Source organism: Citrobacter sp. CK185 (assembly GCF_030333565.1).
GTDB lineage: Bacteria > Pseudomonadota > Gammaproteobacteria > Enterobacterales > Enterobacteriaceae > Citrobacter_B > Citrobacter_B koseri.
Map to the genome: position 1 here is coordinate 115343 of NZ_JAOWFR010000023.1, position 57671 is coordinate 173013.

Sequence of the window (57671 nt, forward strand, 5' to 3'; positions counted from 1 at the left end):
CCCCGGCGCAGAGAGCGTTTCAACATGGCGCAGTACGCCCTGTAACACCGGTAGCTGTATCAATAAATGCACGTCGATAAACATCGCCATAAACACCAGCAGCAACGTCCAGTCGACGCTCAATACCACGCGGCGCGCCAGGACGATGAACCCTGCCGCCACAATCGCCAGCCCCCAGAGTTCCTGCTTCAGTTCAAGCGCGGTCAGAAACACGATATACAACCCAGAACAGCTCCACACCAGGCGCGGTTGCCACTCAGGGGCGCGCGTACCGGTATGGTATTGCAACGCCTTCCCCGGAAAACAAAGGCCACACAGCACCAACAGCGTCAGCATCATCACGGCGGCAAGCGGTGCCATCTGCCAGACAAAAGCCGCAAATGAAAGACCAGAACGCCCCCACAACAAAATATTTTGCGGATTGCCAATCGGCGTGAGCAGCGAACCGGCGTTGACCGCCAGCGCCTCAAAGATAATCAGCCGGTTTACCGGAATCGCACACAGTCTTTTCAGGGTGATGGTCAGCGGAACGACGATAAACAGCGCCACATCGTTGGTCAGGAACGTTGACAGCACCGCCGCCGCCAGCACCATAAACATTGCCAGACGGCGTTCCGTTTTAAAACGACGAACCATTCTGCGGCCCAGCACATCAAAATATCCGCTCAGCTCAACGCCTTTGGTCAGCAGCATCAAACCGCTCAGCGTAATAATGGTGTGCCAGTCAATTGCACCCGGCCAGGTGCGGGGAGTAAACGGGACGAACAGACTGAGTCCGGCCCCGACAAGGAGTAATAACAGCAGGAAACGATCGCATCTTAATGCCCGCAGAAAAGGAAAACTCATTCAGAAGGCGTTCCGTGCTTTTGCGTAAACAGGCGGAAAGCCTCAAGCGTTTCCTGGCTTACATGGTGCTCCATCCCTTCCGCATCGCGGCGTGCGATTTCCGGGCTGACGCCCAGCACCAGTAAAAAGTTTTCCACGATCTGGTGGCGTTCACGGCTTTCCTGCGCCAGCTTCTCGCCTTCTGCGGTCAGGAATACCCCGCGCCAGGGGATCATTTCGATAAGCCCTACCGACGCCAGACGCTTGAGCATCTTGGCGACCGTCGGCTGGGAAACGCCAAGTCGCGCCGCCATATCAACCTGACGCGCTTCACCGACCTCGATAATTAAATCGGAAATCAGCTCAACGTAGTCATCAATCAGTTCACGGCGATGCGCTTCCCTGACCTGGCGGAACCCTTCGACGTGTTCTTCGACATTCACTAATTGCGTCACTTTTTTTGTTGTTGGCGTACCTGCGCGACGACTCATTCTGCTTCCTCGTTACTGTGACGCGTTAATTGCATCTGGCTGGAGTGGGCCCATTGTAAACCAGAGTTGCACAGGCTCAAAAATTTAACGTTTTAGCAATAGCTATATAATATAGCCTGTGCTATATCTGTATGTAATGCAGGCATCCCTCACGGATCGATGGGATCGTAAAGTCAGGAGGTTTCTATGAACGAATTTAAGAGGTGTATGCGCGTGTTTAGCCACTCTCCCTTTAAAGTACGGTTAATGCTGCTGTCCATGCTGTGTGACATGATCAACGGCAAACCCGAGCAGGATCAGCCCTCGTCAAAATAACGCGGCGTCGCGGTACGCCGCTCCATTTTGACGCCATCTTCGCGGCCATCAAGGCGCGCTCGCGCTGTGTTTTATCTCAATACCCTTTCTTTTTGTCGGTTTTGCTGCCCCCTTCGCAAAACATTTTCCTTGTAGTAGTTGACCTTCTTATACACACGCTCTATCGTTGCGCAGCCCTGCATATATTGCGGCTCGCAGATGCGGACCCCATCCCCTCTTCACGCACTTTCCGGCAGGTATTGACCCTTAACGCCAGGGTGAGCACATGGCGTTTTTGCAATAGTGGCATATGAATTTAACCCTCAAAGACTCGCTTATTGCCCGCAGCAGGGCCATTAGCCCGTGGACTGGCTTCTACTTTTTACAGTCGCTGCTGATTAACCTCGCGTCGGGCTACCCGTTTAGCCTGTTCTATACAGCGGCCTTTACCTGCCTATTGTTGTTGCTCTGGCGCACCGCGCCGCGCGCGCAAAAGGTGTTGATCGGGCTATGCTCGCTGATCGCCGCCATGTATTTTCCGTTCGGCCAGGCCTACGGCTCGCCAAACTTTAATACGCTGCTGGCGCTGCATTCGACCAACGTGGAAGAGTCCACCGAAATCCTGACCATCTTCCCGTGGTACAACTATCTGGTAGGCCTCTTTATCTTTGCACTGGGCGTGATTGCCGTTCGCCGTAAGCAAGAGACGGAGAAAAAAGCCTGGCGCGTTGTGGACAGCGTGTGTCTGCTGTTCAGCATCATCGCCTTTTTTGTCGCGCCGGTGCAAAACCTGGCGTGGGGCGGCGTGTTTAAATTAAAAGACACCGGCTACCCGGTTTTTCGCTTCGTGAAGGATGTCATCGTCAACAACAATGAGGTGATTGAGGAGCAAGAGCGGATGGCGAAGCTGTCCGGGATGAAGGATACCTGGACGGTCACTGCGGTTAAGCCCCAATACCATACCTACGTGGTGGTGATCGGTGAAAGCGCGCGGCGTGACGCAATGGGCGCATTCGGCGGTCACTGGGATAACACCCCGTTCGCCAGTACCGCCAACGGTTATTTTTTCATGGATTACGTTGCCGCCAGCGGCTCAACGCAAAAATCGCTCGGTTTAACGCTCAATCGCGTGGTCGACAACAAGCCGCAATTCCAGGATAACTTCGTGACGCTGGCCAACCGTGCCGGTTTCCAGACCTGGTGGTTCTCGAATCAGGGGCAAATCGGCGAATACGATACGGCTATCGCCAGCATCGCGAAACGTGCCGATGAAGCGCACTTCCTGAAAAGCGGAGACTTCGAAGCCGACAAGAATACGCGTGACGATGCGCTGTTAAAAATGACCGCTCAGGTACTGGAGACAGAACGCACGCAGCCGCAGTTAATTGTGCTGCACCTGATGGGCTCGCACCCGCAGGCCTGCGATCGCACGCAGGGAAAATACGACGTTTTCGTGCAGTCGAAAGAGACCTCTTGCTACCTGTACACCATGACCCAAACGGACGCATTACTGGGAAAACTGTACGCGCAGTTGCGTAACAGCGGCGACAGCTTCTCTATGGTCTACTTCTCGGATCATGGCCTCGCATTTAAAGAGCGCGGGAAAGAGGTGCAGTATCTGGCGCATGACGACAGGTATCAGCAGAATTTTCAGGTGCCGTTTATGGTGCTTTCCAGCGATGACAAAGCGCATCACGTGATTAAAGCGCGCCGCTCGGCAAATGATTTCTTAGGCTTTTTCTCGCAATGGACGGGGATCAGCGCGAAAGAGATTAAAACCAAATACCGTTTTATCTCTGAGCAGAAAGCCGGACCGGTCTTCATCACCAACTTCAAGTTGCAGAAGGTGGATTACAACCATCTGGGTACGGATATTTTTAGTACCAAACAGCGCTAAACCTGTAGTCCTGATAATGTTGTAGACCTGATAAGACGCCTCAGCGTCGCCATCAGGCATTGCCGGATGGCGGCATAAATACCTTATCCGGCCTACACATCAGACAAAAAAAATCCGCCCCGAGGGGCGGATTTTTCATATCACCGAAGTGATTAGAAGCGGTAACCAACACCGGCGATCCAGGTGCCGACGTCCACGTTACGGATACGGCTCTGCTCATAAGAGAAGTCCAGCGCAACGTTTTCGATCGGGTTGAACTGCAAACCGGCACCGTAGGAGAAACCGTAGTCGCTGGTGTCGTGTTTGTCAGCCGGGGTGGCAGCAGTCTGGAATTTACCGTAACCCACACCAACAACACCGTAGATGCTTGCCCAGTCGTTCAGACGGTAAGCAGGACCGGCGGTGAGGCCGTAGTACTGAGTTTTGTTGTAATCGCCAGCACCGTTAGTACGATCTTTTTCTGTGTAGGTGAAGGAACCGATTACGCCCAGCGGGTTGTTGTCCTGCTCGTAGCGATACTTCAGGTTAAAACCGTTCATTTTGTTCGCTGCGCCCTGAGCATCGCTCTGAGCGTAACCACCCGTAACGGTAGAAGTAGCAGCTACAGCAGTACCTGCGGAAATAGCCAGAACAGCGGCCAGTGCTGAAAGACATGCAATTTTTTTCATAACCACCTCAAATGTGCTTCAAGTAAATCCTAAGTTATAAATATATCAAAAATTGATGAGAAACTCTTTGCGATTCGCGATGTCTAACGGGTCTTTTCGTGTAACAGAACATTTCCATAACCCGCTATCTCTTTCAAATAACATCACTTTTCCGGTGAAGCGCACCATTATTACGCGCACAATATGGTACATTCATCCAGATAATTCCTAATTACGCAGTTTATTAATCCATCAATTCATCGATATTTTACGGATTCTCCGGGATTTTTTTTCAACGAATACTCAACCGTCAGAGGTTATTTCTATTACACTGCCTTTTTTACTTCTATTGACATTAATTGACAGGAGAAAGGATGCCGGGGTCGTCACGTAAGCCAGTCTGGCTGCCTATTTTGGTTTTGCTCATTGCGATGTCCTCTATTCAGAGCGGAGCCTCGCTGGCGAAATCGCTGTTCCCTCTCGTCGGGGCGCCGGGCGTTACCGCACTGCGTCTGGCATTAGGCACGCTAATCCTGATTGCGTTCTTTAAGCCCTGGCGTCTGCGCTTTGCCAGAGAACAGCGGCTGCCGCTCCTGTTTTACGGTCTGTCGCTTGGCGGGATGAACTACCTGTTTTACCTGTCGATTCAGACGGTGCCGCTCGGCATCGCCGTTGCGCTGGAGTTCACCGGGCCGCTGGCGGTCGCGCTGTTCTCGTCCAGACGGCCTGTCGATTTCATCTGGGTTGTGCTGGCCGTGCTTGGACTCTGGTTCCTGTTACCGCTTGGTCAGGGCGTATCGCATGTTGATTTAACGGGTGCCGCGCTGGCGCTCGGCGCAGGCGCCTGCTGGGCTATCTATATTCTGACCGGGCAGCGGGCGGGTGAAGAACACGGCCCCGCGACCGTGGCGGTAGGCTCGCTCATTGCGGCGATCGTTTTCGTTCCGGTTGGCGCGCTACAGGCGGGAGAGGCATTATGGCACTGGTCGATTCTCCCGCTGGGTCTGGCTGTCGCCGTGCTGTCAACGGCGCTGCCCTACTCGCTGGAAATGATCGCGCTGACGCGACTGCCCACGCGAACGTTTGGGACGCTGATGAGCATGGAGCCCGCGCTGGCTGCCGTTTCGGGGATGATTTTCCTGGGAGAAACGCTGACGCTGGTGCAGCTTCTGGCATTAGCCGCCATCATTGCCGCCTCGATGGGGTCCACGCTCACCATCCGGCGGGAAACGAAAATTCAGCAAGTCGACATTAATTAACGTTACAATTCTGCATGATTTGCATAATCATGCAGAATATTGCTTTCATCCTTCTCATTATTATTATCTCCGCTATTTTTCTGCTGCCTGCAAACCTATTTATGTTTATCGCTCATAGTGAATGAGAATTATTAACATACTAACACTTAATTTCATAACATACTGATTTTTAATCATTTTCAATATTAAACACTTTCTGCGCTATTAAAGTGATAGGCACAGACAGAAAAGCAAAATGAAAAACCGGTGCTATACTTAGTTTCGTTAATTACCTGGGACACAAAACATCAAGAGGATATGAGATTATGAGTACCGCTAAACTGGTAAAAACGAAAGCGTCTAATCTGCTTTATACCCGCAACGATGTATCAGACAGCGATAAGAAAGCGACGGTTGAGTTGCTGAATCGTCAGGTGATCCAGTTCATTGACCTGTCACTGATCACTAAGCAAGCTCACTGGAATATGCGCGGTGCTAACTTTATTGCCGTACATGAGATGCTGGATGGCTTCCGTACAGCGCTGACCGACCACCTTGATACCATGGCAGAACGTGCCGTACAGCTGGGTGGCGTGGCATTAGGGACAACGCAAGTGATTAACAGCAAAACACCGCTGAAAAGCTACCCGCTGGATATCCATAGCGTTCAGGATCACCTGAAAGAGCTGGCGGATCGTTACTCTGTTGTCGCCAATGACGTCCGTAAAGCCATCAGCGAAGCCAAAGACGAAGACACTGCTGATATCTTTACTGCTGCTTCCCGCGACCTCGATAAATTCCTGTGGTTCATCGAAGCCAACATCGAATAAGCAGCATGATAAGTAAGACCTATGAACCCTCGCTTCGGCGGGGGTTTTGCACTTTTATAGTGCATCAAATTTCTTCCGCCCTGCCGTAAAGTAAAATATTTGTAATAATCACCTCACACAATCGTTAACGAGAGATTGTTTTAGCAACAATTTTTGCGCTAAATAGTCATACCGTTTGCACCCGATTCGGTCTGCACTAAATCAGCGCCCCAAAACGGTGCAATCCGTCAGTTTTGCCACGCTTATTGTGCATTAAAATGAAACGCCTTCTTTTTAAAACAATGAGTTGCATAATTGGCACGATTCTTTCATTACGCCATATGTTCTCGCAGGGGATCGCCCCGTGGATATAAAAGGAAATGCTATGAAGTCTGTATTAAAAGTTTCACTGGCTGCACTTACCCTGGCTTTTGCGGTGTCTTCTCACGCCGCGGATAAGAAACTCGTCGTGGCAACCGACACGGCGTTCGTTCCGTTTGAATTCAAACAGGGCGACAAATACGTTGGCTTTGATGTGGATCTGTGGGCCGCTGTCGCGAAAGAGCTGAATCTGGACTACACCCTGAAACCGATGGATTTCAGCGGCATCATCCCGGCGCTGCAAACCAAAAACGTCGACCTGGCTCTGGCAGGCATCACGATCACCGACGAGCGTAAAAAAGCGATCGACTTCTCTGACGGCTATTACAAAAGCGGTCTGTTGGTCATGGTGAAAGCCAATAACAACGATGTGAAAAGCGTGAAAGACCTCGACGGCAAAGTGGTTGCGGTGAAGAGCGGCACCGGTTCTGTCGATTACGCGAAAGCAAACATCAAAACCAAAGATCTGCGTCAGTTCCCGAACATCGATAACGCCTACATGGAACTGGGCACCAACCGCGCAGACGCCGTTCTGCACGATACGCCAAACATCCTCTATTTCATCAAAACCGCGGGCAATGGTCAGTTCAAAGCGGTAGGTGAGTCTCTGGAAGCGCAGCAATACGGCATCGCCTTCCCGAAAGGCAGCGACGAACTGCGTGAGAAAGTGAACGGCGCGCTGAAAACGCTGCGTGAAAACGGCACCTATAACGAAATCTACAAAAAATGGTTCGGTACTGAACCTAAATAATAACGCTGTATTTTAGCTCGTTACGCCCGGTGGCGCTTGCGCTTACCGGGCGTACAGGCCTTTGAGTATTTTCACCACGGTAACAGGAACAATTTATGGAGTTTGACTGGAGTGCCATCTGGCCCGCCATCCCGCTGTTGATTGAAGGCGCCAAAATGACCCTGTGGATTTCAATCCTTGGTCTGGCTGGCGGCCTGGTCATCGGGTTGCTTGCGGGTTTTGCGCGCACCTTTGGTGGTTGGATCGCCAACCACGTTGCGCTGGTCTTTATCGAAGTGATTCGCGGTACGCCTATCGTTGTGCAGGTGATGTTTATCTACTTCGCGCTGCCGATGGCGTTTAACGATCTGCGAATTGATCCCTTCAGCGCCGCCGTTGTCACCATCATGATTAACTCGGGCGCGTACATTGCAGAAATCACGCGCGGTGCGGTGCTGTCTATCCACAAAGGTTTTCGCGAAGCGGGCCTGGCATTAGGGCTGTCTCGCGGCGAAACCATTCGCCACGTTATTTTACCGCTCGCGCTGCGCCGTATGCTGCCGCCGCTCGGTAATCAGTGGATTATCAGCATCAAAGATACCTCGCTGTTTATTGTTATCGGCGTCGCTGAACTGACTCGTCAGGGGCAGGAAATCATCGCCGGTAACTTCCGCGCGCTGGAAATCTGGAGTGCCGTTGCGGTGTTCTATCTGATCATTACGCTGGTGCTGAGTTTCATTCTGCGTCGTCTGGAAAGAAGGATGAAAATCCTGTGATTGAATTTAAAAACGTCTCCAAGCATTTTGGGCCAACCCAGGTGCTGCACAATATTGATCTGAACATCAAACAGGGTGAAGTGGTGGTCATCATCGGGCCATCCGGCTCCGGGAAGTCCACTCTGCTGCGCTGCATCAACAAACTGGAAGAGATCACGTCCGGCGAGTTGATTGTTGATGGTCTGAAAGTGAACGATCCGAAGGTGGATGAGCGGTTAATCCGTCAGGAAGCCGGCATGGTGTTCCAGCAGTTCTATCTCTTCCCGCATCTGACGGCGCTGGAAAACGTCATGTTCGGGCCGCTGCGCGTGCGCGGCGCGAAGAAAGAAGATGCCGAAAAGCAGGCCAAAGAGTTATTAGCGAAAGTCGGGCTGGCAGAGCGTGCGCATCACTACCCTTCCGAACTTTCCGGCGGTCAGCAGCAGCGTGTGGCGATTGCCCGCGCGCTGGCGGTGAAGCCGAAAATGATGCTGTTTGATGAACCGACCTCCGCGCTGGACCCGGAACTGCGTCACGAAGTGCTGAAAGTCATGCAGGATCTGGCGGAAGAAGGGATGACAATGGTCATTGTGACCCACGAAATCGGCTTTGCCGAGAAAGTGGCCTCCCGTCTGATCTTCATCGACAAAGGGCGCATTGCGGAAGACGGTAATCCGCAAACCCTGATTGAAAATCCGCCCAGCCAGCGTTTGCAGGAGTTCTTGCAGCACGTTTCCTGAGGCACGCCCCTCCCTTCCGCCTGGAAGGGAGGGTTTCCCCGGAATCCTCCCATTTCAAATCCCTCCCCTTTAAGCATCTATACTTATCTTTTTGCTTATATTTCTCACAGGAGGAGTCATGCGGCGGATCCTGTTCATCCTCTTTTTACTGCTGGGCGCCCCCGCGCATGCGGTCGCGATCCCCGGCGTCACAACGGACGCCTCAGGCAGTCAGGAGGCCGCGCCTGCGGCTGAACCCGATGTCGAACAAAAGAAAGCCGCCTACGCAGCGCTGGCGGATGTGCTGGAAAACGAGACCTCTCGCAAGGAACTCATCGACCAGCTACGAAAAGTCGCCGCCACGCCGCCGCCAGAGCCTGTCCCCACGATAACGCCGCCCACGGTTACGGAAGAAAAAACGGTGCTGGAGAATGTAACCGACATCAGCCGGCGTTACGGAGAAGCCCTCTCCGGGCGCTTTGCCCAGCTTTATCGTAACATCACCGACTCGCCGCATAAGCCGTTTAACACGCAGGCATTTACCAATGCCCTAACCCACTTCCTGATGCTGGCGGCCTCGGTGTTTGTCTTTTACTGGCTGATACGGCTTTGCGCGCTGCCGCTGTATCGCAAAATGGGTCAGTGGGCGCGCAAAAAAAATCGCGACCGCAGCAACTGGCTACAGCTTCCCGCAATGATTATCGGCGCATTTATCATCGATCTGCTCCTGCTGGCGCTGACCCTGTTTGTCGGGCAGATACTGAGCGACAGAATGAACGCCGGCAGCCGAACCATCGCCTTTCAACAAAGTCTGTTCCTGAACGCGTTTGCCCTGATTGAGTTTTTCAAAGCCATTCTGCGCCTGATCTTTTGCCCTAACGTAGCGGAGTTGCGTCCGTTCACGATTCAGGACGCCAGCGCGCGCTACTGGAATCGCCGTCTGAGTTCGCTCAGTAGCCTGATCGGCTATGGTCTGATCGTCGCCGTGCCGATTATCTCCAACCAGGTCAACGTCCAGGTCGGCGCGATGGCGAACGTCATCATCATGCTGTGCATTACACTGTGGGCGCTGTATCTGATCTTCAAAAACAAAAAAGAGATCACCCAGCATCTGCTGAATCTCGCGGAACGGTCGCTGGCCTTTTTCAGTCTGTTTATTCGCGCCTTCGCGCTGGTGTGGCACTGGCTGGCCAGCGCCTATTTTATCGTGCTGTTTTTCTTCTCATTATTCGACCCGGGCAACAGCCTGAAGTTTATGATGGGCGCGACGGTACGCAGCCTGCTCATTATCGGTGTCGCCGCGTTTGTTTCCGGCATGTTCTCACGCTGGATAGCCAAAACCATTACGCTGTCGCCCCCTACGCAGCGCAACTACCCTGAGCTGCAAAAACGGCTGAACGGCTGGCTGTCAACCGCCCTGAAAGCCGCGCGAATCCTGACGGTTTGCGTGGCGATCATGCTGTTGCTCAACGCCTGGGGGTTATTCGACTTCTGGAACTGGCTGCACAACGGCGCGGGAGAGAAAACCGTCGATATTCTGATCCGCATTGCGCTGATCCTCTTTTTCTCTGCGGTCGGATGGACCATCCTCGCCAGCCTGATTGAGAACCGCCTGGCGTCAGATATTCACGGCCGCCCCTTGCCCAGCGCGCGTACCCGAACCCTGCTTACGCTGTTTCGTAACGCCCTGGCGGTGATCATCAGTACAATCACAATCATGATCGTGTTGTCGGAGATTGGCGTGAACATTGCCCCCTTACTGGCCGGCGCCGGGGCGCTGGGGCTGGCGATTTCGTTCGGTTCGCAAACGCTGGTGAAAGATATTATTACCGGCGTATTCATCCAGTTTGAAAACGGGATGAATACCGGCGATCTGGTGACTATCGGCCCGCTGACCGGTACGGTGGAGCGAATGTCGATTCGCTCGGTAGGCGTGCGTCAGGATACCGGGGCGTACCACATTATTCCGTGGTCTTCGATTACTACCTTCGCGAACTTTGTGCGCGGCATTGGTTCGGTCGTGGCTAACTATGACGTGGATCGCCATGAAGATGCGGATAAAGCCAATCAGGCATTGAAAGACGCGGTGGCTGCGGTGATGGAGAGGGAAGATATTCGCGGGTTGATTATCGGAGAACCGTCATTCTCCGGGATCGTCGGGCTGACCAATACCGCTTTTACGCTGCGGGTCTCCTTTACCACCTTGCCCTTAAAACAGTGGACGGTACGCTTCGCGCTCGACAGCCAGGTGAAAAAACACTTCGATCTGGCGGGCGTTCGCGCGCCGGTGCAAACGTATCAGGTACTGCCCGCACCGACGATCGGTCAGGCGCCAGCGACAGACCCCCTGCCGCCGAGCGAACCCACGCTTTAGCGCTTACGCGCCATAAAGCGGCGACGCTGATCGTCATCCATAAAAGTCCAGGCAATAAAGCGGCTCTGCTTTTGCCCCTGGGCCATCTCCTTTTTGACCACTTTTACCGCCCCGACGTCCGTCAGCGCGCGGTACAGCGGCGGCAAATTTTCGCCGCGCGACACCAACGTGGTGAACCACATCACCTGGCGGCCAAAGGCCTGGCTTTCCGCGATCATCGTTTTGATAAACGCCACTTCCCCGCCTTCGCACCAGAGTTCCTGCTGCTGGCCGCCAAAATTCAGGGCATCGTTTTTATCCTGCCCCAGATTGCGACGTTTGCGCTCACTTCCCGCACGGGCAGAAGCTGCCGAATCGTGGAACGGCGGATTGCACAGCGTGGCGTCATACTGTTCATTCTTATGAATGATGCCGTTAAAGATTGCCGCAGGATCTTTCTGCCGACGCAGACGAATCGATCGGGTTAATCCTGGGTTGCCGCTGATGATCGCCTGGGCGCTGGCCAGCGCCTGCGCATGGACTTCGCTGCCGGTAAAGCGCCAGCCGTATTCATGCACGCCGATAAGCGGGTAAATGCAGTTCGCTCCTGTCCCCACATCCAGCACGCTCGCATCCGCCGGAATCGCGCCTGTGGTTTCGCCCAGCAGATCCGCCAGATGGTGAATATAATCGGCGCGGCCTGGCACCGGCGGGCACAGAAAGCCTTCGGGAATATCCCAGTTTGCCACCTGATAGAAATACGCCAGCAGCGCTTTATTGAGCGCCTTGACTGCCAAAGGATTCGCGAAATCAACGCTTTGCTCACCCGCAGGCGTACGGGTAAGAAATTGCGCCAGTTCTGGCGTGACCTGGCATAACGTCGCGAGATCGTAACGATGATGATGGCGATTACGTGGGTGCAATCCCGGTTTCTGGGCAGACATGGCATTCTCCTTTTAGCAGCGGCGTAAGATACTCGCATAACGCAACGCGGTAAACAAACCTGACGGAGAAAGCCCGCTTATACCGCAGACGAACACGGGTCGCTCCGCAGCGCTTAGCGACAAACCCCTGGAAAATCAACAATCTGTATGTCATTGATTTGTCAATATTCGTCAAAAAATATCGTTCAAAAAACAAGCACATCATAATCAATTTTTTGCGTTAATTTTGCGTCATCAACGTCCTAAACTTATGAGGCACCACCTGTTGTTTCTAAGAGGATGCCGTTATGAAAAAATGCCTCACCGTACTGGCTGCTGCTCTGCTCACTGGCATGAGTTTTAGTGCATTCGCCGCGCAGCCGCTTAGCAGCTCAGAAGCAGGCCAGCTCAGACCCGCCGGGACCGTCTCAGCAACGGGCGCGACGACGCTGAGCGAACTTGAAAATAAACTGGCAGAAAAAGCGCGTGAACAAGGCGCCAAAGGTTTTGTCGTCAATTCTGCCGGTGGCGATAACCAAATGTATGGCACTGCCACCATCTACAAATAACCCCCTACCAGGTAACTGCATTCCCACCGAATGCAGTTTTCCTTAGCATAGAAAACTTCCCCCGTCTTTTTCATTCGCTGATGTTTTTCGCTGACTGATATACCGGCCTGCTTCTGCGCTATTGACTGTACGATTTTTGACCCCATATTCACTACACTTACCGTGTGGAATAAAGGGGGAGGAACCGGTATATGGCATCCGGGTGGGCGAACGACGACGCCGTTAATGAACAAATCAACAATACTATTGAAGATGCTGTCGCCCGCGCTCGCGGCGAAATTCCTCAAGGCGAAAGCCTGTATGAATGTGAAGAGTGCGGCGATCCTATCCCGGAAGCGCGGCGTAAAGCCGTTCCGGGAGTAAGGCTATGCATTGCCTGCCAGCAGGAGAAAGATTTACATAACGCAACATTCTCAGGATATAATCGCAGGGGATCGAAAGATAGCCAGTTACGCTAACTTTTCTTTACGTAAAACAACAGCGTAAGCATGTTCTTTTACTCTCATGCTTTTTCACCTTCTGCGTGGCAAAATGTGCCGTTACTCTCTCTTCTGTAAAGTGAAACGGCAAGAAGCGTAAATCCATGTTTTGAATTTATTAATAATCAATAAGTTATTTGTCATTCAAATTATTTGATGGATGACGTCAATTCTATTCGATTTTATCTCCCGCAAAAAACCGTGATACTTATCACATCGACGGAACAACGTCTTACTACACAAGAATAACCTGCGAGAGATTAATCATGAAAAATATCAAATATGCTGTTGCTGCTATCGCTCTGTCTACCCTGTCATTTGGCGTTTTCGCTGCCGAGCCGGTAACGGCTTCCCAGGCGCAAAGCATGAATAAAATCGGTGTTGTTTCTGCGGAAGGCGCCACCACTCTGGATGGACTGGAAGCGAAACTGGCTGAGAAAGCGGCAGCTGCCGGCGCAACCGGTTATAGCATCACTTCCGCAACCAACAACAACAAAATGAGCGGCACTGCTGTTATCTACAAATAATTTCACGCGTTTCTGTTATACCCGTCTGTTTGCCGACAGACACACTGCTCCAACCCTCATTGAACCTGTGTTACCCTTGTTCGCCCGTCCGCCACTGGACGGGCTTTTTTTTGCCTGACGCTTAAAAATGCTGCGCTACCCGCGCAAGCCCTTCCGTTAACGTCGCCGCTTCTCCCGTAGCCACCAGGCAGCACGCCATCTGAATTTTCAGGGAAGCCGGGATCGGCTCGCTTCCCGCCAGGCAGCGCTCAATCCAGCGGGCGGTGGTTTCCGGGTCTTTTGCCGCAGGCAGCGGCACCGGCTCGTCGGGCATCTCGCTCTGGCGATCCTGAAGCACCTGCACGCCGGAACGGTCGATCAGGCTGATTTGCGGGCAACGCTGTGGATTGGCATACACCTCCCCTTCCGTGCCGTGCATCAGCAAACCGCGCCCGCCGATGTCGGCAAAAAATTTCGCGACGCGCGGAACGTACTCCGGGTGCGAGACGCTGGACAACCGCAAGGCGGCATCTTCCGCAAACGGCGTCGCTAACTTCGCCAGCGTGTGCGCGCTGTTACGCACGCCCAGCCGCCAGCGCATTGCCAGCTGTTTTTCCAGCGGCGGGCACAGCGTACCAACAGGAATAAACACCGGCTCGTGTCCATCCAGCTTCGCCTGAGCCTGACCGGCGTGCAGCGTCGGCGCAATCCCCATCAGTTCGAAAATGGTCTCCGTCAGTACGCGCGTCGGATCTTCGCTTACGCCATGTACCACCACCGGAAACCCCAGTTTATGCAACAGAATCGCCAGCAACGGCGTCAGGTTCGCCTGTTTGCGCGCTCCGTTGTAGCTGGGGATGACAATCGGCATCGGTTTGGCGACCGGCGGCGTAAGCGTAATCGTGTGGTTCTGCATGGCTTCATAAAAGCCCAGCATCTCCGCTTCGCCTTCCCCTTTAATACGCAACGCGATCAACACGCCGCCCATTTCCAGTTCGGGCACATCGCCATTCAACATATGGGTATACAGGCCGCGCGCGGTATCCTGATCCAGGTCGCGGGCGTGATTTTTACCCCGACCGACCTCTTTGATGATTTTGCGATAATCCATGACATTCTCCACTGCGACATTTTTTTAACAATATAGCCCCTCTGGAGACCCGGCCGTTAGTTTTTTATCTCAGTCATCAATCACCTGTTTTTGTAGTAATTATTAAAACGCAAGCATTAGTTCAAATATTTGTGATTTTTATACACGATTCTAATCCGTAAACAATCTGATTAAATATCTGGCGAAGAGTTATTGAGGGTCCACGGTGAAAACGTCCAGGCTGGTTTTCACCACTTATACACCAGGATTTATGATGAACAAGGTTGCTTTAGGTTTATTCATCGCTGCAACAGTAGGATGTTCCGCATCCGCATTTGCGGCAACAAATGGCGAAGGTCAGATTAACTTTACGGGTGAAATCATTGACTCCGCTTGTCAGGTCGTTAATGGGTTAAGTAACCCGCTAAATGTCGAGTTGGGCAGAGTGTCTAAAACCGTATTTTCTGGCGCAGGCTCTACCAGCACACCAACGAAATTCGATATTCAGCTAAAAGACTGCCCGGAAACGGTGACCTCTGCCGCCATTAATTTTGGCGGTACGCCGGATACGGATAACAGCACGACCCTGGCATTAACGCCAGACACGGAGACGGCTACCGGTGTGGCAATTCAGTTGCTCGACTCGTCAGAGCAACCCGTCAGCTTATATACCCCTTCCCGTCAATATCCACTGACGGCAGGAAGCACGGTAAACGATCTGGAATTTGCAGCGCGTTATATTCAGACTCAGGCTGCCGTTACGGCCGGCCCGGCAAATTCCGTATCCACCTTTACCGTTATCTATAACTGATATTATCCATCCGAAGATATTAGCCCTTTCTTCAGGGCTAATATCTTTTATTCATGCTGAGAAATATTTATGCGTCACGGTTATTTACTGGGCACTCTTTTTCTGGTAGCAGCGACAGCGCATGCTGGCGTTATTATTAACGGCACCCGTCTTGTTTACCAGGGAGACAAAAAGGAATCCTCGCTTGGTCTTTCAAACCCAGATTCAACGGACTATCTGGTACAATCCTGGGTCGATTCCGGCAGTAAAAATCCGGGCAACACCCCCTTTCTGATTACGCCGCCGCTGTTTCGCCTGAATGCGAAAGAAGACAACGTTCTGCGGGTTATTCGCACAGGTGGCAATCTGCCTGAGGATCGTGAATCGCTGTACTGGCTGAATATCAAGGCTATTCCATCCTCAAAACACGTTGAGGGGGTAAATACCCTGCAAATCGCGATCAACACGCGTATTAAATTATTGTATCGCCCATCCTCCGTGAAAGGTAAGCCAGAAGAGGTTGCTGACAAACTGGAATGGCATCGTGAAGGTCACGATCTGGTTGTCAATAACCCGACGCCGTTTTATATGAATTTCCAGAGCGTGATGATTAATGGTCATAAAATCAGTAAAGCGACCTGGGCAGTACCTGAAACGGCAACCCACATGGCTCTGCCCGCCAATACTGACGGTAACACCGTGACCTATTCCATTATTACTGATTACGGCAGCATCAGCCGAACCTGGTCTAAGCCTGTCCATTAAGATAACGGCGCACAGGCAATTAAAATAATCATGTACCGCGATAAAAAGCCGTTTTCCTGCAAATTATTCACACTGCTGCCCCTGCTATGTGGCCTGGCAGTATTCTGTTTTGCGCAGCAAACGCGGGCAGATGATTATTTTAACCCGGCGCTCCTGGATATTGATAATCCCCGACAGGAAAAAACCGATTTATCGGTATATGAAAAAGGTCCAGGACAAGCACCAGGAAAATACCAGGTATCAATCTTTATTGATAATAATAAAGTCGACACCCGCGATGTCACATTTAAATTACAGAAAGATGTTAAGGGCAACCGTTCACTCCAGCCCTGTTTCAGCCTGGATGATTTAAAGAGTCTCGGCATTAAAACGAAGGCGTTTCCGAAGCTCATGGCACAAGGAAAATGTGCAGATTTAAGCGCCATCCCCGCCGCCTCCGCCACGTTTCGCGTGTGCAACCAGCAGCTATTGCTCAGTATTCCTCAGTCAGCGCTGGGCCAGATTCCGCGCGGTTATATCGACCCAAAAACGTTCGATGAAGGCATTACCGCCGGTCTACTGAACTACAGCGCCAACGCCAGTCAGAGCGACGTCCGCCGACAGGGTGAACAGGATAACAGCAGCCAGTATGTCAACCTGCGTCCCGGGTTCAACATCGGCGCCTGGCGCGTGCGCAATTACTCAACCTGGAATCGTAACGTCACGGGCCATGACGAACAGCAGAAATTCTCGTCTGTTTATACCTACGCGCAGCGCGATATCGTGGCGATGAAAAGCGATCTCACGGTAGGGCAAAGCGCCTCTCCGGCGGACGTGTTCGACAGCGTGCCTTATACCGGCATACAACTCAATTCCGACAGCGACATGCTGCCGGATAGCGAAAAAGGCTATGCGCCGATTATCCGTGGCACCGCACACAGTAACGCCCTGGTGATGGTTCGTCAGAACGGCTACGTCATTTATCAGAACACCGTAGCGCCAGGCGCATTTGAAATTAACGATCTCTACCCGACGGGCAGCAGCGGCGACTTGCAGGTCACCGTCAAAGAGACGGACGGCAGCGAAAGCCATTTCGTGGTGCCCTACGCCTCCGTACCCGTGTTGCAGCGTGAAAAAAACCTGCGCTATAGCGTAACTGCCGGTCGCTATCGCGCCTATGACAAAGACGTCGAGCAAACTCCATTTGCTCAGGGGAGCGCAATCTATGGCCTACCTTATGGTTTTACCGCCTATGGCGGCGTACAGCAAAGCCGCCATTACCAGTCGCAGGCGATCGGCACCGGGAAAAACCTGGGGGATTTAGGCGCGTTTTCTGTCGACGTCACGCGGGCCAAAGCATTGCTGAAACAGCAGCAGGCCAGCACAGGGCAGTCATGGCGCGTGCGTTACAGCAAAGATTTTGCAGGCGCCGGCACCAACTTTTCCCTGGCCGGGTATCGCTATAACAGTAAGGGTTTTTACACCCTGGAAGACACAATGGAGTCCTATACCCGCGCCAGCGACTGGTCCGCCCCGCAGCAGCGCCGAGCGCGTACCGAAGCCACTGTCGATCAGACGCTCGGCGAGAGCTGGGGGTCTTTTACGCTGAGTCTGGTCAAAGAGACCTACTGGAGCCAGCGCCAGGATATGACCTCCATGAGCCTCAGCTACAACAACAGCTGGCATGGCGTGAGCTATAGCCTGAGTTACAGCATGAACAAAAACACCAGCGACAGCGATGAAAACGGTGAGTCCGTTACCCATGACAACCAGTTCGCGCTGAGCGTTTCGGTTCCACTCGACCACTGGATGCACAACACCTGGGCGACGTACAACCTGAACAACAGTCAAGACGGCGCCACGCAAAACATTGGCCTTAACGGTACCGCTCTGGCCGAAGACAACCTGAACTGGAATATCCAGGAAGGCGTGAGCAATACCGGAAGCGGCAACTCAACCAGTATGAATGCCGATTACAAAGGAACCTATGGCGAAGTGAGCGGCGGCGTCAGCCAGGACAGCCATCAACGGAGCGTTAATATGGGTCTGCAAGGCGGCGTTGTGGCGCACGCCAACGGCATCACTCTGACGCAACCGCTCGGTGAAACCATCGCGCTGGTGAAAGCACCGGGAACACATGGCACACACATTACCAATCAGACCGGCGTCAAAACCGATTTTCGCGGCTATACCGTTGTGCCATTTGTATCAGCCTACCGCCACAACACGATTGCCCTGGACACAGAAACACTGCCAGACGATGCCGACGTAACCCATGCCGCGCGAATAGTAACCCCAACGCGCGGCGCGGTAGTCCGCGCCAGTTTTAACACCCGCGTGGGCAGCAGGGTTTTAATGATGCTCACGCAAAACGGTAAGCCGTTGCCCTTTGGCGCAACCGTCACCACCGACGATAAAGACAGCGAGTTTATTGTTGGCAACGGCGGTCAGACTTATCTCTCCGGTTTACCTCAGCACGGAACGCTCTTCGTGTCGTGGGGTCAGGATGCCAGCGAACACTGCATCGCAGAGTACACGCTAACGGATGAGAGACATAAAACCAGCATCATTAACGCTGCCGCGCAGTGTCATTGATTCACCATGCAGACTCAACATTATGCAAATGATTAAACAGTGTTTTTTCCTCCTGATTTTGGCCAGCGCAGCCTTGTTTATGCCGCATGCAAAGGCGGCCTGCACAACGCCGGATATGCCCAAAATGATCAACGTGGCATCTGTTTCCGTACCGACGACGCTGGCGATTGGTGAGACCATTCCAGGAACAGAGCAAACCGTACACGTTGCCGGACAGTGCGATCAAAGTATTGATAGCGGTCTGGAAATTGTCTCCTGCTATTACGGAACAGGCGCTGAGATACCAGGCCTGAGAGGGGTGTACGACTCCGGGGTGCCCGGCGTTGGCATCGCGCTGATGAACGAGCAAGGCCAGCGGATCAGCGGCGCAGGCGGCGTACAGTGCGATTCACGCGGCACGCCGATCGGTTATGTATCCAGCGATGGGCAGCAGTCATTTAACTTCAACGTCACGCTTGAACTGGTGAAAACCGGCAGTGACGTGACCTCCGGTACACTGGTGCAGGCGCAAACAGAGTTTGGGATTGGCGTGTTTGGTCACGAAGGTATCGGGAGTCCTAACCACATTGCCTATGCCGGCAATGTGGATCTCGAAACCGTAACCTGCTCCGTGTTACCGAAAAACCTGACCGTCAATCTGGGCGACTTTCCGATCAGTGATTTTATGGGAGTAGGCACCCTCTCGATGCCAGCACAAAATTTTAACGTTACGGTCAATTGTAATTCCACCGTACAGCCTGAAGTGAAGATCACCAGTGCGAATGGCTACGAATCGGGTTTTGCCGGCGTGATGAAACTGACTCAGCAAAGCGGGATGGCGACCGGCGTCGGCGTCAGAATGCTGTTTGATGGCAATATCGCCACCTTCGACAACTACGTCAACACGCAAAGCGAGGCAAAAGCCAACGAAACGCTGGATATTCCGTTCCAGGTCCGCTATGAGCAAATCAGCGACGACGTTACGCCAGGCCCGGCAAATACCGTCGCCACGATTACGCTGGCCTATAAGTGATCGCGATGAAAAAAATTATTTTCTTACTCACCGCAGGTCTGATGACGTATGCCTGCGCAGATGATATCCAGGTGCAAATGGTGGGTAACATCTATGCCAACACCTGCTCCGTGGACTGCGCCAGTAAAGATTTAACCGTCGATTTGGGGCAGGCGTCATCCAGTGATTTCAAAGACGTAGGCGATACCGGCGAATGGAAAGCGTTTTCCCTGAAAGTAACGCATTGCCCAAAAACACTCACGCTGGCCAACGCGTTTTTTTACGGACAGGCCGATAGCGTACACCCGACCAAATTTGCCAACAGCGGCAGCGCGAAAGGGCTTGCGCTGGAGCTGGCCGATCGGCAGGACAATATTCTCATCGCCCCGCAGGCAAGCTTTAACGTGCTGATCAACCAAAGCGATCACACGGCCACTTTCCCGTTAGCCGCCCGCTATTACGCCACGTCCATGCCCGTCAGCGCGGGCTCGTTCGATAGTGTCATACAGGTCACGTTTACCTATCAGTAGGAGAGCGCCCCTTCGCACGGATGCTTTTTTTACGCCCGGCAACCACTTTTGTCGGGCGTTTTTTTACCTCCGGCACTTCCGGGCGTTCAATCGGAAATACCGGGAGCGCATTCAGCAAACGCTGCCCGTAGCTTTTGGTTAACAGACGCTTGTCGTAAATCACCACCTCTCCCCAGCAGCCGTGGCTACGAATCAAACGGCCCACCTGCTGGATCAGGTTAAACGACGCGCTTGGCAGGCTCTGCACTTCAAACGGGTAGCGATTCAGGCTTTTCAGCCACTCGCCTTCGGTGATCACCACCGGGCTGTCGATGGGAGGAAACGCAATCTTGTGAATATGCACCTGAGTCAGCAGGTCGCCTTTCAGATCCAACCCCTCGGCAAAAGATTGCAGGCCAATCAGCACGCTGCGCTCGCCGCTCGCCACCCGCTTACGGTGCAGTTCCACCAGGCGATAGCGCGGCTGATCGCCCTGAACCAGCAGCAAAAGACGCAAATCGGTCACATGCTCCAGAAAGCGCTGCATCGCCCGTCCGCTGGCAAACAAAACCAGCATGCCGTGGTGTTTTTTGCTTTCCAGCGCCTGACGGAAATAGGCCGCCATCTCCGCAATATGCTGCTCTTCGTTATCAATCAACGGTTCATAGCGCATTTGCGGAATGACAATTTTACCCTGTTCCACATGATTAAAGGGGGAGTCCAGCGCCACAAAGCGATCGCCCGCTTTCTCCTTCAGGCCGCTCATCTCCTGCAAGCGTGAGAAGCTGTTAAGCGAACGCAGGGTCGCCGACGTTACAATAATATGCGGCACGCTGCGCCAGAGCAGCCTTTCAAGCTGATCGCTGACGCGAATGCCCACACAGTGGAACCAGACGTGTATCTGCCCATCGCGCGCCTCCCGCGTGGCCCACTTCGAGACCGGCGCACCGGAAGACTGCGCCAGCGACGCCAGCCGCCAGAGCTTGCTTTGCGCCTCAAACATGCCCAGCGCGCGGTTCATCTGCAAAATCACCCGGTGCAGGCGCACAATATCGTGCGAGCCGGTTTTCTCGCTGAGATCGTTAAGGAACAGCTCCGCCAGCCCACGCAGCATTTCCGTCAGCTTCGCCAGTCGCTGGCAGATCGCCATGATCTCATCCGGTAACTCGCCCATCGCAAAGCGGTGCTCAGCGTCCTGCGTCGCGGGCATATACAGATTCAGGATGTTGTTGAGCGAGGCAATCAGCTCGTACAACTCTTCGCAGTGCGCATTCAGGCGCTCAGGATTCGCCAGCGGCGGCGTGGTTTTCGGGCGGAACTGTTCCAGGCAGGTCACCACCAGCTTAGTGAACAGATCCAGTTGCAGGCGATACCAGGGGGCGGAGATCTCAGCGCTCATCTCCAGCGCGTCGCGCGCGACATCCGGCAGATGGTGGCCTTCGTCCAGCACCAGCAGAAGATTTTTCGGCTCCGGCAGCACCGCTTCGCTCTCCATCGCCGCCATCACCAGCGCATGGTTTGCCACCACCACTTCAGCTTCCTGAATTTCCCGTCGGGCGACAAAAAAAGGGCATTCACGGTAGTAATGGCAATTGCGGTTCAGGCAACTGGCTTTATCGGTGCTCAGGCGCTTCCAGAGCGCGTCGTCAATGGCGATATCGGTATGATCGCGCAACCCGTCCCACTTGTAGCTGTCAAGATCGCCCTTTAGCCTGGCGCAGCGCTTTTGCTCTTCCTGGTTATTCGGCGTCAGTTCGTCATCCAGAAACGCGAGCAGATCCTGTTGATTCGGTTCGCTGCTGGCCAGCGCCGCCAGGTTACGCGGGCAAACGTAGCGCCCACGACCAAACGCGGCGGTAAACCGCAAGTCAGGAATGATTTTGCGCAGCAGCGGGAGATCTTTGCTGTAGATCTGATCCTGCAACGCCACGTTGGCGGTGCTCACCACCAGCGTTTTTTGTTCTTCGCGGGCGATGGCAATACCGGGAATAAGGTAAGAGAGGGTTTTCCCGACCCCGGTCGGCGCCTCAATCGCCAGATGACGCCCTTCTTCACCCGCCAGCGTTTTGGCGACATCGGCGATCATCTGCCGCTGCGGCGCACGGGGGATAAAGTCGGGGATCTGCTCCTGAAGCGCCTTATACCAGGCGGCGATTTGCGCTTTAAGCGCAGCGGTCAATGCCATGAGAAAACCTGAAATACTGTATAAACAGCCACTATTGTGGCACTTTCTGGCGCGGGTCGCAAAAAGAAAAGCCCGACCTTTCGGCCGGGCTCGCAATTAATCCGCCAGTCTGCGCGGGCGGCGCGGCGGACGTGGTTTATCGCCGCCTGGCTTACCTTCTCCGCTGCGCGGTTTGGCTTTCGGCGCCCCACCATCATTGCGACGCGGTTGCTGGGCACGGCCTGCTCCGCCCTGTCCCTGACCCTGGCCTCGGCCGCGACCACCGCCGCCACGCTGCTGCTGGCGACCATTCTGAATCGGCTCCGCTTTAATTGACGGGTCCGGTTCATAACCCGGCGTGGTGATGCGCGGGATCTCTTTTTTCAGCAGCTTCTCGATATCGCGTAGCAGTTTGTGTTCATCAACGCAGACCAGCGATAACGCTTCGCCGGTCGCGGCGGCACGACCGGTACGGCCGATACGGTGCACGTAATCTTCCGGGACGTTTGGCAGCTCATAGTTCACCACATGCGGCAGCTCTTCGATATCCAGCCCGCGCGCCGCGATGTCGGTCGCCACCAGGACGCGGATATCGCCGGATTTGAAATCAGCCAGTGCGCGGGTACGCGCGCCCTGAGATTTATTACCGTGGATCGCCGCACTGCGAATGCCGTCTTTATTCAGCTGTTCCGCCAGATGGTTGGCGCCGTGTTTGGTACGGGTAAAGACCAGCACCTGCTGCCAGTTGCCCTTGCCAATCATCTGCGACAACAGTTCGCGCTTGCGTTTTTTATCCACGAAATGAACGTGCTGGGTCACCTGCTCAGAAGCGGTATTACGGCGCGCCACTTCAATTTCCAGCGGGTTATGTAACAGCTTTTCAGCAAGCGCTTTAATGTCATCGGAGAATGTGGCGGAGAACAGCAGGTTCTGGCGCTTCGGCGGCAGTTTTGCCAGCACGCGGCGAATATCGTGGATAAAGCCCATGTCGAGCATACGGTCAGCTTCATCCAGCACCAGAATCTCAATCTGATCCAGCTTCACCGCGTTTTGATGTTCCAGGTCGAGCAAACGCCCCGGCGTTGCCACCAGCACGTCAACGCCGCCGCGCAGTTTCATCATCTGCGGGTTAATGCTGACGCCGCCAAACACGACCAGAGAGCGAATGTTCAGGTATTTACTGTAATCCCGGACGTTTTCGCCAATTTGCGCCGCCAGCTCACGGGTCGGCGTCAGAATCAACGCGCGTACCGGGCGACGGCCCTTCGCGTGCGGCTGCTGCGTGATCAGATGTTGTAACAGCGGCAGCGTAAAACCGGCTGTTTTACCCGTCCCCGTCTGGGCGCTGGCCATCAGGTCGCGGCCTTCCAGCACCGCAGGGATCGCCTGCTGCTGAATAGGGGTAGGTTCACGGTAACCCTGCTCGGCAATCGCGCGCAAAATATCAGGATTCAACCCAAGGGAATCAAAAGACATAACTACTCCGAACCGCCCCGACCGTTACCGGTGTAGTTTTCAGGGAGATACTCACAAGAGGGATGACAAAAACCACAATGTCATGAAGGGGCGGAGTGTAGCAGTTTTTGTGACATACCGCATAAATTATCCCCGTGACTGGAAAAAACAAAATAAACCACCACACTGGACAAGAACAATTATCGGTCATAATCTTAATCAATCGATTGATTAAGAATTGGGTTGCGCGATGAATACCCCAACCATGACGACGAAAGGCGAACAGGCCAAAAGCCAGCTTATCGCCGCTGCGCTGGCGCAGTTTGGCGAATACGGCCTCCATGCCACCACACGCGACATTGCCGCCCAGGCCGGACAAAATATCGCCGCCATCACTTACTACTTTGGCTCCAAAGAGGATTTATACCTCGCCTGCGCCCAGTGGATAGCTGATTTCATCGGCGCCCAGTTTCGCCCTCATGCCGAGGAAGCGGAACGACTGTTCGCCCAGCCGCAGCCCGATCGCGCCGCAATGCGCGAGCTGATCCTGCGCGCCTGCAAAAATATGATCATGCTGTTAACCCAGGACGACACGGTCAACCTGAGCAAATTTATTTCGCGCGAGCAGCTCTCCCCGACGGCGGCTTATCAACGGGTACACGATCAGGTTCTCAACCCCCTTCACACGCATCTGACGCGCCTGATTGCGGGGTATACCGGCCGCGATCCGGGAGATACGCAAACCATTCTCCACACGCACGCGCTGCTGGGCGAAGTGCTGGCCTTCCGCCTGGGAAAAGAAACCATTTTGCTGCGTACCGGCTGGTCAACGTTTGATGAAGAGAAAACAGAACAGATTTACCAGACGATCACCTGTCATATCGATCTCATTCTGCAAGGCTTAACGCAAAGGAGTCAGGAGCAATGAAAAAACCTGTCGTTATCGCACTGGCTGTCGCGGCGCTGGCCGCCGTGCTTGCCGGTGGTACATGGTGGTATCAGAGTCGGCAGGATAACGGGCTGACGCTCTACGGCAATGTGGATATTCGCACCGTCAATATGAGTTTTCGCGTCGGAGGCCGGCTGGCTTCGCTGGCCGTTGACGAAGGCGACGCCATTACGTCCGGGCAGGTATTGGGCGTGCTGGATAAAGCCCCGTACGAGAACGCGTTGATGCAGGCTAAAGCAGGCGTCTCCGTCGCCCAGGCACAGTATGATCTGATGCTCGCGGGGTATCGCGATGAAGAGATAGCCCAGGCCGCTGCCGCCGTAAAACAGGCGCAGGCCGCATTTGACTATGCGCAGAACTTTTATCAGCGCCAGCAGGGATTGTGGAAAAGCCGCACGATCTCCGCCAACGACCTGGAGAACGCCCGCTCATCCCGCGATCAGGCGCAGGCGCAGCTGAAATCCGCACAGGACAAATTGAGCCAGTACCGTACCGGTAACCGCCAGCAGGATATCGCCCAGGCAAAAGCCAGCCTCGAACAGGCGCAGGCGCAGCTGGCGCAGTCAGAACTCGATTTACAGGATACAACGCTGATCGCCCCCTCTGACGGTACGCTGTTAACCCGCGCGGTAGAGCCCGGCAGTATGCTCAACGCAGGCAGCACCGTGCTGACGCTGTCGCTGACTCGTCCGGTATGGGTTCGCGCCTACGTGGATGAACGCAACCTCAGCCAGGCGCAGCCCGGCCGCGAAATTTTACTCTACACCGATGGCCGCCCTGACAAGCCTTACCACGGCAAAATCGGCTTCGTATCGCCGACCGCTGAATTCACCCCGAAAACCGTTGAAACGCCGGATCTGCGCACAGACCTGGTCTATCGACTGCGCATTGTCGTGACTGACGCGGACGATGCGCTGCGCCAGGGAATGCCGGTAACGCTGACGTTCAGCGACGAGGCGCGGCATGAATGACGCCGTCATTACGTTAAACGGCCTGGTGAAGCGCTTCGCCGGAATGGAAAAACCGGCGGTCGCCCCGCTCGACTGTACGATCCACGCCGGTTATGTCACGGGTCTGGTCGGGCCGGATGGCGCAGGCAAAACCACGCTGATGCGGATGCTGGCAGGGCTGCTCAAGCCCGATAGCGGCAGCGCGTCGGTGATCGGGTTCGATCCGATCAAAAACGACAGTGAATTGCATGCGGTACTTGGTTACATGCCGCAAAAATTTGGTCTGTATGAAGATCTGACCGTGATGGAGAATCTCAATCTCTATGCGGATTTACGCAGCGTAACGGGCGAAGAACGGCAAAAAACGTTTGCCCGTCTGCTGGAATTTACCGCCCTCGGCCCCTTCACCAAACGGCTGGCAGGCAAGCTCTCGGGCGGGATGAAACAAAAACTCGGGCTGGCCTGTACGCTGGTCGGCGAGCCGAAAGTGCTGCTGCTTGACGAACCGGGCGTCGGCGTTGACCCCATCTCCCGTCGCGAGCTGTGGCAAATGGTGCATGAACTGGCGGGTGACGGCATGCTTATCCTGTGGAGTACGTCATACCTGGACGAAGCCGAACAGTGTCGCGACGTGCTGCTGATGAACGAAGGAGAGCTGCTGTATCAGGGCGAACCGACTAAGCTAACGCAGACCATGGCAGGACGCAGTTTCTTAATGAGCAGCCCGCAGGAGAATAACCGCAAGCTCCTGCAACGCGCGTTGAAACTGCCGCAGGTCAGCGACGGTATGATTCAGGGGAAATCGGTACGGCTGATCCTGAAAAAAGAGGCTACCGCAGAGGATATCCGCCGGGCCGAAGGGATGCCGGAGATAACGATTAACGACACCACGCCGCGCTTTGAAGATGCCTTTATCGACCTGCTTGGCGGCGCGGGTACGTCGGAGTCTCCGCTCGGCGCGATCCTGCATACCGTTGACGGCACGCCGGGTGAGACGGTCATTGAGGCCAAAGAACTGACCAAAAAATTCGGCGACTTCGCCGCCACCGACCACGTTAACTTCGCCGTTGAGCGCGGAGAAATCTTCGGTCTGCTCGGCCCCAACGGCGCGGGGAAATCCACCACGTTCAAGATGATGTGCGGTTTGCTGGTGCCAACTTCCGGCAAAGCGCTGGTGCTGGATATGGATTTGAAAGTCAGCTCCGGCAAGGCGCGCCAGCATTTAGGGTATATGGCGCAAAAATTTTCCCTGTACGGCAACCTGACGGTAGAGCAAAACCTGCGCTTTTTCTCCGGGGTTTATGGCCTGCGAGGCCGGGCGCAAAACGAAAAAATCACCCGCATGAGCGAAGCCTTCGGCCTGAAAAGCATCGCCTCTCATGCGACGGATGCGCTGCCGCTCGGTTTTAAACAGCGTCTGGCGCTGGCCTGTTCGCTGATGCATGAGCCCGACATTCTGTTTCTCGACGAACCCACCTCCGGCGTCGATCCCCTCACCCGCCGTGAGTTCTGGCTGCACATCAACAGCATGGTAGAAAAAGGGGTCACGGTGATGGTCACCACCCACTTTATGGACGAAGCGGAATACTGCGACCGTATCGGGCTGGTTTATCGCGGCAAGCTGATCGCCAGCGGGACGCCGGACGATCTGAAAGCGCAGGCGGCAGACGACGACACGCCGGACCCGACGATGGAGCAGGCCTTTATCACGCTCATTCACGACTGGGATAAGGAGCATACTCATGAGTAACGCCCTGCTCTCCTGGCGGCGCGTACGCGCGCTGTGCGTGAAAGAGACGCGTCAGATTATCCGCGATCCCAGTAGCTGGCTGATCGCCGTGGTGATCCCGCTGCTGTTGCTGTTTATTTTTGGCTACGGGATTAACCTCGACTCCAGCAAGCTGCGGGTCGGCATTCTGCTCGAACAACAGAGCGAGGAGGCGCTGGATTTCACCCACGCTATGACCGGTTCGCCGTATATCGACGCCACCATCAGCGATAGCCGCCATGAGCTTATTGAGAAAATGCAGGCCGGGCGCATTCGCGGGCTGGTGGTGATCCCTGTCGATTTTGCGCAAAAGATGGCGCGAGAGAATGACACCGCGCCGATACAGGTTATCACCGACGGCAGCGAACCGAACACCGCCAACTTCGTGCAGGGTTACGTGGAGGGGGTCTGGCAGATCTGGCAAATGCAGCGGGCTGAAGATCGTGGGGAGGAATTTGAACCGCTGATCGACGTGCAGACCCGCTACTGGTTTAACCCGGCGGCCATCAGCCAGCACTTTATCATTCCCGGCGCAGTCACCATTATCATGACGGTGATTGGCGCCATTCTCACTTCGCTGGTGGTTGCGCGCGAGTGGGAACGCGGGACGATGGAGGCGCTGCTCTCGACCGAGGTGACGCGCGCAGAGTTGTTGCTGTGCAAACTGATCCCCTACTACTTCCTCGGCATGCTGGCGATGCTGCTGTGTATGCTGGTGTCGGTGTTTATTCTTGGCGTGCCCTGGCGCGGCTCGCTGGTGATTCTGTTTCTTATCACCAGCCTGTTTCTGCTCAGTACGCTGGGAATGGGGCTGCTGATTTCCACCATTACCCGTAACCAGTTTAACGCCGCGCAGGTCGCGCTGAACGCCGCTTTTTTACCGTCGATTATGCTGTCAGGCTTTATTTTTCAGATAGACAGTATGCCTGCCGTCATCCGCGCGGTGACTTACATTATTCCGGCGCGCTATTTCGTCAGCACCCTGCAAAGCCTGTTTCTGGCGGGGAACATCCCCATTGTGTTGATCGTTAATACGTTATTTTTAATCGCTTCGGCAGCCATGTTTATCGGCCTGACGTGGATGAAGACCAAACGCCGGCTGGATTAAATTTTCTGCCTGATGGCGCTTCGCTTATCAGGCCTACGACCACATATTTTGTAGGCCGGATAAGGCGTTTACGCCGCCATCCGGCATGGCATGCATAGGGAGAGAAACATGTTTCATCGCCTGTGGACATTAATCCGCAAAGAGCTGCAATCGCTGTTACGCGAGCCGCAGACCCGCGCGATCCTGATCTTACCGGTGCTGATCCAGGTGCTGCTGTTTCCCTTTGCCGCCACGCTGGAAGTGACCAATGCCACCATTGCCATTTATAACGAAGATAATGGCAAACATGCCGTCGAGCTGACGCAACGGTTCGCGCGCGCCAAAGCGTTTACCCATATCCTGCTGCTGAAAAGCCCGCAGGAAATCCAGCCGACGATCGACACGCAAAAAGCGTTGCTGCTGGTGCGCTTTCCGGCCGATTTTTCCCGTCACCTGGATAACCTCCAGCCCGCGCCGCTACAGCTCATTCTTGATGGCCGTAACTCCAACAGCGCGCAAATCGCCGCCAATTATCTCCAGCAGATCGTCAAGGATTATCAGCAGGAGCTGATAGAGGGCAAACCCAAGCCCAACAACAGTGAGCTGGTGGTGCGCAACTGGTACAACCCGAATCTGGACTATAAGTGGTTTGTGGTGCCGTCCCTGATCGCCATGATCACCACGATAGGCGTCATGATCGTCACCTCGCTCTCCGTTGCCCGCGAGCGTGAACAGGGTACGCTGGATCAACTGCTGGTTTCCCCTCTCACCACCTGGCAAATTTTCATCGGTAAAGCGGTGCCCGCGCTGATTGTCGCCACTTTTCAGGCCACGATCGTACTGGCTATTGGCATCTGGGCGTACCACATCCCCTTTGCCGGTTCGCTGGCGCTGTTCTACTTCACAATGGTGATTTACGGGCTGTCGCTGGTTGGATTTGGCTTGTTAATCTCGTCGCTCTGCTCCACCCAACAGCAGGCTTTCATCGGCGTATTCGTCTTTATGATGCCTGCTATCCTGCTATCGGGATACGTTTCTCCGGTCGAGAACATGCCGGTATGGCTACAAAATCTGACGTGGATAAACCCTATCCGCCATTTTACGGACATCACCAAGCAGATTTATTTGAAAGATGCGAGTCTGAAGATCGTCTGGGGGAGTTTGTGGCCGCTACTGGTGATCACGGCCACAACGGGGTCAGCGGCGTATGCGATGTTTAGACGCAAAGTGATGTAGCTTTTTCTCCTTCGCCAGCAGCGAAACCACAGCAGGCCCGGCAAGGATCGCCAGCCCAGCCAGCGCCAGCAGCAGGTTGTTGTGCAGTACGCGGGACAGCAGCCACAGGGCAATCATCGCGGCGCCGAAATACCAGGTGGTCGTCAGCTCTTCCAGCACATCCGCAACGTCGCGCCAGCGCTGTTCGTGGTGGCGTTGTAACGCCAGCATCAGCAGCACCGTCACGCCATAAAGCACGCATAATCCCAGGCCGACGCGGACTAAAGCGCCGCTCATCCAGCCCATTACCAGCAGCGCCACTACCAGTAAATGCAACATTATCTGCCAGCAACTAAGACCCGTTGCGACACGAACACGTTGTTGCCACCTCATGGCTTTTTCTCCTGAAGGATTTTTATCTAATTATTCAGAGTACCGAACTTTACGGAAAATTCCGTAAGACCGCATCTTTTTGTGACGACGACTACACTATTTCAATCAGGATAGTGACGCGGACAGGAAGAAAATGATCCAACAAACGCGAAATTTTTCATTCAAAGTGCTCACAATTAACACGCATAAGGGTTTTACCGCCTTTAATAAGCGCTTTATTCTGCCGGAGCTGCGCGACGCCGTCAGAACCGTCAGCGCGGATATTGTCTGCCTCCAGGAAGTGATGGGCGCGCATGAAGTTCATCCGCTGCACGTCGAGAACTGGCCTGATACCACCCATTACGAATTTCTTGCCGACACCATGTGGAGCGATTTCGCCTATGGTCGTAATGCCGTCTACCCAGAAGGACATCACGGCAACGCGGTACTGTCGCGCTATCCGATTGAACACTATGAAAATCGCGATGTCTCCGTCGGCGGCAGTGAAAAACGCGGCGTGCTGTATTGCCGTATTGTTCCGCCGGTGCTGGCTCAGCCAATTCATGTGATGTGCGTGCATCTCGGCTTACGGGAAGGCCACCGCCAGGCGCAGCTGGATATGCTGGTTGAATGGGTTAACGCCCTTCCCGAATCCGAACCCGTGGTGGTCGCCGGGGATTTCAACGACTGGCGGCAGAAAGCCAACTATCCGTTAAAAGCGTCTGCGGGGCTGGAGGAGATCTTCACCCGCGCGCATGGCCGCCCGGCGCGCACCTTTCCGGTCAGGCTGCCGATACTGCGACTCGATCGTATATACGTCAAGAATGCCAATGCCAGCTCTCCTGCGGCGTTGCCGTTGCGTAACTGGCGACATTTATCTGACCATGCCCCTCTTAGCGCGGAGATACATCTATGAAATGCGGATGGCGTGAAGGCAATCAGATTCAGCTACTGGAAAACGGCGACCAGTTCTATCCCGCCGTGTTTGACGCCATCGCGCAGGCACAGCAGAGGATCATCCTGGAAACCTTCATCTGGTTTGAAGATGACGTAGGTAAGCAGCTACACGCGGCGCTGCTTAAAGCGGCCAGACGCGGCGTAAAAGCGGAAGTGCTGTTAGACGGCTACGGCTCACCTGACCTCAGCGAGGCGTTTGTCGGGGAACTGACCGCAGCGGGGATAATCTTCCGCTATTACGATCCGCGTCCTCCCCTGTTCGGCATGCGCACCAACCTCTTTCGCCGTATGCACCGTAAAATCGTGGTTATTGACGATCGGGTCGCGTTTGTCGGCGGGCTGAATTACTCCGCAGAACATATGTCCGATTACGGCCCGGAAGCCAAACAGGATTACGCCGTTCGCGTCGAAGGGCCGGTCGTGGAGGATATTTTGCAGTTTGAGCTGGAAAACCTGCCGGGGCAAAGCGCCGCGCGCCGCTGGTGGCGACGCCATCATCGCGCCGAAGAAAACCGGAAACCCGGCGAAGCGCAGGTGCTGTTTATCTGGCGCGATAATGATGAACATCGCAACGATATTGAACGTCACTATCTGAAGATGCTTACGCAGGCGAAACGTGAAGTGATTATCGCCAATGCCTATTTCTTTCCCGGCTATCGCCTGCTGCATGCCATGCGCAAAGCCGCCCGACGCGGCGTGCGGGTAAAACTGGTAATCCAGGGGGAACCCGATATGCCCATCGTCAAAGTCGGCGCGCGTCTGCTGTACAACTATCTGGTGAAAGGCGGCGTCCATGTCTATGAATATCGCCGTCGCCCGCTGCACGGCAAAGTGGCGTTGATGGACGATCACTGGGCGACCGTCGGCTCCAGCAACCTCGATCCGCTCAGTCTGTCGCTTAACCTTGAAGCAAACGTCATTATTCATGACCGCACGTTTAACCAGACGCTGCGCGACAACCTGAACGCCATTATCGCCAATGATTGCAAGCAGGTGGACGAGTCTATGCTGCCGAAGCGCACCTGGTGGAATCTGAGCAAAAGCGTGCTGGCGTTCCACTTCCTGCGCCACTTCCCGGCGCTGGTCGGTTGGCTGCCGGCACACACGCCGCATCTGGCGCAGGTTGAACCACCCGCCCAACCGACGATGGAAACGCAGGATCGGGTCGAAGCGGAAAACACGGGGGTGAAGCCCTGATGTCAACATCACACCCGCGATGGCGGCTGGCGAAAAAGATCCTCACCTGGCTGTTTTTTATCGCGGTGATTGTCCTGCTGGTCATTTATGCCGGAAAGGTCAACTGGGAAGATGTCTGGACGGTGATCCGGGATTACAACCGGATTGCGCTGTTGAGCGCGGTTGGACTGGTGATTGTCAGCTACCTTCTTTACGGCTGCTACGATCTGCTGGGACGCTTTTACTGCGGCCACAAGCTGGCGAAGCGGCAGGTCATGCTGGTGTCGTTTATCTGTTACGCCTTCAATCTGACGTTAAGCACCTGGGTCGGCGGAATCGGTATGCGCTACCGTCTGTACTCCCGCCTCGGCTTACCGGGGAGCACCATCACGCGTATTTTTTCGCTGAGCATTACCACCAACTGGCTGGGCTATATTCTGCTGGGCGGAATTATTTTTACCTTCGGCGTCGTGCAACTCCCGGCCCACTGGTATATCGATGAAAATACGCTGCGCATTCTCGGTATTGTGTTGTTGCTGGTGATAGCCGTCTACCTGTGGTTTTGCGCCTTTGCAAAACGGCGTCATATCACGATTAAAGGCCAAAAGCTGATGCTTCCGTCATGGAAATTCGCCCTCGCGCAGATGGGGATTTCCAGCGCTAACTGGATGGTGATGGGCGCCATTATCTGGCTGCTGATGGGGCAAGACGTTAATTATTTCTTTGTACTTGGCGTGCTGCTGGTGAGCAGTATTGCCGGAGTGATCGTGCATATCCCGGCCGGGATCGGCGTTCTGGAAGCCGTGTTTATGGCGCTGCTGGCGGGTGAGCATACGTCGCAAGGCACCATTATCGCCGCCCTGCTCGCCTGGCGTGTGCTCTATTATTTTATTCCGCTATTGCTGGCGTTGATTTGCTATCTGCTGCTGGAAAGTCGGGCAAAGAAGCTGCGGGCGAAAAACGAGAAAGCCTTAGCGAAGTGACGGGTTATTTGCTGCTTATCAGGTGTATTACCGGCCTAACCTGTAGGCCGGATACAGCGTTCACGCCAATTAACGGCGATTACCGAAAATACGCAGCAGCATCAGGAACAGGTTGATGAAGTCCAGATACAGCGTTAACGCGCCGAGAATCGAGTATTTCCGCAGCGTCGAGCTGTCACGAACATCAATCTGCTCGCCAATGTTTTTCAGCTTCTGCGTGTCATAGGCGGTCAGGCCGACAAAGACAACCACCCCGATATAGGTCACCGCCCACATCAACGCTTCGCTTTTGAGCCAGAAGTTGACCAACGATGCCAGAATGATACCAATCAGCGCCATAAACAGCATGCTGCCCCAGCCGCTGAGATCGCGTTTCGTGGTGTAGCCATACAGGCTCATCACGCCAAACATCCCGCCGGTCACGACAAACGTGCTGGCGATAGACGAATAGGTATAAACGATAAAAATGCTCGACAGCGTCAGGCCCGTCAGCGCCGAATAGAGCATAAACAGCGTGGTCGCCATCCCGGCGCTAAGTTTTTGCACCATTGCCGACAGCGCAATAACCAGCGCAAGCTGGGCGATAATCAAGCCAAAGAAGGTGATTTTGCTGGAAAAGACAAACATCATCACCGCAGGCGTATTCGCCGCATACCAGGCGATAAATGCGGTCAGCAGCAGCCCAACCGTCATCCAGCCATATACCTGCGCCATATACGTTTGCAGGCCGGAACGGGTCTGTACGATAGAATCGGATCGTGGGAATCGGTCCATGATGATCTCCTGATTAAAAGTGATACCCCTGAATAAGGGTATCACATTCTGCTACCAGCGTTTTGCCGCCTGCCGATCGCTATCGCGCGCTTCCACCCAGCGGTCGCCTTCCGGCGTCGCTTCACGCTTCCAGAACGGCGCGCGGGTTTTCAGATAATCCATAATGAATTGCCCGGCCTCGAACGCGCTGCTGCGGTGCGCGCTGGTTACGCCGACAAAGACAATCTCATCGCCCGGCCACAGTTCGCCAATGCGATGGATCACCGTCACGCGCCCCAGCGGCCAGCGCGAGCGCGCCTCGTCCACGATATCCGCCAGCGCTTTTTCCGTCATCCCCGGGTAATGTTCCAGCGTCAGCGCTTTAACGCTGTCGCCCAGATTATGATTGCGGACTTTACCGGTAAAGGTCACGACCGCGCCATCTTCATCACGCTCCGCCAGCCAGGGGTACTCCTCCCCGACGCTGAACGGCGCATGGCCAACGATCACTCGCGTTTCAGCCATCTCAGCCTCCTGTCACCGGTGGGAAAAAGGCCACTTCATCACCCGCCGTCAGCGGATGTTCAAAACTGACCAGCGTCTGATTGACGGCGGCCAGCAGCTTGCCGTCTTCCAGCGCCAGCGCCCAGCGATCGCTTTGCGCCGCCAGATGCTGACGCAGCGCTTCTACGGTTGGGAAATCGGCGGCGACCTCTAACGCATCCGTTCCCACCAGTTCACGCACCTGAGCGAAAAACAGAACCTTAATCATGCGTATCCACCTTAAAATCGCCAGACTTACCGCCGCTTTTCGCCAGCAAGCGCACCGGGCCAATCACCATATCTTTTTGCACCGCTTTGCACATGTCGTAGATCGTCAATGCCGCCACGGAAGCGGCTGTCAGCGCTTCCATCTCCACGCCGGTTTTCCCCGTCAGGCGACACAGCGATTCAATGCGTACCCGGTTGTGTTCAGGTTCCGCCTGCAATTGCACTTCGACCTTACTCAACAACAGCGGATGGCACAGCGGGATCAGCTCCCAGGTACGTTTAGCCGCCTGAATACCGGCGATACGCGCGGTCGCGAAAACATCGCCCTTATGGTGGCTACCGTCGATAATCATCGCCAGCGTTTCACTGCGCATCGTCACAAACGCTTCGGCGCGCGCCTCACGTACGGTTTCCGCTTTGGCGGAGACGTCCACCATGTGCGCTTCGCCAGCGGCATTAATATGGGTCAGTTGCGACATACTTATTTCTTCAAATGTGGGTGGAAGTTACACGGGCGTGTGCGAGCATCAAGCTGCGGCGCGATGATGTTGTCCCAGGCGGTGCGGCACGCTTTTGTGGAGCCCGGCATCGCAAAAATCAGCGTCTTGTTGGCAACGCCGGCCACCGCGCGAGATTGCAGGGTCGATGTGCCAATCTCTTCAAACGACAACATGCGGAACACTTCGCCAAACCCTTCGACTTCGCGATCAAAGAGCGGCAGTAACGCTTCCGGCGCCTGATCGCCATCGGTCAGCCCGGTGCCGCCGGTGATGAGCACCACCTGAACGTCATCGCTGGCGATCCACGCGGAAACCTGCGCGCGAATGGCGTAGCGGTTCTCTTTAACGATGGCTTTGTCCACGACCTGATGCCCCGCTTCCAGCGCGGCGTCGCGCAGAAAATGACCGGAAGTGTCGTCTTCTTCGCCGCGACGACTGGAAACCGTAAGAATAGCAATGCGGGTAGGGATAAACTCAGCGCTTACCTGACTCATAAAAACTCCTTTTCCGTTAAGGCGTTAACCGCCTATGTACGATAGATTTTGCGTAATACCGGTATTGTTCTGGTGCAGGAAGTGGGTCTGCTTTTTCTCCAGCAGCGCGGCTGAAATGCGTTCTTCCAGCGCATGTTGCTGTGCATCGTCTTCCAGCAGGTCGCGCAGGCTCACGCCGCCTTCGCCAAACAGGCAAAGATGGAGCTTACCGACCGAGGAAACGCGCAGACGGTTGCAGGTGGCGCAGAAATCTTTTTCATACGGCATGATGAGACCGATTTCACCGGCATAGTCAGGATGACAAAAAACCTGCGCCGGGCCGTCGCTGCGCTGGCGCAGTTGATGAATCCAACCGCGACGCAGCAGTTCATCACGCAGCACCTGTCCAGAAATATGGTGTTTACGAAAGAGTTCGCTCCCCTCTCCCGTCTCCATCAGTTCAATGAAGCGCAGTTGAATGGGGCGTGCCTGAATCCAGGCGAGAAAGGTGTCCAGTTGATGATGGTTCACATCGCGCATCAACACGGTGTTCACTTTGACCTTTGCGAAACCGGCGTCAAACGCGGCGTCAATGCCCGCCATCACCTGCTGGAATTTATCCTGCCCGGTAATGGCGTGAAACTGGCGGGCGTCGAGGCTATCGACGCTGACGTTGATGCCCGTCAGACCCGCGTCGCGCCAGTTCGCCGCATCACGCGCCAGACGATACCCATTAGTGGTCACCGCAATCTGGCGAATCGCGTCGTTTTCACGCACGGCGGCAATGATGTCGGTAAAGTCGCGACGCAGCGACGGTTCACCGCCGGTAAGGCGCACTTTTTCGGTGCCCAGACTGGCAAACGCGCGCGTCACACGGCGAATTTCATCGACGGTCAGAAAGCCGTTATTGGTGACACCGCCAGGCTTGTAGCCATCCGGCAGGCAGTATGTGCAACGAAAGTTACACACATCAGTAATCGACAGACGTAAGTAATAAAACTTACGTGCGAAAGCATCGGTAAGTTGTGAGGCCATGTACACCTTTCCAAATACGGGAGGCGGAGTCATTTCTTCCTGCGCCCTGGTGGCAAACTCTTTCGAGGCTTGTCACGGCCAAAACACCATATCAATTTGACACAGGCGTAGAGGCTAGAGTGTCTTTTTAAGCATCGCTTAAAAAGGTGGTTATGCCGATACTAGCGTGTAAATAGCATTTTTGCCATTCCCACTTTACGCTATATAATCATGTATATAGCGTCATGATCGTGCTATTTCGCTACAGAATAAGCAAAAATTACACTTTTGCATTGATATACATCAGTTAGCCATCAGGCTAACCCTATCCGAAAGAGGTAGAGGGGATGGATTTATTTTCCATCGTTGTTCGTTGGCTAATTGCTGAAAAGGCGCTATTTGCGCTACTGTAGCGCAGTACCTCTGATATTAGGAATTTGTATGCGCAATCGTACGCTGGCAGACCTGGATCGTGTTGTCGCTCTCGGCGGAGGGCATGGATTAGGACGCGTTCTCTCTTCACTCTCTTCATTAGGCTCACGCCTGACCGGTATTGTCACCACTACCGATAACGGGGGTTCCACAGGCCGTATTCGCCGCTCTGAAGGGGGCATCGCCTGGGGCGATATGCGCAACTGTCTGAACCAGTTAATTACCGAACCCAGCGTCGCGTCGGCGATGTTTGAGTACCGTTTTGGCGGTAATGGTGAACTTTCCGGCCATAACCTCGGAAATCTGATGTTAAAGGCGCTGGACCACCTGAGTGTGCGGCCTCTCGAAGCGATAAATTTAATTCGCAACTTATTGAAGGTGGATGCGCATTTAATCCCTATGTCGGAGCTGCCGGTAGACCTGATGGCCATCGACGATCAGGGGCATGAAGTATACGGCGAGGTGAATATCGATCAACTGGCGACCCCGCCGCAGGAGCTGATGCTGTCACCGAAAGTCCCCACCACCCGGGAAGCGGTGCAGGCCATTAGCGAAGCCGATTTGATTCTGATTGGCCCCGGAAGTTTCTACACCAGTTTGATGCCGATTCTGCTGCTTGATGAGCTGGCGCAGGCGCTGCGCCGTACTCCGGCGCCGATGGTCTATATCGGTAATCTGGGGCGCGAATTGAGTCTGCCCGCCGCCAGCTTAACGCTTGTCGACAAACTGGCGATTATGGAGCAATACGTCGGGAAACAGGTTATCGACGCCATTGTGGTTGGCCCGAAAGTGGATGCCTCAGCGGTGACGGGCCGGATTGTGATTCAGGAAGTGCTGGAAGCCAGCGATATTCCGTATCGCCATGACCGACAGCTGCTGCATAACGCGCTGGAGAAAGCGATACAGGCGTTGGGGTAAGCGTTCAGATTTGCCCGGTGGCGCTTCGCTTACCGGGCCTACACACAACAGGCGGCACAACCGTAGGCCGGATAAGACGCTTTGCGTCGCCATCCGCCATCGTCAGGACGCCGCGATAAACAGCTCACGTAGCTGATGCAACTGGTCGCGGATCTCTGCGGCTTCTTCAAACTCCAGGTTTTGCGCATGCTGCATCATCTGACCTTCCAGCTCATGAATTTTCTGCTGCAACGCTTTCGGCGTCATATCCAGCTCAACCACACCCGATTTCGCCGCTGCGCGGGACTTCCCTTTGCCCTTCGCTTTAGTTTTCGCGATATTCTGACCCAGCGCCAGAATATCGACCACTTTCTTATTCAGCCCCTGCGGAACGATACCGTGCTCTTCGTTGTATAACTGCTGTTTCTCGCGACGACGTTCGGTTTCGCCTATCGCTTTCGCCATCGACGGGGTGATCTTATCGCCATAGAGGATCGCCTTCCCGTTGACGTTACGCGCCGCACGGCCGATGGTCTGAATCAGCGAACGCTCTGAGCGCAGGAAGCCTTCTTTGTCTGCGTCCAGAATCGCCACCAGCGAGACCTCAGGCATGTCCAGCCCTTCTCGCAACAGGTTGATCCCCACCAGCACGTCAAACTCGCCCAGACGCAAATCACGAATGATTTCCATACGCTCAACGGTATCGATGTCCGAGTGCAGGTAACGTACACGCTCGCCGTGTTCTTCGAGATATTCGGTAAGATCTTCCGCCATTCGCTTGGTCAGCGTTGTCACCAGCACACGTTCGTTAATCGCCGCCCGCAGGCGGATCTCAGAGAGCAGATCATCAACCTGCGTCGCCACCGGCCGAACTTCAATGATCGGGTCCAGCAGCCCGGTGGGACGCACCACCTGATCCACCACCTCGCCGCCGGATTTCTCCAGCTCATAGTTGCCCGGCGTGGCGGAAACGTAGATGGTTTGCGGGGCCAGCGCTTCAAACTCTTCAAATTTTAGCGGACGGTTATCCAGCGCTGACGGCAGACGGAAACCGTACTCCACCAGCGTCTCTTTGCGCGCCCTGTCCCCACGAAACATCCCGCCGATTTGCGGAATCGTGACGTGAGATTCATCCACGACTAACAGGCCATCGGCTGGCAGATAATCAAACAGCGTCGGCGGCGGCTCGCCAGGCCCGCGCCCGGAAAGGTAGCGGGAGTAGTTTTCAATCCCCGAGCAATATCCCAGCTCGTTCATCATTTCCAGATCGAACTGCGTACGCTGGGTTAAGCGCTGTTCTTCCAGTAGCTTATTGTTTTCCAGCATGATCCTGCGTCTGTCCACCAGTTCGTCTTTGATCTCCTCCATCGCCTGTACGATGCGCTCGCGCGGCGTAACGTAGTGCGTTTTCGGGTAGATGGTGTAGCGCTGGATAGTCGATTCAACCTGCCCGGTCAGCGGGTCAAACAGCGACAGACGTTCAACCTCTTCGTCAAACAGCTCAACCCGCAGCGCAATATCGTCAGACTCCGCCGGGAAGATGTCGATGACCTCGCCGCGTACGCGGAAAGTGCCGCGCTGGAAGGCCTGATCGTTGCGGGTATATTGCAACTCCGCCAGACGGCGCAGGATAGCGCGCTGATCGATGATCATCCCCACCGTCAGGTGCAACATCATCTTCAGGTATAAGTCGGGATCGCCCAGACCGTAGATAGCGGAAACCGAAGCCACGACCACAACGTCCCGCCGCTCAAGCAGCGCCTTGGTCGCCGACAGTCGCATCTGTTCTATGTGTTCGTTCACCGACGCATCTTTTTCGATAAAGGTGTCGGAGCTGGGCACATACGCCTCTGGCTGATAGTAGTCATAGTAAGAGACGAAATATTCCACCGCGTTGTCAGGGAAGAACTCTTTCATTTCGCCGTATAACTGGGCCGCCAGCGTTTTATTGGGCGCAAGCACCATCGTCGGGCGCTGTAAATCGGCAATCACATTGGCGATGGTGAACGTTTTCCCTGATCCCGTTACGCCCAACAGCGTCTGGTGCGCCAGACCATCTTCAAGACCTTCCTCCAGACGACGTATCGCCTCCGGCTGATCGCCTGAAGGTTTAAAAGCGGAATTCAGTTTGAACGGTTTACTCATGGGCAGCTACCTGAAGGAATGGGCGGGCAGGACACTAATTTTACCCGGAGCCGCTAATATTGCCAGCAAAATATACTGGATGAAAAAACAGTGGCGACTTAAGGTATTACTCAAATAAGGGATAACACCCGGCATTGCGACGTAAAATGTAGACCCTGACGAGATAAAAAACCAGTGAGATGCGGTTATCCCCAAACCAAAGACTTTTTTAACACTTGTCAAGATGTGTGATGAAAGATTTGTGGCAACCCGTGACACTTTCCTTACAGCCATTGCTTTTATCTAACAAATTGTTTCATAAGCACTATTTACTTAAGACGCCTTTCGCATCAATTTAGTCGCAGGCCGCGTCTTCTCTCGCTTACGTTGTGTTTTCTAACTCTAATACACAAGGTTATCCACAGGAATGGTGGATAACTGCGTCCAGCCCGTATGGACTGCCGCCTGGCAAAATCGCGCGGACGCCCCTTGATGAGGGGCTAAAAAAAAATTATCGCTTTTTTTTGATTTTTATCAGCTAACGAAACGCGGGCGGCAGGCGAGATCCTGCTCGCATTTTCACCTGTTTTACACCGCCTTCAGGCGCGTCAGGTCGAGATATTGTCCTGTTGATGCACTTTCCGCCTTCCCGGAAAGCCAGGGGATTTCGCCCAGCAGAGGAGCCGTAATCACCCGCGTTAGCGTCGCCATGTATTCCGCATGGCGCTTTCCGGGCGGCGTCACGTCATTGGCTACCCACCCGGCAAGCGTCAGCCCGGTTTGCTGCACGGCCTGCGCCGTCAGCATGGCATGATTGATACACCCAAGCTTCACGCCCACCACCAGAATCACCGGCAGGTGCTCCGCCGCAACCCAGTCGGCAAACGTCAGCGTTTCGCCAAGCGGAGTAAACCAGCCGCCCGCCCCTTCCACTAACACCCAGTCGGCCTGCCGTTCCAGCGTGCGTAAACCGGCGGACATCACCGAGGCCTGAACGGGTCTCCCCTCCTCTGCGCTCACAATGTGCGGCGAGGTCGGTTCCGCAAAGGTGTAGGGATTGATCGCTTCATAGGCCAGCGTCAGCGTGCTGTTGCGCTGTAGCGCCAGGGCATCGCTATTGCGCAGCCCCTGCGCCGTCATCTCGCTGCCCGACGCCACGGGCTTGTAGCCTGCCGTCCGAAAGCCGCTCTGCGCGGCAGCCTGTAACAGGGCGCAACTGGCGACCGTTTTTCCGACTTCAGTGTCCGTCCCGGTGACAAAATACCGTTTAATCACGTTCAATGACTCCCAAAAAAAGCTGATACGTCAGCGGATATTTCCCCTGCTGCTGCGGCCAGGCCAACTGCAACTGTCGCAACTGCGAACGCGTTAACACGCGCGGTTCACGCCCCTCATGCAGATGCGTCGCCCCAATGCCCTTAAGCGAACGCATCGCGCTGAGCGCATCATCAAACCACAGGGTGATCGCCTGGATCTGCTGACGGACGCGCCAGCCGCGCATTGCATTGCCGATCGTCTCCGGCGACAAAAAGTGGTTGGCATGCCCCCGGTTATCTACCGCCTGCCAGGCCTGACGCAGTTCCGGCAGCGATCCGTGCGCCAGCGAGGTAAACGCCACCACGCCGCCAGGACGCACCACGCGATACAGTTCGCTTAGCGCGCCGCGCAAGTCGCCGCACCACTGCACCGCCAGGTTGCTCCATGCCAAATCAAACCGCGCCGCCGCCAGCGGGATGGCTTCGATATCCGCCGCAAGGTAATGGTGAGCAGCCTGCTGACGACGCGCCTCATCCAGCATTTGCGCCGAGAGATCGAGCGCCGTGACCTCGCATCCCTGCTCTCGCCAGAAACGGCTCATCCGCCCTGGCCCACAACCAGCGTCCAGAACGTGCGCACATTCGCGCCCTGCCAGCAGCGCCAACAGCGCGTCCGCACTCTGGCGTTGCAGTTCAGCGTGCTGCTCATAATGCGACGCGGCGCGCCCAAACGCGGCCGCAATCGCCTGCTTATCAACCTGCGCCATCCAGCACCTCCAGTAAGCGATCAATATCCTGCGCTTCGTGCACCTGAGTGAGCGTCAGGCGCAACCGGGCAGTACCGGCCGGAACAGTAGGCGGTCGGATCGCGCTCACCCAGCATCCCTGCTCCCGCAGAGTATCCGCCAGCCGTAACGCGCGCGCATTGTCTCCGACAATCAGCGGCTGAATCGCACTGTGCGAATTTGCCAGCGTAAAATCGCTGGCCTTAACGCCCGAACGGAAGCGCTGAATTAACGCAGCCAGTTTTTCCCGGCGATCTGCGCCTTCCGGGCTTCGGATCACCGCCAGCGCCGCGCTCAGCGCCTGCGCCTGGGCCGGCGGCATACTGGTGCTGTAGATCAGATGGCGGGCAAACTGCAACAGATAATCCGCAACGCTTTCAGAGCAGAGAATCGCCGCCCCGCTGACGCCAAAACCTTTGCCAAACGTCACAATCAGCAGTTCAGGTTTGACCTGCTGTCGCCAGCAGCTTCCGCGCCCCTCATCGCCCGTAACGCCAATACCGTGCGCATCATCCACCAGCAGCCAGGCGTTACGCTGCCGTGCGACACGGTGGATCTCCGCCAGCGGCGCGCCGTCGCCGTCCATACTGAATATGCCCTCTGTCACCACCAGCTGCTGCCCGCCGCACGGGGCGTCCAGCAGGCGCGCCAGGTGTTGAGGATCGTTGTGGGTAAAGCGGCGAAGCGTCGCCGGGCTGAGGTTTGCCGCTTCCAGCAATGAGGCGTGGCTGAGACGGTCCGCGACAATCCGATCGTCTTTCGCCATCAGCGCGGCGATAACCGCCTGATTCGCCGCAAAGCCAGAGATAAACAGCAGCGCCCGCGAATAGCCAAGCCAGCCTGCCAGCGCCTCTTCAAGCGCCTGATGCGCCACGGAGTAGCCGCTGACGTGGCCGGAGCCACCGCTGCCGACGCCAAAGCGCTCCGCACCCTGTTGCCAGGCGCGAATAATCTGCGGATGGTGACTTAAACCGAGGTAGTCATTGCTGGAGAAATTCAGATACTGGCGTTCGTTAGCCACCAGCCAACGCCCTGCCCCCTGCGCCACCGCATAGCGGCGACGCAACGCATCGGCAGAACGACGCGCCATAAGCGCATCGTCAATTTTTTGCTGCCAGGTCATACTGCTGCCGCGTTGTAATAGTCGTCTGTATCCGGGGTCATCAGCGCCTGTTCCAGACGCTGTTGCTGTTCGTTGTCGCCAGCCAGCACCGACGTTTGCTGCGGATTCAGCCCCAGTTTGCGGAACAGCTGGAGATCTTTGTCTTCTTCCGGGTTCGGCGTGGTCAGCAGCTTGCAGCCGTAGAAGATGGAGTTCGCCCCCGCCATAAAGCACATCGCCTGCGTCTGTTCGTTCATCTGTTCGCGACCCGCAGAAAGACGCACGTAGGAGGTTGGCATCATAATCCGCGCGACAGCGATCGTGCGGATGAAATCAAACGCATCCACATCCTCATTATCCGCCAGCGGCGTACCTTTGACCTTCACCAGCATGTTGATAGGCACGCTCTCCGGCGGGGTCGGCAAATTCGCCAGTTGCAACAGCAGCCCGGCGCGATCTTTAACCGTTTCGCCTAAGCCAACGATACCGCCAGAGCAGACTTTAATCCCCGCTTCACGCACTTTGTCCAGCGTATCAAGACGTTCCTGATACGAGCGGGTCGTGATGATGTTGCCGTAAAATTCCGGGGAGGTATCCAGGTTGTGGTTGTAGTAGTCCAGCCCGGCGTTGGCGAGGCGCTGCGCCTGAGATTCATTGAGCGTGCCGAGGGTCATACAGGCTTCCAGCCCCATCGCCTTCACGCCCTGCACCATCTGTTCCAGATACGGCATATCGCGCTCGTGCGGGTTTTTCCATGCCGCGCCCATGCAGAAACGGGTTGAACCGGCGTTCTTCGCTTTGCGCGCGGAGTCCAGCACCTGCTCCACTTCCATCAGACGTTCCGCTTCCAGCCCCGTCTTATAGCGGGAACTCTGCGGGCAATATTTGCAGTCTTCCGGGCAGGCGCCGGTTTTAATCGACAGCAGCGTGCTGACCTGCACCTGTTGCGGATCGAAATGCTGACGATGGATTTGCTGCGCGTCAAATAGCAGATCCAGCAGCGGTTTATTAAATAATTCGGTAACTTGCGACAATGTCCAGCGTGGGTGGTGAGCCATAGGGCCTCTCCAAAGGGTGTTGTTAATTCTTGATTCGGTGTAGACTCGTAAACCTAAATGTTTTTAATTTGGTTTACAAGTCGATTATGACAACGGACGATCTTGCCTTTGACCAACGCCATATCTGGCATCCCTATACCTCCATGACCTCCCCGCTCCCGGTTTATCCGGTTGCGCGCGCCGAGGGTTGCGAACTGATTTTGGCCAACGGCGACCGTCTGATCGACGGCATGTCGTCATGGTGGGCGGCGATCCACGGTTACAACCATCCACAGCTCAACGCCGCGATGAAAACGCAAATTGACGCCATGTCGCATGTGATGTTTGGCGGCATTACCCATGCCCCTGCGGTCAACCTGTGTCGCAAGCTGGTGGCGATGACGCCGCAAGCGCTGGAGTGCGTATTCCTGGCGGACTCCGGTTCGGTGGCGGTGGAAGTGGCGATGAAAATGGCGCTGCAATACTGGCAGGCGAAAGGCGAGTCTCGTCAGCGTTTTCTGACCTTTCGCAACGGCTATCACGGGGACACCTTCGGCGCGATGTCGGTATGCGATCCAGATAACTCAATGCACAGCCTGTGGAAGGGCTATCTGCCGGAAAACCTCTTTGCCCCCGCCCCGCAAAGCCGGATGGATGGCGAATGGGACGAGCGGGATATGGTGGCCTTTGCCCGCCTGATGGCGGCGCACCGGCATGAGATTGCAGCGGTGATTCTGGAGCCCATTGTCCAGGGCGCAGGCGGGATGCGGATGTATCACCCGGAGTGGCTTCGCCGCATCCGTAAGATGTGCGATCGCGAAGGGATTCTGCTGATTGCCGATGAGATCGCCACCGGATTTGGCCGCACAGGTAAACTGTTTGCCTGCGAACATGCAGACATTACGCCGGATATTTTGTGTCTCGGTAAGGCCATCACCGGCGGCACGATGACGCTTTCCGCCACGCTAACCACCCGTCTGGTCGCTGAAACCATCAGCAACGGCGAAGCCGGTTGCTTTATGCATGGCCCGACTTTTATGGGCAATCCGCTGGCATGTGCCGTGGCTTGCGCCAGTCTTTCCCTGCTGGAAACGGGCGAGTGGCAGCAGCAGGTGGCGGCGATTGAAACGCAGTTACGCCAGGAATTAGCGCCCGCGCGCGCATCGTCCTGGGTTGCTGACGTGCGTGTACTCGGCGCCATCGGCGTCGTGGAAACCACGCACCCGGTCAATATGGCGGCGTTGCAGCGTTTCTTTGTCGGGCAAGGCGTCTGGGTGCGCCCGTTCGGTAAACTGATCTACCTGATGCCGCCCTATATCATCCAGCCGGAACAATTGCATCGTCTGACACAGGCGGTGAACGACGCTGTGCGCAATGAAACATTTTTTATCCATTAATCAGCGGTAAGCTGTAGCGGTTCTGGCTACACTTCCTTGCTAATCAGTAGATTAATGGAGGCGGTATGAAACTTATCAGCAACGACCTGCGCGACGGGGAAAAACTGCCCCATCGCCATGTGTTTAACGGCATGGGCTATGACGGGGACAACATCTCCCCGCACCTGGCCTGGGACGAGGTGCCCGCCGGTACGAAAAGCTTTGTCGTGACCTGCTACGATCCCGATGCGCCAACCGGCTCAGGCTGGTGGCACTGGATTGTCGCCAACCTGCCAGCCGATACCCGCGTACTGCCGCAAGGGTTTGGTTCCGGCCTGGTGGCGATGCCGGAAGGGACTCTCCAGACGCGCACCGATTTTGGTAAAGCAGGCTACGGCGGCGCAGCTCCGCCGAAAGGGGAAACGCACCGCTACATCTTTACCGTTCACGCGCTGGATGTGGAGCGTATTGATGTCGATGCAGGCGCCAGCGGCGCGATGGTGGGCTTTAACGTCCATTTCCATGCGCTCGCCAGCGCGTCGATTACCGCAATGTTCAGCTAAGTGCCGTTGTTGCCTGATGGCGACGCTAAAGCGTCTTATCCAGCTTACGGCACCTGACACCCAGCGCCGTAGGCCGGATAAGCGTCAGCGCCATCCGGCATTTTTTTACAAGAAATCAGGTAATAACCGGAACAAGTCCCCACGCGCCAGCAGTTCGGTCGCGCACTCAATATCCGGCGCGAAGAAACGGTCCTGAGTATAATGCGGCACCTGCTCGCGCAGCGCTTTTCGCGCCTGCTCCAGCAGCGGGCTTGAGGTTAACCCTTCCCGGAGGTCGATACCCTGGCAGGCCGCCAGCCACTCTACCGCAATGACCCCACGCGTGTTTGCCGCCATTTCCCATAGTCGCCGACCCGCAGCGGGCGCCATCGACACATGATCTTCCTGATTGGCCGACGTCGGCAGGCTGTCCACGCTGTGCGGATGCGCCAGCGCTTTGTTTTCGCTGGCCAGCGCCGCAGCGGTCACCTGCGCAATCATAAAACCGGAGTTGACGCCGCCGTTTTTCACCAGGAAAGGCGGCAACTGCGACATATGTTTATCCATCATCAGCGCGATACGCCTTTCCGACAGCGCGCCGATTTCCGCAATCGCCAGCGCCAGATTATCCGCCGCCATTGCCACCGGTTCGGCATGGAAGTTACCGCCGGAAATCACATCCCCCTCTTCGGCAAACACCAGCGGGTTATCCGAAACGGCGTTGGCTTCAACGAGCAGCACCTCCATCGCCTGACGCAGTTGTGTGAGGCACGCGCCCATCACCTGCGGCTGACAGCGAAGCGAGTACGGGTCCTGCACCTTTTCACAGTTATGGTGCGACTGTGCTATCGCGCTGGTCTCCGTCAGAACGTGGCGGAACAGCCCGGCGGCGTCAATCTGCCCACGCTGACCGCGCGCGGCATGAATGCGCGCATCAAACGGTCGGCGCGACCCCAGAACGGCTTCGGTGGTTAACGCCCCGCAGACCACCGCAGAGGCGAACAGCGCCTGCGCTTCGAACAACCCACGCAGCGCAAAGGCGGTGGAGGCCTGGGTGCCATTCAGCAGCGCCAGTCCCTCTTTCGCCGCCAGCGTGATCGGTTCCAGTCCGGCCTTTTTCAACGCCTCTTTCGCCGGAAGCCACTCCCCCTGCCAGCGGGCTTTCCCTTCGCCAAGCAGCGTCAACGACATATGCGCCAGCGGCGCCAGATCGCCCGATGCCCCTACAGAACCTTTCGCCGGGATCAGCGGCCAGACCTCTGCGTTGACCAGCGCAATCAGCGCTTCAATCACGCTCAGGCGGATGCCCGAGAAACCACGCGCCAGGCTATTGATTTTCAGCACCATGATCAAACGCACCATCGCGTCGTCCAGCGGCTCGCCAATACCCGCCGCGTGGGAGAGCACCAGCGAACGTTGCAGGTTTTGCAGATCCTCCGTGGCGATGCGCGTCTGCGCCAGCAGACCAAAACCGGTATTGATACCGTAGGCCGTGCGCCCCTCGGCGACGATATTGTTCACGCAGTCGACGCTGGCATTAATACCGTCAACCGCGCTGCTATCAAGACGCAGTTGCACTGGCTGCTGCCAGACGGCGCGAAGCTGCGCAAAACTCAGATGACCCGGCGTTAACGTAAGCGTATTCATATCAGCGTTTTCCTTGAGTAGCCGCGATCATCGGCAAGTTCAGCCCTTGTTCTGCGGCGCATTCAACCGCAATCTCATACCCGGCGTCAGCATGACGCATCACGCCTGTCGCCGGATCGTTATGCAGCACTCTGGCGATACGCGCCGCCGCCTCGTCGGTGCCGTCGCAGACAATCACCATTCCGGCATGTTGCGAGAACCCCATGCCGACGCCGCCGCCATGATGCAGCGAAACCCAGGTCGCACCGCTGGCGGTATTGAGCAGCGCGTTCAGTAACGGCCAGTCGGATACCGCATCAGAACCGTCGCGCATCGCTTCCGTCTCCCGGTTTGGACTGGCGACGGAGCCGGAATCCAGATGATCGCGGCCAATGACGATCGGCGCGGAGACCTCTCCACGGCGTACCATTTCGTTAAACGCCAGACCCAGTTTTTGCCGCCACGCCAGCCCCACCCAGCAAATACGCGCCGGTAAGCCCTGGAAGTTAATACGTTCGCGCGCCATATCCAGCCAGTGATGCAGATGTTTGTCATCCGCCACAATCTCTTTGACTTTGGCATCGGTTTTATAAATATCTTCTGGATCGCCGGAAAGCGCTACCCAACGGAATGGGCCGATCCCCCGACAGAAAAGCGGGCGGATATAGGCCGGAACGAACCCAGGAAAATCAAAGGCGTTCTCTACGCCCATCTCTTTCGCCATCTGGCGGATATTGTTGCCGTAATCGAAGGTCGGGACGCCCATTTCACTGAACGCCAGCATCGCCTGTACGTGCTTCGCCATTGAGCGTTTCGCCGCCTGTACCGTGCCCTGTGGATCTGACGCCGCTTTCGCCTGATACTCCTCCCAACGCCAGCCAGAGGGCAGATAACCGTGCAGCGGATCGTGCGCGCTGGTCTGGTCGGTCACCAGATCCGGGCGAACGCCGCGTTTTACCAGTTCCGGCACGACGTCCGCCGCGTTGGCGCACAGCGCAACGGAGACGGCTTTACCTTCGCGGGTATATTTTTCAATTCGCGCCAGCGCATCATCCAGCGAGGTGGCCTGTTCATCGACGTAGCGGGTACGCAGACGGAAATCAATACGGCTTTGCTGGCATTCGATATTCAGCGAGCACGCCCCCGCCAGCGTCGCGGCCAGCGGCTGTGCGCCGCCCATACCGCCAAGCCCGGCGGTCAGCACCCAGCGCCCGGACAAATTCCCCTGATAGTGCTGCCGTCCTGCTTCAACGAAGGTTTCATAGGTACCCTGCACGATGCCCTGACTGCCGATGTAGATCCAGCTTCCGGCGGTCATCTGGCCGTACATCGCCAGCCCTTTGGCGTCCAGCTCATTGAAATGTTCCCAGGTCGCCCAGTGCGGCACCAGGTTGGAGTTAGCGATCAGGACACGCGGCGCGTTTTCGTGGGTCTTAAACACGCCGACCGGTTTACCGGACTGCACCAGCAGGGTTTCATCGGCCTCCAGTTTGGTCAGCGCATTGATGATGGCGTCATAGCACTCCCAGTCGCGCGCTGCGCGGCCAATGCCGCCATAAACCACCAGTTCATGCGGATTCTCGGCAACATCGGGATCGAGGTTGTTCATTAACATGCGCAGCGGCGCTTCGGTTAACCAGCTTTTTGCCGTCAGGGTTGTTCCCCTCGGGGCGCGGATATCCTGCTGACGATACTTGCTTTGAGGCATGACACCAGACTCCTTACGATGATCGGACAGATAAGTAACATATACTTGTCTATACAACTTGTCGCAAGGCTGATTTTAACAACTGAGATACATTTTTGTTATATTGCGTCAGCAATCACGCTTTTTATCGCGCCGTCATTCAGGACATAAAATGGCCCTGCAACCGGTAGCGAGAACCGGGAAAAAGCAGGCGAGCGTGAGAAACAATGTGCGACGCAGACCAGGTGCGCCGATGAATTAACAGGCAGGGATCGTGCTCCTTAATGTTCAGCAGCGCGCACTCTTCCGCCGTGGCGCGCACGGCTTCCACAATGTGCTCCCCTTCCGTTAGCGGGGCGATCAGCGACAGGTATGCATGAGGCGTGGTCTGGCTGTAATCCTGCGCCAGATAATCCGGTACAACGCCGGCATTCACACAGCGATCCTCAATCTGCACCGGCAGATCGTTTTCATAGTGCACCATCACCGAATGAAAAATCAGCGTGCCTTCACGCACATTCAGGGCCGTGGCCTGAAGCGCATTCGCCTGTGTCTGTTCCAGCGTCAGCACCTCACAGCGGTGCTGATGGTGACGGGCGGCGATTTCATCGGCAATGCTGCGAATTTCAAACAGTGCGGACTGCCCTTTCGGTTCCGCCACAAATGTGCCGACGCCCTGTAAACGCACCAGCAGCCCTTCATCCGTTAATTCCCGCAACGCCCGGTTGATTGTCATCCGGCTGAAGCCAAATTGCGCCACCAGTTCCGCTTCCGAGGGAATGCGGTCATGCGGGCGCCAGACGCCGCTGGCGATGTTGTCGCTGATCGTCTGTTTGACCTTTTCATAGAAAGGCACAGGGGCAGAACGGGATGGGAGCATGCGTAAGCCTTCCTTAAGCGTATGATTTTATTTGCCGGATGGCATTATCCAGCCTGTAACGCGATTCTGGGCCGGACAAACATCGCGATTAACGCCACCCGTGTGCGATTTGCCAGCCGAGGCGTGCCGCAACACGCGCTGCGTTGCCATCATCGTCAAAGCGCGGATTAAATTCAACCATATCCACCGCCTGTAGCTTACCGCTGCGACAAACGGCATCGACAAGCCGCATCACCGTCGCCAACGGCACACCGAGCGCTGCGGGCGCAGACACTGCGGGCATCTCCCAGGCGGGCAGCACATCAAGATCGATGGTCAGGTAGATCTTATCCACGCTGTCGATAACCTGCGCCAACGGCGCCTGAGCGGTATCACAATCCACGTCTTCTACGATGGTCACTCCGCGTTGTTGCGCCTCATCCCATAACGCCTGCGTATTTGCCGCCCGACTGACGCCAAAGCAGGCGTAATGAAACTCACGCTGCTGTTCATCGCATAATTGCGCCAACTGGCGAAACGGCGTACCGGAGGTGGCGTGGTCAGCCCGACGCAGATCCAGATGCGCATCAAGATTAATAATGCCGACTCTGGCATGCGGGAACGCATCGAGCAGTCCCGCGCCATGCCCAAACGCCGTTTCATGTCCGCCGCCTAGCACAAACGTGCGCATATCCGCCTGCTGGCAGCGCCGTACCGCATCGCGAAGCGCCTGCTGCGCGCCTTCCAGATCGGGGGCTTGCGCAATAATGTTGCCTAAATCCACCAGCCGATCGTGGCCGTGGTGAGAGGCCAGGTTCGCCAGCGCCCGGCGCAGGGCATCCGGCGCGCCAGCAGCGCCAGGTCGCCCCTGGTTTCGCTTCACGCCTTCGTCACAGGCAAAGCCGAGCAAGGCGATTTTTTCACGATACATTTCGGGAGAAAACGTCGGGCTGCGCGTCACCGTCTGAAAGAGACGCAGCGCGTTAGCCGCCTCGGCGCTGTCATCACGCCCCTGCCAGAGCGTGGGGGATGCGGGTTGCCATTGCGTCATGTTACTTCTCCTCTGAATACACGGTGACAGAGCGGGTTACGCCCCGGTTCATAAAGGATTTCAACCGGAAGCTCAGCGTCCCATACGGCAAAGTCAGCGACATATCCCGCTTTCAATTGCCCATGCGTCGTCTGCCGCCCCAGCGCGCGCGCAGCATGCCGCGTCACGCCCGCCCACGCCTCTTCCGGCGTTAAGCCAAACTGTACGCAAGCCATGTTCATCGCCAGATGCAAACTGATAAACGGACTGGTGCCGGGGTTAAAGTCCGTTGCAACTGCCATTGGCACGCCATAGTGGCGGAGCAACGCCACCGGCGGGCGCTGCGTCTCTTTGAGGAAATAAAACGCCCCCGGCAGCAGAACGCCCACGGTGCCGCTGCGACTCATCGCCGCCACGCCAGCCTCATCCAGATACTCAATATGGTCAGCGGATAACCCCTGATAACGACTCACCAGTTGTGCGCCCCCCAGCAAGGAGAGCTGCTCAACGTGCCCTTTTACCGGAATGCCCAACGCCTGAGCGGCCTGAAATACCCGCTCACTCTGCGCCAGGTTAAACCCCACGCTTTCACAGAAAAGATCCACCGACTCAAACAGCCCTTTTGCCCATAATCCGGGCAGAATACTTTCGCAAACCAGCGTGATATAGCCGTCGGGATCGTCACGGTATTCTGCTGGCGTCGCATGTGCCGCCAGCAGGGTAGGACTGATTTCCACCCTGTTTTCATGCGCCAGCGCAGCGGCAACGCGCAACATTTTCTCTTCCGTGGCGAAATTCAGGCCATAGCCGGATTTCACCTCCAGCAACGTAACGCCTTCTTGCAGCAATCGCGCCATCCGCGCACGCGCAACGGCTAAAAGTTCATCTTCAGAGGCCGTCCGGGTCGCAGCGACGGTCGCGTTGATACCACCGCCCTGCGCGCTGATCTGCTGGTACGACACGCCGTTAAGCCGCTGCTCCCACTCCCCGGCGCGCGTACCGCCAAAAATCAGGTGGGTGTGACAGTCAATCAATCCGGGCGTGACCAGTCGGCCTTGCAGATCCACGGTATTGCGGTGCTCGGCGTTGAGCGACGACGCAGGCACAATATCCAGTATCCGGCCCTGGCGGACGACAAGCGCATGATCGTCCACCATCCCATAAGGGCTACCGCGTTCAGGGTCCATCGTCGCCAGTCGGCCATTCCGCCAGATCGTGTCATCAGGTAAAAGTTGCGCCATTGGGTTCATCACTTGTCATGGGTTGTCTATACATTTATTTTTTATTCTGCCGGGGTTGTCAATCTTACAGGCCATGAATGTTATTTATTTGTGATGTACTTGCCTGGAACGTCGGGTGCGCGGCGTCTAAAAAAGAACTTTTTACCTTTTCACCTTCCCGTTTCGCTCAACTTAGTATAAAAAAGCAGGCTTCAATGGAATTAATTTAACTTTCAAAGCCCGGAGCAACCTGTGAACACATTTTCGGTTTCCCGTCTGGCGCTGGCACTGGCTTTTGGCGTGACGCTGACCGCCTGTAGCTCTACGCCGCCCGATCAAATCCCATCCGATCAGACCGCGCCAGGCACCTCCTCGCGTCCGATCCTGTCGGCGAACGAAGCGCAGAATTTCGTTGCTGCACACTATTTCTCGTCACTGACGCCGAATACGGCGCCGTGGACGCCTTCCGCCATTACGCTGCCTGCGCAACCTGACTTCGTTGTCGGCCCGGCTGGCACGCCAGGCGTGACGCACACCACCATTCAGGCGGCGGTAGATGCAGCAATTACGCAGCGCAGCAGCAAGCGTCTGTACATCGCCATTATGCCGGGCGAGTATCAGGGAACCGTGTATATCCCGGCGGCGCCTGGCAGCCTGACGCTGTACGGTACGGGCGAGAACGCGATTGATGTGAAAATCGGCCAGGCGATTGACGGCGAAATGAGCACGACCGACTGGCGTCGTTCAGTGAACCCGGGCGGTAAATACATGCCGGGCAAACCTGCGTGGTATATGTTTGATAACTGCCAGAGCAAACGCGGCGCCAGCATTGGCGTGATGTGTTCTGCGGTGGTCTGGTCACAGAATGACGGCTTGCAGTTACAAAATCTGACCATCGAAAACAATCTCGGTGACAGCGTTGACGCCGGCAACCATCCGGCAGTGGCCTTACGCACTGACGGCGACAAAGTGCAGATTAATAAAGTGAACATTCTGGGTCGCCAGAATACCTTCTTCGTGACCAACAGCGGCGTACAGAACCGCCTGCAAAACGATCGCCAACCACGCACGCTGGTGACGAACAGTTACATTGAAGGGGATGTGGATATGGTTTCCGGTCGCGGCGCAGTGGTGTTCGATAACACCGATTTCCGCGTGGTGAACTCCCGTACCCAGCAGGAAGCGTATGTTTTCGCTCCGGCAACGCTGTCGAATATTTATTACGGTTTCCTCGCCACCAACAGCCGCTTTACCGCCGCAGGTGATGGCGTCGCACAACTGGGGCGTTCGCTGGATGTGGATGCCAACACCAACGGTCAGGTCGTTATCCGCGATAGCGTGATTAACGAAGGGTTCAATATGGCGAAACCGTGGGCTGACGCCGTTATCTCCAAACGTCCTTTTGCCGGGAATACTGGCGCGAAGGATGATAAAGACGAGGTACAGCGTAACCTGAACGACACGAACTTTAACCGGATGTGGGAATACAACAACCGGGGTTTAGGCAGTAAAGTGGTTGCCGAACCGAAGCAATAATATCTGCTGACGATTATTCTTCAGGCCAGATAAAAGAGAAAAGGTCGTCACGCCGGGCGTGACGACCTTTTTTTACATCTGACGGTTTTTATTGAAATTAATCAGACTTCCCGCTTTGATAATTTCACGTTCCTCGGCGGTCAGGCTTTCCAGATACAGACTGATTTCCGTGATTTCATCGTCATGAATCACATAGCCTTTTAAGGTGGTTGCGCATTGATCCAGCGCCGTACGGACGCCAGGAATGTAAATATAATCCCCGACGTCAAACCCAGGCTCACCCGCCATTTGCAGCGGCAACATTCCCCAGTTGATCACATTCGAACGGTAGCGTTTCGTCGCATACTCCTGAGCTATATTCGCCAGACCGCCAATCACGCGCTGACAGCTTGCCGCCTGTTCACGCGCGGAACCGTCTCCCGGCTTAACGGCATAAATCATGCTGCCAATCCCGGTGGCTAACGGATCGGTGTTTTCCTGGCCCGCAATAGTGCGAATACGGGCAAAGACCGGCTCCAGCTCACTCACCTCGCCTGCCAGACGCTGTTTTTCCAGCGTCGCGGTTGCTTTGCTTCGGCCAACATAGTCTGGATCGCGGCGTGACAGGGTGAACTCCGCCAGACCAACCGGGTTTGAGCGGAAAGACGAGGTCTCCCCGGACGGGATCAGCTCATCCGTCGTTGTGACTTCATCAAGAATTTTTGACGCCACCTTGAGCAGAATATTTTCCGTCAGCGCCCCCAGCGCCGGCCAGTCTTTAATATTCGGGCCATAGATGAGCGATTGCTGCGTCGCCCCTTTAACAAAACCCTGATAGACACGGTTTTTGTACGGAGTGGGATCAAACGCATAGTCAGGAACGTTTTCCCAGCAGTCCAGTTCAGCGGCGGAGGTCAGATAGCCCCCATTTATTGCCGTCGCCGCAATAGAACGCGCATCCATCAGCGCAACCGCGGACATTTGACCATTACCCGGTTTCGAACCTTCACGGTTCGGGAAGTTACGGGTGGTGTGGCGAATGCTCAGCCCGTTGTTAACGGGCGTATCGCCAGCGCCAAAGCATGGGCCGCAGAAAGCGGTTCTGATGATTGCGCCCGCGCCAGTTAAATCGGCCACCACGCCTTTTTTCGCCAGATCCATAAATACAGGCTGTGAAGAGGGGTAAACCGCGAGTGAGAACGTCTCGTTACCACACGATTTACCGCGCAACGCATTCGCCGCCGCAATGACGTTCTCATAGTTACCGCCTGAGCATCCGGCAATAATTCCCTGCTGAACCTTTAATCTTCCCTTCTCAACTTTATCCAGCAGTGAGATTTTGGCTTTCCCACGGGCAATGCACGCAGACTCAATTTCTACCTGGTGCAGAATATCCGTCAAATTCTCATTTAATGTGTCGATTTCATACACATTGCTCGGATGGAAAGGTAGCGCGATCATCGGTTTAATTGTGTTCAAATCAACATAAATACAGCCATCGTACCAGGCCATTGGCTGCGGATTCAGCTGTCGATAGTCCGGTTCACGGCCATGTAACGCCAGCCAGCTACGGGTTTCATCATCCGTTTGCCACACCGAACTCAGGCAGGTCGTCTCCGTGGTCATGACATCAACACTGTTACGGAAGTCCGTGGACATTGCGCTAATGCCCGGCCCCACAAATTCCATGACCTTATTTTTGACATAGCCATTTTTAAATACGGCGCCAATGATGGCTAACGCCACATCCTGCGGGCCAACGCCTGGCGCCGGTTTTCCCGTCAGATATACCGCCACGACGCCTGGATAATCGATATCCCAGCTATCATTCAACAGTTGTTTGACGAGTTCACCTCCGCCCTCCCCTACGGCCATCGTCCCCAGCGCACCGTAGCGCGTGTGGCTGTCTGAGCCTAAAATCATTTTTCCACCACCCGCCATCATCTCGCGCATATATTGGTGGATGACCGCAATATGGGGCGGCACATAAATACCGCCATAGCGCTGCGCGGCGGAAAGTCCAAAAAGATGATCATCGCCATTAATGGTTCCACCAACGGCGCATAATGAGTTATGACAGTTTGTGAGAACATAAGGTAATGGAAAACGCGCCATCCCGGACGCTTTCGCGGTCTGAATTATGCCTACATAGGTAATATCGTGGGAGGTTAACGAATCAAACTTGATTTTAAGTTTATCCATATTTCCTGACGTATTATGAGACGCAAGAATGGACCATGCGATGGTGCCTTTTTTGGCTTCCTCTTTTTGTACATTACCGCAATACTGTTCTTCTGCAATTATCTCATTGTTACCGGAGAGATAAATCCCTTTGTCATATAACTTAATCATTCATTACTCCACATTGCCGTGCATGTTTCCATGCACGGACAACAGACAATGTCATTAATAATAAAAATGAACGCTGACGGTTGATTACAGCATGTTCCAGTCAATCAACATGTTCCACCACCAGATACCAATCGTGATATGTACCAGGAACGTTAAGATGGTCAGAACCGCGCCGACGAGCCACCAGGACTTTATATCGTTATAACCGACCCCGAAAATAACCGGGCCAGCGGCACCGCCATAGTGCGTGACCATTCCGCCATAAGAGTTGGAGAATAATAAGGCCAGCGCGGTTAGCATTAATGGCGCGCCAGAGACATTCGCCAGCATGGCAAATACCGGCATCATCGCCACAATATAAGCGCTACCGGAGGCAAAGAAATAACGGACAATAATACTCAGGAACAAAATGACGAAGAACGCCACGTTACCATGATTATCAAAAGAGAGGTTGTTTTTAAACAGTTCAGCCAGCCAGTCAAAAAACTTCACTTTCGATAATAAAGAGCTTAAGCCAATGATACCGCCGTACCAGATTAATGTATTCCAGCCGCCCTTATTTTTAACGACATCATCCCAGCTCACCACGCCCAGTAACAACATCGCGCCCATCACCACAATCGCAACGGTTGATTCATCCACGCCAAGTTGTTTACTGAAAATCCAGCCTGACAGCGCGAGGACAAAAATACCCAGCAGTAATTTCTCACGGCCTTTCATTGGCCCGAGATCCTGAAGCCCGGCTTTCGCGATCGTCTTATTATCAACCTTTTTAATTTCCGGTGGGTACATGGTATAAATCACCAGCGGCGTCACCAGTAACATAATGATACCCGGCACCATTGCTGCCAGCGCCCATCCTCCCCAGCTTAATTGCAGATGGCAAATATCGTTGATCATTTTCAGCGC

The 57671-nt window shown here is 55.3% G+C and carries 54 protein-coding genes and 1 riboswitch (2 of these 55 running past the window's edge); of the genes, 28 read left to right on the forward strand and 26 right to left on the reverse strand.

The annotated features are described in order from the left end of the window. Nucleotides 1-846: the 5' portion of an anion transporter gene (locus OGV79_RS08215; RefSeq protein ID WP_286468225.1), read on the reverse strand. Its footprint begins 264 nt before the window's first position; 846 of the gene's 1110 nt are visible here — the first part of the coding sequence; its start codon is at nucleotides 844-846; the stop codon falls past the left edge of the window. Beyond that, nucleotides 843-1316 (reverse strand): manganese-binding transcriptional regulator MntR, encoded by a 474-nt coding sequence (gene mntR, locus OGV79_RS08220; RefSeq protein WP_012133150.1) that lies wholly within the window; start codon nucleotides 1314-1316, stop codon nucleotides 843-845. The genes OGV79_RS08215 and mntR overlap by 4 nt, the downstream gene beginning before the upstream one ends. A 186-nt stretch (nucleotides 1317-1502) precedes the next feature. On the opposite strand from mntR, the gene mntS reads away from it, so the two are divergent. Beyond that, entirely contained in the window at nucleotides 1503-1631 is a 129-nt protein-coding gene (gene mntS, locus OGV79_RS08225; protein ID WP_047457949.1) for a manganase accumulation protein MntS, read from the forward strand. A 289-nt stretch (nucleotides 1632-1920) separates the two neighbouring features. Then, on the forward strand, nucleotides 1921-3507 hold the full coding sequence (locus OGV79_RS08230; RefSeq protein WP_114848486.1) for a phosphoethanolamine transferase: 1587 nt from the start codon (nucleotides 1921-1923) through the stop codon (nucleotides 3505-3507). 152 nt (nucleotides 3508-3659) lie between these two features. On the opposite strand, the gene ompX is transcribed toward OGV79_RS08230, so the two are convergent. Continuing rightward, nucleotides 3660-4175, reverse strand: coding sequence for an outer membrane protein OmpX (gene ompX / locus OGV79_RS08235; RefSeq protein ID WP_012133153.1), 516 nt, complete (start codon nucleotides 4173-4175; stop codon nucleotides 3660-3662). A 353-nt stretch (nucleotides 4176-4528) separates the two neighbouring features. Between ompX and rhtA the strand changes: the two genes are divergently transcribed. The 6 genes from rhtA to ybiO all read left to right on the forward strand — a co-directional run bounded on the left by rhtA (nucleotide 4529) and on the right by ybiO (nucleotide 11160). Beyond that, the gene (gene rhtA, locus OGV79_RS08240) at nucleotides 4529-5413 is read left to right on the forward strand and encodes a threonine/homoserine exporter RhtA (protein WP_012133156.1); all 885 of its coding nucleotides are present in this window, start codon (nucleotides 4529-4531) and stop codon (nucleotides 5411-5413) included. Nucleotides 5414-5718: 305 nt separating this feature from the next. Next, nucleotides 5719-6222 carry a DNA starvation/stationary phase protection protein Dps gene (gene dps / locus OGV79_RS08245; RefSeq protein WP_012133159.1) on the forward strand — a complete coding sequence of 168 codons (504 nt, stop codon included), beginning with the start codon at nucleotides 5719-5721 and terminating at the stop codon, nucleotides 6220-6222. 364 nt (nucleotides 6223-6586) lie between these two features. Next, nucleotides 6587-7333, forward strand: coding sequence for a glutamine ABC transporter substrate-binding protein GlnH (glnH, locus tag OGV79_RS08250; RefSeq protein ID WP_012133160.1), 747 nt, complete (start codon nucleotides 6587-6589; stop codon nucleotides 7331-7333). Between the two features lie 95 nt (nucleotides 7334-7428). After that, nucleotides 7429-8088, forward strand: coding sequence for a glutamine ABC transporter permease GlnP (gene glnP / locus OGV79_RS08255; protein WP_012133162.1), 660 nt, complete (start codon nucleotides 7429-7431; stop codon nucleotides 8086-8088). Continuing rightward, a complete protein-coding gene (gene glnQ / locus OGV79_RS08260; protein WP_012133163.1) occupies nucleotides 8085-8807 on the forward strand; it encodes a glutamine ABC transporter ATP-binding protein GlnQ in 723 nt (240 codons plus the stop codon). The genes glnP and glnQ overlap by 4 nt, the downstream gene beginning before the upstream one ends. Before the next feature lie 118 nt (nucleotides 8808-8925). Then, nucleotides 8926-11160 (forward strand): mechanosensitive channel protein, encoded by a 2235-nt coding sequence (gene ybiO / locus OGV79_RS08265; protein ID WP_200053925.1) that lies wholly within the window; start codon nucleotides 8926-8928, stop codon nucleotides 11158-11160. On the opposite strand, the gene rlmF is transcribed toward ybiO, so the two are convergent. Beyond that, entirely contained in the window at nucleotides 11157-12083 is a 927-nt protein-coding gene (gene rlmF, locus OGV79_RS08270; protein ID WP_047457955.1) for a 23S rRNA (adenine(1618)-N(6))-methyltransferase RlmF, read from the reverse strand. The genes ybiO and rlmF overlap by 4 nt on opposite strands. A 287-nt stretch (nucleotides 12084-12370) precedes the next feature. On the opposite strand from rlmF, the gene mcbA reads away from it, so the two are divergent. From mcbA to ybiJ, 3 genes are all read left to right on the forward strand, one after another. Beyond that, nucleotides 12371-12631 carry a DUF1471 family periplasmic protein McbA gene (mcbA, locus tag OGV79_RS08275; protein ID WP_012133167.1) on the forward strand — a complete coding sequence of 87 codons (261 nt, stop codon included), beginning with the start codon at nucleotides 12371-12373 and terminating at the stop codon, nucleotides 12629-12631. A gap of 191 nt (nucleotides 12632-12822) precedes the next feature. Beyond that, a complete protein-coding gene (locus OGV79_RS08280) occupies nucleotides 12823-13089 on the forward strand; it encodes a DksA/TraR family C4-type zinc finger protein (RefSeq protein ID WP_047457957.1) in 267 nt (88 codons plus the stop codon). A gap of 287 nt (nucleotides 13090-13376) precedes the next feature. Beyond that, on the forward strand, nucleotides 13377-13637 hold the full coding sequence (ybiJ, locus tag OGV79_RS08285; RefSeq protein ID WP_012133170.1) for a DUF1471 family protein YbiJ: 261 nt from the start codon (nucleotides 13377-13379) through the stop codon (nucleotides 13635-13637). 121 nt (nucleotides 13638-13758) lie between these two features. Here ybiJ and ybiB read toward each other — a convergent pair whose 3' ends face one another. Then, a complete protein-coding gene (ybiB, locus tag OGV79_RS08290; RefSeq protein WP_012133171.1) occupies nucleotides 13759-14727 on the reverse strand; it encodes a DNA-binding protein YbiB in 969 nt (322 codons plus the stop codon). Nucleotides 14728-14980: 253 nt separating this feature from the next. Here ybiB and OGV79_RS08295 point away from each other — a divergent pair, with 253 nt between their 5' ends. The 5 genes from OGV79_RS08295 to OGV79_RS08315 all read left to right on the forward strand — a co-directional run bounded on the left by OGV79_RS08295 (nucleotide 14981) and on the right by OGV79_RS08315 (nucleotide 20356). After that, the gene (locus OGV79_RS08295; RefSeq protein ID WP_047457960.1) at nucleotides 14981-15517 is read left to right on the forward strand and encodes a fimbrial protein; all 537 of its coding nucleotides are present in this window, start codon (nucleotides 14981-14983) and stop codon (nucleotides 15515-15517) included. A 69-nt stretch (nucleotides 15518-15586) separates the two neighbouring features. After that, nucleotides 15587-16261 (forward strand): fimbrial biogenesis chaperone, encoded by a 675-nt coding sequence (locus OGV79_RS08300; protein ID WP_110494511.1) that lies wholly within the window; start codon nucleotides 15587-15589, stop codon nucleotides 16259-16261. A 30-nt stretch (nucleotides 16262-16291) separates the two neighbouring features. Then, nucleotides 16292-18835 carry a fimbria/pilus outer membrane usher protein gene (locus OGV79_RS08305; RefSeq protein ID WP_286468226.1) on the forward strand — a complete coding sequence of 848 codons (2544 nt, stop codon included), beginning with the start codon at nucleotides 16292-16294 and terminating at the stop codon, nucleotides 18833-18835. A gap of 22 nt (nucleotides 18836-18857) precedes the next feature. Then, complete coding sequence (locus OGV79_RS08310; RefSeq protein ID WP_049011137.1) at nucleotides 18858-19847, forward strand: fimbrial protein; 990 nt, start codon at nucleotides 18858-18860, stop codon at nucleotides 19845-19847. 5 nt (nucleotides 19848-19852) lie between these two features. Continuing rightward, entirely contained in the window at nucleotides 19853-20356 is a 504-nt protein-coding gene (locus OGV79_RS08315) for a fimbrial protein (RefSeq protein ID WP_286468227.1), read from the forward strand. Here OGV79_RS08315 and dinG read toward each other — a convergent pair. Next, nucleotides 20343-22520: an ATP-dependent DNA helicase DinG gene (dinG, locus tag OGV79_RS08320; RefSeq protein ID WP_286468228.1), complete on the reverse strand. Its 2178-nt coding sequence runs from the start codon at nucleotides 22518-22520 to the stop codon at nucleotides 20343-20345. The genes OGV79_RS08315 and dinG overlap by 14 nt on opposite strands. Before the next feature lie 96 nt (nucleotides 22521-22616). Further along, on the reverse strand, nucleotides 22617-23975 hold the full coding sequence (gene rhlE, locus OGV79_RS08325) for an ATP-dependent RNA helicase RhlE (protein ID WP_047457973.1): 1359 nt from the start codon (nucleotides 23973-23975) through the stop codon (nucleotides 22617-22619). 229 nt (nucleotides 23976-24204) lie between these two features. Between rhlE and cecR the strand changes: the two genes are divergently transcribed. The 5 genes from cecR (at nucleotide 24205) to OGV79_RS08350 (ending at nucleotide 29944) form a co-directional block, all read left to right on the forward strand. Beyond that, on the forward strand, nucleotides 24205-24882 hold the full coding sequence (gene cecR / locus OGV79_RS08330; protein ID WP_071259642.1) for a transcriptional regulator CecR: 678 nt from the start codon (nucleotides 24205-24207) through the stop codon (nucleotides 24880-24882). Beyond that, nucleotides 24879-25874, forward strand: a complete 996-nt coding sequence (gene hlyD / locus OGV79_RS08335; protein ID WP_012133181.1) for a secretion protein HlyD — start codon at nucleotides 24879-24881, stop codon at nucleotides 25872-25874. The genes cecR and hlyD overlap by 4 nt, the downstream gene beginning before the upstream one ends. Continuing rightward, the gene (locus OGV79_RS08340) at nucleotides 25867-27603 is read left to right on the forward strand and encodes an ATP-binding cassette domain-containing protein (RefSeq protein WP_012133182.1); all 1737 of its coding nucleotides are present in this window, start codon (nucleotides 25867-25869) and stop codon (nucleotides 27601-27603) included. The genes hlyD and OGV79_RS08340 overlap by 8 nt, the downstream gene beginning before the upstream one ends. Beyond that, nucleotides 27596-28729: an ABC transporter permease gene (locus tag OGV79_RS08345; RefSeq protein WP_012133183.1), complete on the forward strand. Its 1134-nt coding sequence runs from the start codon at nucleotides 27596-27598 to the stop codon at nucleotides 28727-28729. Before OGV79_RS08340 ends, OGV79_RS08345 begins: the two co-directional genes overlap by 8 nt. Nucleotides 28730-28837: 108 nt before the next feature. Then, complete coding sequence (locus OGV79_RS08350) at nucleotides 28838-29944, forward strand: ABC transporter permease (protein ID WP_012133184.1); 1107 nt, start codon at nucleotides 28838-28840, stop codon at nucleotides 29942-29944. On the opposite strand, the gene OGV79_RS08355 is transcribed toward OGV79_RS08350, so the two are convergent. After that, on the reverse strand, nucleotides 29906-30316 hold the full coding sequence (locus OGV79_RS08355) for a YbhQ family protein (RefSeq protein WP_024130510.1): 411 nt from the start codon (nucleotides 30314-30316) through the stop codon (nucleotides 29906-29908). The genes OGV79_RS08350 and OGV79_RS08355 overlap by 39 nt on opposite strands. Nucleotides 30317-30449: 133 nt before the next feature. On the opposite strand from OGV79_RS08355, the gene OGV79_RS08360 reads away from it, so the two are divergent. Genes OGV79_RS08360 through OGV79_RS08370 form a run of 3 tightly spaced genes read left to right on the forward strand, consistent with a single transcriptional unit; the run spans nucleotide 30450 to nucleotide 33411 of the window. Beyond that, nucleotides 30450-31211 carry an endonuclease/exonuclease/phosphatase family protein gene (locus OGV79_RS08360; RefSeq protein ID WP_049011126.1) on the forward strand — a complete coding sequence of 254 codons (762 nt, stop codon included), beginning with the start codon at nucleotides 30450-30452 and terminating at the stop codon, nucleotides 31209-31211. Beyond that, complete coding sequence (gene clsB, locus OGV79_RS08365; protein ID WP_012133187.1) at nucleotides 31208-32449, forward strand: cardiolipin synthase ClsB; 1242 nt, start codon at nucleotides 31208-31210, stop codon at nucleotides 32447-32449. Before OGV79_RS08360 ends, clsB begins: the two co-directional genes overlap by 4 nt. Next, nucleotides 32449-33411, forward strand: coding sequence for a lysylphosphatidylglycerol synthase domain-containing protein (locus OGV79_RS08370; RefSeq protein WP_047457979.1), 963 nt, complete (start codon nucleotides 32449-32451; stop codon nucleotides 33409-33411). The genes clsB and OGV79_RS08370 overlap by 1 nt, the downstream gene beginning before the upstream one ends. Before the next feature lie 69 nt (nucleotides 33412-33480). Here OGV79_RS08370 and OGV79_RS08375 read toward each other — a convergent pair whose 3' ends face one another. From OGV79_RS08375 to moaA, 6 genes are all read right to left on the reverse strand, one after another. Continuing rightward, the gene (locus OGV79_RS08375; protein WP_024130511.1) at nucleotides 33481-34185 is read right to left on the reverse strand and encodes a Bax inhibitor-1/YccA family protein; all 705 of its coding nucleotides are present in this window, start codon (nucleotides 34183-34185) and stop codon (nucleotides 33481-33483) included. A gap of 51 nt (nucleotides 34186-34236) precedes the next feature. After that, nucleotides 34237-34689, reverse strand: coding sequence for a molybdopterin synthase catalytic subunit MoaE (moaE, locus tag OGV79_RS08380; protein ID WP_012133190.1), 453 nt, complete (start codon nucleotides 34687-34689; stop codon nucleotides 34237-34239). Between the two features lies 1 nt (nucleotide 34690). Further along, complete coding sequence (gene moaD, locus OGV79_RS08385; protein ID WP_012133191.1) at nucleotides 34691-34936, reverse strand: molybdopterin synthase sulfur carrier subunit; 246 nt, start codon at nucleotides 34934-34936, stop codon at nucleotides 34691-34693. Then, on the reverse strand, nucleotides 34929-35414 hold the full coding sequence (gene moaC, locus OGV79_RS08390; RefSeq protein WP_049008945.1) for a cyclic pyranopterin monophosphate synthase MoaC: 486 nt from the start codon (nucleotides 35412-35414) through the stop codon (nucleotides 34929-34931). Before moaC ends, moaD begins: the two co-directional genes overlap by 8 nt. A 2-nt stretch (nucleotides 35415-35416) precedes the next feature. Further along, nucleotides 35417-35929, reverse strand: coding sequence for a molybdenum cofactor biosynthesis protein B (moaB, locus tag OGV79_RS08395; protein ID WP_047457988.1), 513 nt, complete (start codon nucleotides 35927-35929; stop codon nucleotides 35417-35419). Nucleotides 35930-35953: 24 nt separating this feature from the next. Next, on the reverse strand, nucleotides 35954-36943 hold the full coding sequence (gene moaA / locus OGV79_RS08400) for a GTP 3',8-cyclase MoaA (RefSeq protein WP_024130512.1): 990 nt from the start codon (nucleotides 36941-36943) through the stop codon (nucleotides 35954-35956). Further along, a riboswitch (molybdenum cofactor riboswitch) is annotated at nucleotides 36931-37077 on the reverse strand. It overlaps the preceding gene by 13 nt. Nucleotides 37078-37363: 286 nt before the next feature. Between moaA and yvcK the strand changes: the two genes are divergently transcribed. After that, on the forward strand, nucleotides 37364-38272 hold the full coding sequence (gene yvcK / locus OGV79_RS08405; RefSeq protein WP_024130513.1) for a uridine diphosphate-N-acetylglucosamine-binding protein YvcK: 909 nt from the start codon (nucleotides 37364-37366) through the stop codon (nucleotides 38270-38272). A gap of 102 nt (nucleotides 38273-38374) precedes the next feature. Here the strand turns inward: yvcK and uvrB are convergent, their stop codons facing one another. The 5 genes from uvrB to bioB form a co-directional block, all read right to left on the reverse strand. Further along, complete coding sequence (gene uvrB / locus OGV79_RS08410; RefSeq protein ID WP_049008949.1) at nucleotides 38375-40396, reverse strand: excinuclease ABC subunit UvrB; 2022 nt, start codon at nucleotides 40394-40396, stop codon at nucleotides 38375-38377. Nucleotides 40397-40963: 567 nt separating this feature from the next. Further along, the gene (bioD, locus tag OGV79_RS08415; protein WP_286468229.1) at nucleotides 40964-41650 is read right to left on the reverse strand and encodes a dethiobiotin synthase; all 687 of its coding nucleotides are present in this window, start codon (nucleotides 41648-41650) and stop codon (nucleotides 40964-40966) included. Continuing rightward, entirely contained in the window at nucleotides 41643-42398 is a 756-nt protein-coding gene (gene bioC, locus OGV79_RS08420) for a malonyl-ACP O-methyltransferase BioC (RefSeq protein ID WP_153258246.1), read from the reverse strand. The genes bioD and bioC overlap by 8 nt, the downstream gene beginning before the upstream one ends. Then, nucleotides 42385-43539, reverse strand: coding sequence for an 8-amino-7-oxononanoate synthase (gene bioF / locus OGV79_RS08425; protein ID WP_286468230.1), 1155 nt, complete (start codon nucleotides 43537-43539; stop codon nucleotides 42385-42387). Before bioF ends, bioC begins: the two co-directional genes overlap by 14 nt. Next, entirely contained in the window at nucleotides 43536-44576 is a 1041-nt protein-coding gene (gene bioB / locus OGV79_RS08430; protein WP_012133202.1) for a biotin synthase BioB, read from the reverse strand. The genes bioF and bioB overlap by 4 nt, the downstream gene beginning before the upstream one ends. 86 nt (nucleotides 44577-44662) lie before the next feature. Between bioB and bioA the strand changes: the two genes are divergently transcribed. Further along, a complete protein-coding gene (gene bioA / locus OGV79_RS08435; protein ID WP_047458002.1) occupies nucleotides 44663-45952 on the forward strand; it encodes an adenosylmethionine--8-amino-7-oxononanoate transaminase in 1290 nt (429 codons plus the stop codon). Nucleotides 45953-46017: 65 nt separating this feature from the next. Beyond that, entirely contained in the window at nucleotides 46018-46494 is a 477-nt protein-coding gene (locus tag OGV79_RS08440; protein WP_047458005.1) for a kinase inhibitor, read from the forward strand. Between the two features lie 105 nt (nucleotides 46495-46599). Here OGV79_RS08440 and hutH read toward each other — a convergent pair whose 3' ends face one another. The 5 genes from hutH to hutI all read right to left on the reverse strand — a co-directional run bounded on the left by hutH (nucleotide 46600) and on the right by hutI (nucleotide 52916). Continuing rightward, complete coding sequence (hutH, locus tag OGV79_RS08445; protein WP_012133205.1) at nucleotides 46600-48120, reverse strand: histidine ammonia-lyase; 1521 nt, start codon at nucleotides 48118-48120, stop codon at nucleotides 46600-46602. A 1-nt stretch (nucleotide 48121) separates the two neighbouring features. Continuing rightward, entirely contained in the window at nucleotides 48122-49807 is a 1686-nt protein-coding gene (gene hutU, locus OGV79_RS08450; RefSeq protein ID WP_012133206.1) for a urocanate hydratase, read from the reverse strand. A gap of 139 nt (nucleotides 49808-49946) precedes the next feature. After that, nucleotides 49947-50666 (reverse strand): histidine utilization repressor, encoded by a 720-nt coding sequence (locus OGV79_RS08455; protein ID WP_012133207.1) that lies wholly within the window; start codon nucleotides 50664-50666, stop codon nucleotides 49947-49949. A gap of 88 nt (nucleotides 50667-50754) precedes the next feature. Then, nucleotides 50755-51696 carry a formimidoylglutamase gene (gene hutG / locus OGV79_RS08460; protein WP_012133208.1) on the reverse strand — a complete coding sequence of 314 codons (942 nt, stop codon included), beginning with the start codon at nucleotides 51694-51696 and terminating at the stop codon, nucleotides 50755-50757. Continuing rightward, nucleotides 51693-52916 (reverse strand): imidazolonepropionase, encoded by a 1224-nt coding sequence (hutI, locus tag OGV79_RS08465; protein ID WP_049009614.1) that lies wholly within the window; start codon nucleotides 52914-52916, stop codon nucleotides 51693-51695. Before hutI ends, hutG begins: the two co-directional genes overlap by 4 nt. Before the next feature lie 231 nt (nucleotides 52917-53147). Between hutI and OGV79_RS08470 the strand changes: the two genes are divergently transcribed. After that, nucleotides 53148-54431 (forward strand): putative acyl-CoA thioester hydrolase, encoded by a 1284-nt coding sequence (locus OGV79_RS08470; RefSeq protein WP_012133211.1) that lies wholly within the window; start codon nucleotides 53148-53150, stop codon nucleotides 54429-54431. A gap of 72 nt (nucleotides 54432-54503) precedes the next feature. On the opposite strand, the gene OGV79_RS08475 is transcribed toward OGV79_RS08470, so the two are convergent. Continuing rightward, nucleotides 54504-56762, reverse strand: coding sequence for a hydratase (locus tag OGV79_RS08475; protein ID WP_115181822.1), 2259 nt, complete (start codon nucleotides 56760-56762; stop codon nucleotides 54504-54506). An 84-nt stretch (nucleotides 56763-56846) separates the two neighbouring features. Further along, nucleotides 56847-57671, reverse strand: the 3' portion of a protein-coding gene (locus OGV79_RS08480) for an anion permease (RefSeq protein WP_012133213.1). 609 nt of this gene lie beyond the right edge of the window; the window shows 825 of its 1434 coding nt (coding positions 610-1434); the start codon falls outside the window, past its right edge; its stop codon occupies nucleotides 56847-56849.

Bases quoted from the DNA above. Each gene is read 5' to 3' on its own strand.
- mcbA (WP_012133167.1), top strand. From the start codon at position 12,371: ATGAAAAAATGCCTCACCGTACTGGCTGCTGCTCTGCTCACTGGCATG.
- rlmF (WP_047457955.1), bottom strand. From the start codon at position 12,083: ATGTCTGCCCAGAAACCGGGATTGCACCCACGTAATCGCCATCATCAT.
- uvrB (WP_049008949.1), bottom strand. From the start codon at position 40,396: ATGAGTAAACCGTTCAAACTGAATTCCGCTTTTAAACCTTCAGGCGAT.
- bioC (WP_153258246.1), bottom strand. From the start codon at position 42,398: ATGGCGCAGGTTGATAAGCAGGCGATTGCGGCCGCGTTTGGGCGCGCC.
- glnP (WP_012133162.1), top strand. From the start codon at position 7,429: ATGGAGTTTGACTGGAGTGCCATCTGGCCCGCCATCCCGCTGTTGATT.
- dps (WP_012133159.1), top strand. From the start codon at position 5,719: ATGAGTACCGCTAAACTGGTAAAAACGAAAGCGTCTAATCTGCTTTAT.
- bioF (WP_286468230.1), bottom strand. From the start codon at position 43,539: ATGACCTGGCAGCAAAAAATTGACGATGCGCTTATGGCGCGTCGTTCT.
- ybiO (WP_200053925.1), top strand. From the start codon at position 8,926: ATGCGGCGGATCCTGTTCATCCTCTTTTTACTGCTGGGCGCCCCCGCG.
- ybiB (WP_012133171.1), bottom strand. From the start codon at position 14,727: ATGGATTATCGCAAAATCATCAAAGAGGTCGGTCGGGGTAAAAATCAC.
- moaB (WP_047457988.1), bottom strand. From the start codon at position 35,929: ATGAGTCAGGTAAGCGCTGAGTTTATCCCTACCCGCATTGCTATTCTT.
- hutI (WP_049009614.1), bottom strand. From the start codon at position 52,916: ATGGCGCAACTTTTACCTGATGACACGATCTGGCGGAATGGCCGACTG.
- OGV79_RS08355 (WP_024130510.1), bottom strand. From the start codon at position 30,316: ATGAGGTGGCAACAACGTGTTCGTGTCGCAACGGGTCTTAGTTGCTGG.
- OGV79_RS08345 (WP_012133183.1), top strand. From the start codon at position 27,596: ATGAGTAACGCCCTGCTCTCCTGGCGGCGCGTACGCGCGCTGTGCGTG.
- moaD (WP_012133191.1), bottom strand. From the start codon at position 34,936: ATGATTAAGGTTCTGTTTTTCGCTCAGGTGCGTGAACTGGTGGGAACG.
- OGV79_RS08360 (WP_049011126.1), top strand. From the start codon at position 30,450: ATGATCCAACAAACGCGAAATTTTTCATTCAAAGTGCTCACAATTAAC.
- moaA (WP_024130512.1), bottom strand. From the start codon at position 36,943: ATGGCCTCACAACTTACCGATGCTTTCGCACGTAAGTTTTATTACTTA.
- OGV79_RS08370 (WP_047457979.1), top strand. From the start codon at position 32,449: ATGTCAACATCACACCCGCGATGGCGGCTGGCGAAAAAGATCCTCACC.
- cecR (WP_071259642.1), top strand. From the start codon at position 24,205: ATGAATACCCCAACCATGACGACGAAAGGCGAACAGGCCAAAAGCCAG.
- clsB (WP_012133187.1), top strand. From the start codon at position 31,208: ATGAAATGCGGATGGCGTGAAGGCAATCAGATTCAGCTACTGGAAAAC.
- bioB (WP_012133202.1), bottom strand. From the start codon at position 44,576: ATGGCTCACCACCCACGCTGGACATTGTCGCAAGTTACCGAATTATTT.
- OGV79_RS08280 (WP_047457957.1), top strand. From the start codon at position 12,823: ATGGCATCCGGGTGGGCGAACGACGACGCCGTTAATGAACAAATCAAC.
- moaE (WP_012133190.1), bottom strand. From the start codon at position 34,689: ATGGCTGAAACGCGAGTGATCGTTGGCCATGCGCCGTTCAGCGTCGGG.
- rhlE (WP_047457973.1), bottom strand. From the start codon at position 23,975: ATGTCTTTTGATTCCCTTGGGTTGAATCCTGATATTTTGCGCGCGATT.
- OGV79_RS08230 (WP_114848486.1), top strand. From the start codon at position 1,921: ATGAATTTAACCCTCAAAGACTCGCTTATTGCCCGCAGCAGGGCCATT.
- ybiJ (WP_012133170.1), top strand. From the start codon at position 13,377: ATGAAAAATATCAAATATGCTGTTGCTGCTATCGCTCTGTCTACCCTG.
- dinG (WP_286468228.1), bottom strand. From the start codon at position 22,520: ATGGCATTGACCGCTGCGCTTAAAGCGCAAATCGCCGCCTGGTATAAG.
- OGV79_RS08475 (WP_115181822.1), bottom strand. From the start codon at position 56,762: ATGATTAAGTTATATGACAAAGGGATTTATCTCTCCGGTAACAATGAG.
- OGV79_RS08350 (WP_012133184.1), top strand. From the start codon at position 28,838: ATGTTTCATCGCCTGTGGACATTAATCCGCAAAGAGCTGCAATCGCTG.
- hutH (WP_012133205.1), bottom strand. From the start codon at position 48,120: ATGAATACGCTTACGTTAACGCCGGGTCATCTGAGTTTTGCGCAGCTT.
- OGV79_RS08375 (WP_024130511.1), bottom strand. From the start codon at position 34,185: ATGGACCGATTCCCACGATCCGATTCTATCGTACAGACCCGTTCCGGC.
- mntS (WP_047457949.1), top strand. From the start codon at position 1,503: ATGAACGAATTTAAGAGGTGTATGCGCGTGTTTAGCCACTCTCCCTTT.
- OGV79_RS08295 (WP_047457960.1), top strand. From the start codon at position 14,981: ATGAACAAGGTTGCTTTAGGTTTATTCATCGCTGCAACAGTAGGATGT.
- OGV79_RS08340 (WP_012133182.1), top strand. From the start codon at position 25,867: ATGAATGACGCCGTCATTACGTTAAACGGCCTGGTGAAGCGCTTCGCC.
- bioA (WP_047458002.1), top strand. From the start codon at position 44,663: ATGACAACGGACGATCTTGCCTTTGACCAACGCCATATCTGGCATCCC.
- OGV79_RS08440 (WP_047458005.1), top strand. From the start codon at position 46,018: ATGAAACTTATCAGCAACGACCTGCGCGACGGGGAAAAACTGCCCCAT.
- hutU (WP_012133206.1), bottom strand. From the start codon at position 49,807: ATGCCTCAAAGCAAGTATCGTCAGCAGGATATCCGCGCCCCGAGGGGA.
- hlyD (WP_012133181.1), top strand. From the start codon at position 24,879: ATGAAAAAACCTGTCGTTATCGCACTGGCTGTCGCGGCGCTGGCCGCC.
- yvcK (WP_024130513.1), top strand. From the start codon at position 37,364: ATGCGCAATCGTACGCTGGCAGACCTGGATCGTGTTGTCGCTCTCGGC.
- rhtA (WP_012133156.1), top strand. From the start codon at position 4,529: ATGCCGGGGTCGTCACGTAAGCCAGTCTGGCTGCCTATTTTGGTTTTG.
- glnH (WP_012133160.1), top strand. From the start codon at position 6,587: ATGAAGTCTGTATTAAAAGTTTCACTGGCTGCACTTACCCTGGCTTTT.
- OGV79_RS08455 (WP_012133207.1), bottom strand. From the start codon at position 50,666: ATGCTCCCATCCCGTTCTGCCCCTGTGCCTTTCTATGAAAAGGTCAAA.
- mntR (WP_012133150.1), bottom strand. From the start codon at position 1,316: ATGAGTCGTCGCGCAGGTACGCCAACAACAAAAAAAGTGACGCAATTA.
- hutG (WP_012133208.1), bottom strand. From the start codon at position 51,696: ATGACGCAATGGCAACCCGCATCCCCCACGCTCTGGCAGGGGCGTGAT.
- OGV79_RS08300 (WP_110494511.1), top strand. From the start codon at position 15,587: ATGCGTCACGGTTATTTACTGGGCACTCTTTTTCTGGTAGCAGCGACA.
- OGV79_RS08310 (WP_049011137.1), top strand. From the start codon at position 18,858: ATGCAAATGATTAAACAGTGTTTTTTCCTCCTGATTTTGGCCAGCGCA.
- ompX (WP_012133153.1), bottom strand. From the start codon at position 4,175: ATGAAAAAAATTGCATGTCTTTCAGCACTGGCCGCTGTTCTGGCTATT.
- OGV79_RS08315 (WP_286468227.1), top strand. From the start codon at position 19,853: ATGAAAAAAATTATTTTCTTACTCACCGCAGGTCTGATGACGTATGCC.
- moaC (WP_049008945.1), bottom strand. From the start codon at position 35,414: ATGTCGCAACTGACCCATATTAATGCCGCTGGCGAAGCGCACATGGTG.
- OGV79_RS08305 (WP_286468226.1), top strand. From the start codon at position 16,292: ATGTACCGCGATAAAAAGCCGTTTTCCTGCAAATTATTCACACTGCTG.